Origin of the sequence: Aeromonas sp. TW 6, assembly GCF_013168745.1 — a bacterium.
Lineage (GTDB): Bacteria > Pseudomonadota > Gammaproteobacteria > Enterobacterales > Aeromonadaceae > Aeromonas > Aeromonas caviae.
This window is the reverse complement of record NZ_JABERS010000005.1, coordinates 1-56162: the sequence shown is the minus strand read 5'-3', so window position 1 is coordinate 56162 and position 56162 is coordinate 1. Positions and strand designations below refer to the sequence as shown.

54 protein-coding genes and 1 pseudogene (1 of these 55 running past the window's edge) are annotated in these 56162 nt (G+C 59.9%); 40 read left to right on the top strand and 15 right to left on the bottom strand.

The window, feature by feature from the left end:
* From ptsP to HKD46_RS03640, 7 genes are all read left to right on the top strand, one after another.
* A protein-coding gene (ptsP, locus tag HKD46_RS03670; RefSeq protein ID WP_109421861.1) for a phosphoenolpyruvate--protein phosphotransferase crosses the window boundary here: on the top strand, positions 1-1736 show its 3' portion. 544 nt of this gene lie to the left of the window's left edge; the window shows 1736 of its 2280 coding nt (coding positions 545-2280); the start codon falls outside the window, past its left edge; its stop codon occupies positions 1734-1736.
* Between the two features lie 66 nt (positions 1737-1802).
* Positions 1803-2627, top strand: coding sequence for a prolipoprotein diacylglyceryl transferase (gene lgt / locus HKD46_RS03665; protein ID WP_109421860.1), 825 nt, complete (start codon positions 1803-1805; stop codon positions 2625-2627).
* Positions 2627-3421, top strand: coding sequence for a thymidylate synthase (gene thyA, locus HKD46_RS03660; protein ID WP_109421859.1), 795 nt, complete (start codon positions 2627-2629; stop codon positions 3419-3421). Before lgt ends, thyA begins: the two co-directional genes overlap by 1 nt.
* Positions 3422-3700: 279 nt before the next feature.
* Positions 3701-4891, top strand: a complete 1191-nt coding sequence (gene nhaA, locus HKD46_RS03655) for a Na+/H+ antiporter NhaA (RefSeq protein ID WP_103261680.1) — start codon at positions 3701-3703, stop codon at positions 4889-4891.
* Positions 4892-4911: 20 nt separating this feature from the next.
* Positions 4912-5292: a hypothetical protein gene (locus tag HKD46_RS03650; protein WP_010673094.1), complete on the top strand. Its 381-nt coding sequence runs from the start codon at positions 4912-4914 to the stop codon at positions 5290-5292.
* Positions 5279-6211 carry a transcriptional activator NhaR gene (nhaR, locus tag HKD46_RS03645; protein WP_010673095.1) on the top strand — a complete coding sequence of 311 codons (933 nt, stop codon included), beginning with the start codon at positions 5279-5281 and terminating at the stop codon, positions 6209-6211. Before HKD46_RS03650 ends, nhaR begins: the two co-directional genes overlap by 14 nt.
* 48 nt (positions 6212-6259) lie before the next feature.
* On the top strand, positions 6260-6562 hold the full coding sequence (locus HKD46_RS03640; RefSeq protein WP_029313781.1) for a metalloregulator ArsR/SmtB family transcription factor: 303 nt from the start codon (positions 6260-6262) through the stop codon (positions 6560-6562).
* Positions 6563-6610: 48 nt separating this feature from the next.
* Here the strand turns inward: HKD46_RS03640 and rpsT are convergent, their stop codons facing one another.
* Complete coding sequence (gene rpsT, locus HKD46_RS03635; protein WP_005308808.1) at positions 6611-6874, bottom strand: 30S ribosomal protein S20; 264 nt, start codon at positions 6872-6874, stop codon at positions 6611-6613.
* 191 nt (positions 6875-7065) lie between these two features.
* On the opposite strand from rpsT, the gene murJ reads away from it, so the two are divergent.
* From murJ to ispH, 6 genes are all read left to right on the top strand, one after another.
* Positions 7066-8628 (top strand): murein biosynthesis integral membrane protein MurJ, encoded by a 1563-nt coding sequence (gene murJ, locus HKD46_RS03630; RefSeq protein WP_109421858.1) that lies wholly within the window; start codon positions 7066-7068, stop codon positions 8626-8628.
* Positions 8629-8835: 207 nt separating this feature from the next.
* Positions 8836-9810, top strand: coding sequence for a bifunctional riboflavin kinase/FAD synthetase (gene ribF, locus HKD46_RS03625; RefSeq protein ID WP_109421804.1), 975 nt, complete (start codon positions 8836-8838; stop codon positions 9808-9810).
* Complete coding sequence (ileS, locus tag HKD46_RS03620; protein WP_171864925.1) at positions 9810-12671, top strand: isoleucine--tRNA ligase; 2862 nt, start codon at positions 9810-9812, stop codon at positions 12669-12671. Before ribF ends, ileS begins: the two co-directional genes overlap by 1 nt.
* Complete coding sequence (gene lspA, locus HKD46_RS03615) at positions 12671-13174, top strand: signal peptidase II (protein WP_010673100.1); 504 nt, start codon at positions 12671-12673, stop codon at positions 13172-13174. Before ileS ends, lspA begins: the two co-directional genes overlap by 1 nt.
* A complete protein-coding gene (gene fkpB / locus HKD46_RS03610) occupies positions 13171-13623 on the top strand; it encodes an FKBP-type peptidyl-prolyl cis-trans isomerase (RefSeq protein WP_171864924.1) in 453 nt (150 codons plus the stop codon). Before lspA ends, fkpB begins: the two co-directional genes overlap by 4 nt.
* Positions 13623-14558 (top strand): 4-hydroxy-3-methylbut-2-enyl diphosphate reductase, encoded by a 936-nt coding sequence (gene ispH, locus HKD46_RS03605; RefSeq protein ID WP_171864923.1) that lies wholly within the window; start codon positions 13623-13625, stop codon positions 14556-14558. The genes fkpB and ispH overlap by 1 nt, the downstream gene beginning before the upstream one ends.
* A gap of 361 nt (positions 14559-14919) precedes the next feature.
* Here the strand turns inward: ispH and HKD46_RS03600 are convergent, their stop codons facing one another.
* The gene (locus HKD46_RS03600) at positions 14920-15297 is read right to left on the bottom strand and encodes a type IV pilin protein (RefSeq protein WP_171864922.1); all 378 of its coding nucleotides are present in this window, start codon (positions 15295-15297) and stop codon (positions 14920-14922) included.
* Positions 15298-15390: 93 nt separating this feature from the next.
* On the opposite strand from HKD46_RS03600, the gene HKD46_RS03595 reads away from it, so the two are divergent.
* From HKD46_RS03595 to luxS, 8 genes are all read left to right on the top strand, one after another.
* Positions 15391-15924, top strand: a complete 534-nt coding sequence (locus HKD46_RS03595) for a GspH/FimT family pseudopilin (RefSeq protein WP_235673795.1) — start codon at positions 15391-15393, stop codon at positions 15922-15924.
* Positions 15918-16562: a PilW family protein gene (locus HKD46_RS03590; RefSeq protein WP_113979011.1), complete on the top strand. Its 645-nt coding sequence runs from the start codon at positions 15918-15920 to the stop codon at positions 16560-16562. The genes HKD46_RS03595 and HKD46_RS03590 overlap by 7 nt, the downstream gene beginning before the upstream one ends.
* 1 nt (position 16563) lies before the next feature.
* Entirely contained in the window at positions 16564-17694 is a 1131-nt protein-coding gene (locus HKD46_RS03585; protein WP_053288121.1) for a PilX N-terminal domain-containing pilus assembly protein, read from the top strand.
* An 11-nt stretch (positions 17695-17705) separates the two neighbouring features.
* Positions 17706-19805, top strand: a complete 2100-nt coding sequence (locus tag HKD46_RS03580) for a prepilin-type N-terminal cleavage/methylation domain-containing protein (RefSeq protein WP_109421808.1) — start codon at positions 17706-17708, stop codon at positions 19803-19805.
* A gap of 86 nt (positions 19806-19891) precedes the next feature.
* On the top strand, positions 19892-21514 hold the full coding sequence (locus HKD46_RS03575; RefSeq protein WP_171864921.1) for an NAD+ synthase: 1623 nt from the start codon (positions 19892-19894) through the stop codon (positions 21512-21514).
* A gap of 9 nt (positions 21515-21523) precedes the next feature.
* Complete coding sequence (glnB, locus tag HKD46_RS03570; protein WP_005308848.1) at positions 21524-21862, top strand: nitrogen regulatory protein P-II; 339 nt, start codon at positions 21524-21526, stop codon at positions 21860-21862.
* 46 nt (positions 21863-21908) lie between these two features.
* Positions 21909-22511, top strand: coding sequence for a transglycosylase SLT domain-containing protein (locus HKD46_RS03565; RefSeq protein ID WP_041214486.1), 603 nt, complete (start codon positions 21909-21911; stop codon positions 22509-22511).
* Positions 22512-22529: 18 nt separating this feature from the next.
* Complete coding sequence (gene luxS, locus HKD46_RS03560) at positions 22530-23039, top strand: S-ribosylhomocysteine lyase (RefSeq protein ID WP_010673112.1); 510 nt, start codon at positions 22530-22532, stop codon at positions 23037-23039.
* Between the two features lie 61 nt (positions 23040-23100).
* On the opposite strand, the gene HKD46_RS03555 is transcribed toward luxS, so the two are convergent.
* Positions 23101-24123: a GGDEF domain-containing protein gene (locus tag HKD46_RS03555; protein WP_010673113.1), complete on the bottom strand. Its 1023-nt coding sequence runs from the start codon at positions 24121-24123 to the stop codon at positions 23101-23103.
* A gap of 133 nt (positions 24124-24256) precedes the next feature.
* On the opposite strand from HKD46_RS03555, the gene rnr reads away from it, so the two are divergent.
* The 4 genes from rnr (at position 24257) to HKD46_RS03535 (ending at position 28580) form a co-directional block, all read left to right on the top strand.
* On the top strand, positions 24257-26650 hold the full coding sequence (gene rnr, locus HKD46_RS03550) for a ribonuclease R (protein WP_010673114.1): 2394 nt from the start codon (positions 24257-24259) through the stop codon (positions 26648-26650).
* Positions 26647-27396, top strand: coding sequence for a 23S rRNA (guanosine(2251)-2'-O)-methyltransferase RlmB (gene rlmB, locus HKD46_RS03545; RefSeq protein WP_041214488.1), 750 nt, complete (start codon positions 26647-26649; stop codon positions 27394-27396). Before rnr ends, rlmB begins: the two co-directional genes overlap by 4 nt.
* A 7-nt stretch (positions 27397-27403) precedes the next feature.
* Positions 27404-27973, top strand: coding sequence for a Crp/Fnr family transcriptional regulator (locus HKD46_RS03540; RefSeq protein ID WP_171864920.1), 570 nt, complete (start codon positions 27404-27406; stop codon positions 27971-27973).
* Positions 27974-28124: 151 nt separating this feature from the next.
* Positions 28125-28580 carry a GNAT family N-acetyltransferase gene (locus HKD46_RS03535; RefSeq protein ID WP_171864919.1) on the top strand — a complete coding sequence of 152 codons (456 nt, stop codon included), beginning with the start codon at positions 28125-28127 and terminating at the stop codon, positions 28578-28580.
* Between the two features lie 187 nt (positions 28581-28767).
* Here the strand turns inward: HKD46_RS03535 and HKD46_RS03530 are convergent, their stop codons facing one another.
* Both HKD46_RS03530 and HKD46_RS03525 read right to left on the bottom strand, forming a co-directional pair.
* Positions 28768-29616 (bottom strand): hypothetical protein, encoded by an 849-nt coding sequence (locus HKD46_RS03530; RefSeq protein ID WP_113978532.1) that lies wholly within the window; start codon positions 29614-29616, stop codon positions 28768-28770.
* A 100-nt stretch (positions 29617-29716) separates the two neighbouring features.
* A complete protein-coding gene (locus HKD46_RS03525; protein WP_171864918.1) occupies positions 29717-30940 on the bottom strand; it encodes an Nramp family divalent metal transporter in 1224 nt (407 codons plus the stop codon).
* Between the two features lie 236 nt (positions 30941-31176).
* Between HKD46_RS03525 and rpsF the strand changes: the two genes are divergently transcribed.
* From rpsF to HKD46_RS03505, 4 genes are all read left to right on the top strand, one after another.
* On the top strand, positions 31177-31563 hold the full coding sequence (rpsF, locus tag HKD46_RS03520) for a 30S ribosomal protein S6 (protein ID WP_005331771.1): 387 nt from the start codon (positions 31177-31179) through the stop codon (positions 31561-31563).
* Between the two features lie 32 nt (positions 31564-31595).
* The gene (gene rpsR, locus HKD46_RS03515; protein WP_005313392.1) at positions 31596-31826 is read left to right on the top strand and encodes a 30S ribosomal protein S18; all 231 of its coding nucleotides are present in this window, start codon (positions 31596-31598) and stop codon (positions 31824-31826) included.
* A 52-nt stretch (positions 31827-31878) separates the two neighbouring features.
* Positions 31879-32325: a 50S ribosomal protein L9 gene (rplI, locus tag HKD46_RS03510; protein WP_010673120.1), complete on the top strand. Its 447-nt coding sequence runs from the start codon at positions 31879-31881 to the stop codon at positions 32323-32325.
* Positions 32326-32426: 101 nt separating this feature from the next.
* Positions 32427-33170, top strand: coding sequence for a ferredoxin--NADP reductase (locus HKD46_RS03505; protein WP_041210971.1), 744 nt, complete (start codon positions 32427-32429; stop codon positions 33168-33170).
* A 54-nt stretch (positions 33171-33224) separates the two neighbouring features.
* On the opposite strand, the pseudogene HKD46_RS21280 reads toward HKD46_RS03505, so the two are convergent.
* Together HKD46_RS21280 and HKD46_RS03500 are read right to left on the bottom strand one after the other, a co-directional pair.
* A pseudogene (locus HKD46_RS21280) lies at positions 33225-33568 on the bottom strand (hypothetical protein).
* Positions 33569-33593: 25 nt separating this feature from the next.
* Positions 33594-33872, bottom strand: coding sequence for a hypothetical protein (locus HKD46_RS03500; protein ID WP_171864917.1), 279 nt, complete (start codon positions 33870-33872; stop codon positions 33594-33596).
* A 246-nt stretch (positions 33873-34118) separates the two neighbouring features.
* Between HKD46_RS03500 and HKD46_RS03495 the strand changes: the two genes are divergently transcribed.
* Positions 34119-35114, top strand: a complete 996-nt coding sequence (locus tag HKD46_RS03495; RefSeq protein ID WP_171864916.1) for a Preprotein translocase subunit SecY — start codon at positions 34119-34121, stop codon at positions 35112-35114.
* Between the two features lie 7 nt (positions 35115-35121).
* Here HKD46_RS03495 and fos read toward each other — a convergent pair whose 3' ends face one another.
* Positions 35122-35523: a fosfomycin resistance glutathione transferase gene (fos, locus tag HKD46_RS03490; protein ID WP_171864915.1), complete on the bottom strand. Its 402-nt coding sequence runs from the start codon at positions 35521-35523 to the stop codon at positions 35122-35124.
* 29 nt (positions 35524-35552) lie between these two features.
* Positions 35553-35720: a hypothetical protein gene (locus HKD46_RS03485; protein ID WP_005308905.1), complete on the bottom strand. Its 168-nt coding sequence runs from the start codon at positions 35718-35720 to the stop codon at positions 35553-35555.
* Between the two features lie 56 nt (positions 35721-35776).
* Between HKD46_RS03485 and HKD46_RS03480 the strand changes: the two genes are divergently transcribed.
* Genes HKD46_RS03480 through gshA form a run of 4 tightly spaced genes read left to right on the top strand, consistent with a single transcriptional unit; the run spans position 35777 to position 41681 of the window.
* Positions 35777-36751 (top strand): NADP-dependent oxidoreductase, encoded by a 975-nt coding sequence (locus HKD46_RS03480; protein WP_171864914.1) that lies wholly within the window; start codon positions 35777-35779, stop codon positions 36749-36751.
* Positions 36748-37185 carry a YqaA family protein gene (locus tag HKD46_RS03475; RefSeq protein ID WP_029313803.1) on the top strand — a complete coding sequence of 146 codons (438 nt, stop codon included), beginning with the start codon at positions 36748-36750 and terminating at the stop codon, positions 37183-37185. Before HKD46_RS03480 ends, HKD46_RS03475 begins: the two co-directional genes overlap by 4 nt.
* 25 nt (positions 37186-37210) lie before the next feature.
* Positions 37211-40024 (top strand): pitrilysin family protein, encoded by a 2814-nt coding sequence (locus HKD46_RS03470; protein WP_171864913.1) that lies wholly within the window; start codon positions 37211-37213, stop codon positions 40022-40024.
* Positions 40025-40082: 58 nt separating this feature from the next.
* Entirely contained in the window at positions 40083-41681 is a 1599-nt protein-coding gene (gshA, locus tag HKD46_RS03465) for a glutamate--cysteine ligase (protein ID WP_113978522.1), read from the top strand.
* A gap of 118 nt (positions 41682-41799) precedes the next feature.
* Here gshA and HKD46_RS03460 read toward each other — a convergent pair whose 3' ends face one another.
* Positions 41800-43119, bottom strand: coding sequence for an anaerobic C4-dicarboxylate transporter (locus tag HKD46_RS03460; protein WP_010673132.1), 1320 nt, complete (start codon positions 43117-43119; stop codon positions 41800-41802).
* Positions 43120-43249: 130 nt separating this feature from the next.
* Entirely contained in the window at positions 43250-44692 is a 1443-nt protein-coding gene (gene aspA / locus HKD46_RS03455) for an aspartate ammonia-lyase (protein WP_010673133.1), read from the bottom strand.
* A gap of 449 nt (positions 44693-45141) precedes the next feature.
* Here aspA and HKD46_RS03450 point away from each other — a divergent pair, with 449 nt between their 5' ends.
* Complete coding sequence (locus tag HKD46_RS03450) at positions 45142-45621, top strand: FxsA family protein (protein WP_171864912.1); 480 nt, start codon at positions 45142-45144, stop codon at positions 45619-45621.
* Between the two features lie 22 nt (positions 45622-45643).
* Here HKD46_RS03450 and HKD46_RS03445 read toward each other — a convergent pair whose 3' ends face one another.
* Complete coding sequence (locus HKD46_RS03445) at positions 45644-46978, bottom strand: MATE family efflux transporter (protein ID WP_235673797.1); 1335 nt, start codon at positions 46976-46978, stop codon at positions 45644-45646.
* A 242-nt stretch (positions 46979-47220) separates the two neighbouring features.
* On the opposite strand from HKD46_RS03445, the gene HKD46_RS03440 reads away from it, so the two are divergent.
* The 5 genes from HKD46_RS03440 to HKD46_RS03420 all read left to right on the top strand — a co-directional run bounded on the left by HKD46_RS03440 (position 47221) and on the right by HKD46_RS03420 (position 51988).
* Positions 47221-47514 carry a co-chaperone GroES gene (locus HKD46_RS03440; protein ID WP_005309514.1) on the top strand — a complete coding sequence of 98 codons (294 nt, stop codon included), beginning with the start codon at positions 47221-47223 and terminating at the stop codon, positions 47512-47514.
* A gap of 43 nt (positions 47515-47557) precedes the next feature.
* Positions 47558-49192, top strand: a complete 1635-nt coding sequence (gene groL, locus HKD46_RS03435; protein ID WP_171864910.1) for a chaperonin GroEL — start codon at positions 47558-47560, stop codon at positions 49190-49192.
* Positions 49193-49286: 94 nt separating this feature from the next.
* Positions 49287-49784 (top strand): molybdopterin-binding oxidoreductase, encoded by a 498-nt coding sequence (locus HKD46_RS03430; protein WP_029313815.1) that lies wholly within the window; start codon positions 49287-49289, stop codon positions 49782-49784.
* A 25-nt stretch (positions 49785-49809) separates the two neighbouring features.
* Positions 49810-51741 carry a bifunctional diguanylate cyclase/phosphodiesterase gene (locus tag HKD46_RS03425; protein WP_039040011.1) on the top strand — a complete coding sequence of 644 codons (1932 nt, stop codon included), beginning with the start codon at positions 49810-49812 and terminating at the stop codon, positions 51739-51741.
* A gap of 58 nt (positions 51742-51799) precedes the next feature.
* A complete protein-coding gene (locus tag HKD46_RS03420; protein WP_010673139.1) occupies positions 51800-51988 on the top strand; it encodes a hypothetical protein in 189 nt (62 codons plus the stop codon).
* A gap of 64 nt (positions 51989-52052) precedes the next feature.
* Here HKD46_RS03420 and rluA read toward each other — a convergent pair whose 3' ends face one another.
* The 3 genes from rluA to HKD46_RS21160 all read right to left on the bottom strand — a co-directional run.
* Positions 52053-52709, bottom strand: coding sequence for a bifunctional tRNA pseudouridine(32) synthase/23S rRNA pseudouridine(746) synthase RluA (rluA, locus tag HKD46_RS03415; RefSeq protein WP_069784683.1), 657 nt, complete (start codon positions 52707-52709; stop codon positions 52053-52055).
* 119 nt (positions 52710-52828) lie between these two features.
* Positions 52829-55696 (bottom strand): RNA polymerase-associated protein RapA, encoded by a 2868-nt coding sequence (rapA, locus tag HKD46_RS03410; RefSeq protein ID WP_161470501.1) that lies wholly within the window; start codon positions 55694-55696, stop codon positions 52829-52831.
* Positions 55697-55965: 269 nt separating this feature from the next.
* Positions 55966-56162 (bottom strand): hypothetical protein (locus HKD46_RS21160; RefSeq protein WP_221413901.1); only part of this gene is annotated, 197 nt, incomplete at its 5' end.

The window sequence follows — 56162 nt, the reverse complement described above, 5'->3', positions numbered from 1 at the left end:
CCATCGCCAAGGCCTGGGTGTGGCGCCCGCGCAAGGCGCTCAACACCATCACGCCGCGCAAGGACGAGGACCACGGCAAGCAGCTGGCCCGCCTCGAGCTGGCGGTGGAGGAGGTGCGCCATGATCTGGAGAGCCTGGCACTGCGCTTTCGCGAGAGCTACAGCCAGGACTCGGTCGCCATCTTCGACATCTATCTGCACCTGTTGAACGATCCCGGCTACATCAAGCCCATCCGCAACAAGGTCAGCAAGGAACACTGGACGGCGATCTCGGCGGTCAAACTCATCAGCGATCGGCTGATAGAGCAGTTCAAGGGGATGAAGGATCCCTATCTGCGGGAACGCTCCACCGATGTGAAGGATATCGCCCAGAGGCTCATCAGCCGCCTGGTGCAGGACGAGCCCGAGCAGCTCACCATAGGGGAGCCCGTGGTACTGGTGGCCGACGAGGTGACCGCCACCATACTCGCCGAGATCCCGCGGGAATTCCTGAGCGGCGTGGTGTCGCTCAAGGGGGGGACCAACTCCCACGCCGCCATCCTGGCCCGTGCCATGGGGGTGGCTGCCATCATGGGGGTGGATCTGCCCCTCGGCGACATCGGCGGGCGCACCCTGGTCATCGATGGCTACAGCGGCGATCTCTTCATCGAACCCAACCAGGTGATCCTGACCGAGTACCGACAACTGCTGAGCGAGGAGCGGGCGCTGGATACCCTAGTGCGAAGCGTCGACAACCAGCCCTCCGAGACCGCCGACGGCACGCCTGTCTCTCTGCTGCTCAATGCCGGCCTCAGCGCCGATACCGAGATCTCCCTCAACCATCTGGCGGACGGCGTCGGACTCTATCGCACCGAGATCCCCTTCATGCTGCAGGACAGCTTCCCCTCGGAGTGGGAGCAGACGGCGCGCTATCGCGGGATCCTGGAGACCTACCGGGACAGGCCGGTCTGCATGCGCACCCTGGACGTGGGAGGGGACAAGCAGCTGCCCTACTTCCCCATCGTGGAGGAAAATCCCTTCCTTGGCTGGCGGGGGATCCGGCTCACCCTGGATCACCCCGAGCTCTTCCTGGTTCAGCTCAAGGCCATGCTGCGGGCCAGCGAAGGGCTGGACAATCTGGCCATCATGCTGCCGATGATCAGCAGCGTCAGTGAGATCAAGGCCTCCCGCCGGTTGCTGGATCAGGCCTGGCGCGAGGTGTCGGAGGAGGCGGCGAGCCGCGATGCGGTGATCCGCTACCCCAGCCTCGGAGTGATGATTGAAGTCCCCTCCGCCCTCTATATCCTGCCTGAGATGGCGCCTCTCATCGACTTCTGGTCAGTGGGCAGCAACGACCTGACCCAGTATCTGCTGGCTGTGGATCGCAACAATGCCCGTGTCGCCAGCATCTACGATGCCTTCCATCCCGCGGTGATCCGCGCTTTGCAGCTGCTGGTCGATGCCTCCCGGCGCTATCACAAGCCGGTCTCGGTCTGTGGCGAGCTGGCCGGCGATCCGGTCGGCGTGCTGCTGCTGCTGGCCATGGGCTATCGCCGCTTCAGCATGAATACCCACAATATTTCGCGCATCAAGTACGTGCTGCGTCAATCCGACCTCGGGGAGCTGAAGACGCTGCTGGCCGATGGCCTCAAGCACGACAATCCCCACGTGCTGCGCGGCCTGTTTGCCCGCTACCTGGAAGAACACGGGCTGGGCGGCTTGCTGCGGGCGGGCCACAAGGTCAGGCTGCCAGATTGATATTCAGTCTTGTTCCTGCTGGCGAATGATCGGAGAATGCGGCTTTTCCTATGACTGGGGCCGCCTATGCAGCACGACGGATATTGGGTTTTCTCGCAGATTGATCCCGTAGCATTCAGTTTGGGACCATTATCGGTACGCTGGTATGGTCTCATGTACCTGTTCGGTTTTGCCTTCGCCATGTGGCTGGCAGGTCGCCGCGCCGATGCACCCAATAGCGGCTGGACCCGCAACGAGGTCTCCGACCTGCTGTTCTACGGCTTCCTCGGGGTCATTCTCGGTGGCCGCATCGGCTACGTGCTGTTCTACAATTTCGATCTCTTCCTCGCCGACCCGACCTACCTGTTCAAGATCTGGACCGGGGGCATGTCGTTCCACGGTGGTCTCATCGGGGTCATCACCGCCATGATCTGGTTTGCCCACAAGACCCAGCGCCACTTCTTCACCGTGGCCGACTTCGTGGCGCCGCTCATCCCCTTTGGCCTCGGCGTCGGTCGCATCGGCAACTTCATGAATGGCGAGCTGTGGGGGCGGGTCACCGATGTGCCCTGGGCCATCATCTTCCCGGAGGCGGGCCCCGAGCCGCGCCATCCGTCCCAGCTCTACCAGTTCGCCCTGGAAGGGGTGGTGCTCTTCATCATCCTGAACCTGTTCTGGCGCAAGCATCCACCCCGCGGCGCCATCTCAGGCCTGTTCCTGCTGTTCTACGGCCTGTTCCGCTTCCTGGTGGAGTTCGTCCGTCAGCCTGACAGCCAGCTGGGCCTCTACTTCAACGAGATCAGCATGGGCCAGATCCTCTCCACCCCGATGATAGTGGCGGGGGCGCTCATGGTCTGGGCCGCCTATAAACAGCCCCGTCTGTTCGGCAATGCGCCCAAGGAGGCCAAGTAATGCGTGCCTATCTCGACCTGATGCAGAAGATCCTGGACGAGGGGACAGTCAAATCCGATCGTACCGGGACCGGGACCGTTTCCCTGTTTGGTCATCAGATGCGCTTCAATCTGGCGGAAGGCTTCCCGCTGGTGACCACCAAGAAGTGTCACCTGCGCTCCATCATTCACGAGCTGCTCTGGTTCCTCGACGGCGATACCAATATCGCCTACCTCAAAGAGAACGGCGTCAGCATCTGGGACGAGTGGGCCGACGAGCACGGTGATCTGGGGCCTGTCTATGGTGCCCAGTGGCGCTCCTGGCCGGCAGCCGATGGGTCTGTCATCGACCAGATCCAGAAGGCGGTGGACGACATCCAGCACAACCCGGATTCCCGCCGCATCATCGTCTCCGCCTGGAACGTGGGCGAGCTGGACAAAATGGCGTTGGCACCCTGCCACGCCTTCTTCCAGTTCTATGTGGCGGATGGCAAGCTCTCCTGCCAGCTCTACCAGCGTAGTTGTGATGTTTTCCTTGGCCTGCCGTTCAACATTGCCAGCTATGCGCTGCTGACCCACATGATGGCGCAGCAGTGCGATCTGGAAGTGGGTGACTTTGTCTGGACCGGTGGCGATGTGCACCTCTATTCCAACCACATGGAGCAGACGGCACTGCAACTCACCCGCGAGCCGCGCCCCCTGCCGCAACTGGTGATCAAGCGCAAACCTGACTCCATCTTCGATTACAGATTCGAGGATTTCGAGATCCAGGGCTATGATCCTCATCCTGGGATCAAGGCGCCTGTCGCTATTTGAGTAGGTAATGAGCCTGGGGCGAGTATCGTCTCCCAGGTGACGATGAGTCGACACTCAGCTGTTAGAGGCACCTTCGGGTGCCTTTTTGCATTTTCTGTGAATTAATATGCAACATTCCGGGTGGAGAGATGGCTCCTGAAAAGGGGAAATAACCTGCTTATAGCAGGCATTATCTGTTTTGCTTTCGGTTTTTTCGTTGTTATCAGCCGTTATAAACGATTTTTCATTGAGCTACTCTGGCCCTAGACTGAAAAGATGCAATTTTATGGGTAGTTAGATATGAGCGATGTATTCAAGCGTTTTCTCAAACTGGAGTCCGCTTCCGGGATCATTCTGATCCTGGCCGCCCTGCTTGCCATCGGCCTGGCCAATTCGGCGCTGGCGCAACACTATCAGGGCTTCCTCAATACCGAGGTACAGGTTCGCATCGCGGCGCTCGACATCAACAAGCCGCTGCTGCTCTGGATCAACGATGGCTTCATGGCGATCTTCTTCCTGCTGGTGGGTCTCGAGGTGAAGCGAGAGATGCTGGAGGGGGCGCTTTCCTCCCGGGTGCAGGCAACCTTCCCGGCCATTGCTGCCGTGGGGGGGATGTTGGCACCGGCACTCATCTATAGCTTCTTCAACTACGGGGACGAGGCTACCCGTGCTGGCTGGGCGATTCCGGCCGCCACCGACATCGCCTTCGCTCTCGGGGTCATGGCGCTGCTGGGCAAGCGGGTACCGACCAGCCTCAAGGTCTTCTTGCTGGCGCTGGCTATCATGGACGATCTGGGGGTCATCATCATCATTGCCCTCTTCTACACCCAGCAGCTGTCGCTGACTGCGCTGGCGATAGGTGTGGTGGCTACCCTGACCTTGCTCTGGATGAATCGCCGTGGTGAGGACAGGATTGGACTCTATATGCTGGTCGGCCTGGTGCTCTGGGTTGCCGTGCTCAAGTCCGGTGTCCATGCGACCCTGGCGGGGGTCATCGTGGGCTTCATGATCCCCCTCAACGGCAAGCGTTACGCATCGCCACTCAAGCATCTGGAGCATGTGCTGCACCCCTGGAGCGCCTTCCTGATCCTGCCACTGTTCGCTTTCGCCAACGCCGGGGTATCGCTGGAGGGGATCTACTTCTCGGCTCTGCTCAATCCGCTCCCCATGGGGATCATCCTGGGGCTCTTCGTCGGCAAGCCGCTCGGGATTTTCACCATCAGCTGGCTGGCTGTGAAATCAGGCATTGCCCAATTGCCGCAAGGAGTGAACTTCAGACAGATCTTTGCCGTCAGCATCCTGTGTGGCATCGGCTTCACCATGTCGATGTTTATCGCATCGCTGGCATTCGAGCATGGCGGACTGGACTACGGCAGCTACTCGCGCCTCGGGATCCTGGCAGGTTCCACACTCGCGGCCGTGATCGGTTACATCGCACTGCGGATATCGCTGCCCAATCGGGAGGCGAATCAAAGTACGGAGGGGTTATGAGAAAACTAGGATGGTTAGTCATGCTGGCGAGTCCTGCAATCTGGGCAAATGGCCTGGTCGATTGTCAGCGGGATGCCACCTCGGCAAGTTGTTCTGCCTATCTCAACGGGGTGGTCGACAGCGCACTCATGCTGGGGGACTCACAGGTAAAAGCTCGGTTCGGAGAGACCTTCGCCGAACGGGCACTGAGCAGTCGTGCCGGCGAGCGAGTCAAGCTGTCCAACAAGCGCTATTGTACCGAGCGAATGCCGGATGCCGGTCGTCTCAAGGCCCATCTGCAGGCACAGTTCGACGCGAACAAGGTTGACTCGATCAGCGACATGTATGACATTCTGGCGGTTGAACTCAGCTGCTACCGGAGCCCGCCTGGCGCGGGAACCCCATCGGATGTCACACCTTAACTACAACCATCTCTACTATTTTTGGATGACTCAGAAGAAGGGCTCCGTCACGCAGGCGGCGGAAGCCCTCTTTTTGACCCCACAGACCGTGACCGGTCAGATCAAACTGCTTGAGCAGCGTCTTGGCGGCAAGTTGCTGATCAGAAAGGGGCGCTCCCTTGAGGCCACCGAGCTTGGCCAACTGGTATTTCGCTATGCGGACAAGATGTTCAGCCTCTCCTACGAGATGCTGGATATCGTCAACTACCGCAAGGAGAGCCAGATCCTGTTCGATGTGGGCATCGCCGATGCTCTCTCCAAGCGTCTCGCCAGCCGGGTACTGCTCTCCGTGATCCCCAATGACGGTTCCATTCACCTGCGCTGCTTCGAGTCGACCCATGAACTGCTCCTGGAGCAGTTGAGCGAGCACAAGCTCGACATGATCCTCTCTGATTGCCCGGTGGACTCCAGCCAGCATGCCGGGTTGCTGTCCAAGCGTCTGGGGGGATGTGGCGTCAGTTTCTTCTGCAAGGCGCCTCTGCCCTCCCAGCCTTTCCCTGCCTGCCTGGAAGAGCGCAAGCTGCTCATCCCGGGCCGCCGTACCGCCATGGGTCGTCAACTGACCCAGTGGTTCGAGCAGCAGGGAATTTCCCCCAGCATTCTGGGAGAATTCGACGATGCGGCGCTGATGAAGGCGTTCGGCTTCTTCAACCAGGGCATCTTCATGGCACCGACCATTTATCGGGAGGAGATCCTGGAGGGGGAGGAGGTGATGCTGCTGGGTGAAACCCAGGATCTGATGGAGGAGTATTACGTCATCTTTGCCGAGCGGATGATCCAGCATCCTGCGGTCAAGCGGGTATGCGAGAGTGATTTCTCCTTCCTCTTTGCGGGGCAGGAGGATTTCACGGCCATTCAGCCGGCAAGCCTCTCGTTTTAAATCGACGGTGACGGCGCTATGATGCCAGTCTTGGAAGAGGAGGGTGAGATGCAATTGGAAGAGATGGAAGCGAATGCCGGGCGTGCCGTCACCCTGCTCAAGGCATTGGCCAATGAGCGACGGCTGTTTATCTTGTGCCAGTTACTGGATAGGGAGCTGTCGGTCGGCGAGCTGAACGAGGTCTTGGGATTGAGCCAGTCAGCCATGTCGCAGCATCTGGCGGTGTTGCGCCGGGATGAGCTGGTGGCGACGAGGAAGGAAGCCCAGACGGTCTATTACTCCCTGCGCAGCCATGAGGTGCGCGAGATGATCGGATTGTTGCACAGACTGTACTGTAGCGACCCCAAATAAAAAACCGGCACTAGGCCGGTTTTTTCAGCTTTCATCAGCGGATGCTGATTAAGCCATGGCTTTGATCTGGGCAGACAGGCGGCTCTTGTGACGAGCAGCTTTGTTCTTGTGGATCAGGCCTTTGGTCGCCATACGATCCATGATCGGCTGAGCAACAGCGAAAGCGGCAGTGGCAGCAGCCTTGTCACCAGAGGCGATGGCAGCGATCACTTTCTTCAGGTAGGTACGGGTCATGGAACGACGGCTGGCGTTGTGCTGACGACGTTTCTCTGACTGAAGAGCACGCTTCTTAGCAGATTTGATGTTAGCCAAGGTAAAACTCCTAAAACTGTCTTAGCGAGTGTATTGAAAAGGCCCGGAAATATGCCTTCCCAACCACATATTGTCAAATGATTTGTGCAAATAAACACCGCCCCCCGGTGGTGTGTCAGATGGGAGACGGTTAAACTGTCGGCCGATTCTAACAGCATTCTTTTCTTTCCGACAGTTCCAGAGGCCCCGTCTTGAGTAAGAAATTGATCAAATCCGGCATGATTGTGTCCGGAATGACGCTGGCATCCCGTGTGATGGGCTTGGTGCGCGATGTGGTCATCGCCAATTTGCTCGGTGCCGGGGTGGCCTCAGACGTCTTCTTCTTCGCCAATCGCATTCCCAACTTCTTGCGCCGTCTCTTTGCCGAAGGGGCATTCAACCAGGCCTTCGTGCCCGTGATGACGGAGTACAAGAAAAACGGTGACGAGCAGGCGGTTCGCGAGTTGCTGGCGGCGGTGGCGGGCACCCTGGGTGGTATCGTCACCGTGGTCACCTTGCTCGGGGTGCTGGGTTCCGGTGTCCTGACGGCCCTCTTTGGCTGGGGCTGGTTCTGGGACTGGCTGCATGGCGGACCGGCGGCGGAGAAGTTCGAGTTGGCCAGTCTGATGCTCAAGATCACCTTCCCCTATCTCTGGTTCATCACCTTCACCGCCATGGCGGGGGCCATTCTCAATACCTTTGGCCGTTTTGCCGTGTCCTCCTTCACGCCGGTGTTCCTCAACATCACCATGATTGCAGCGGCCTGGTGGATCGCGCCCTTGATGGAGCGCCCCGAGATCTCCCTGGCGATCGGTGTCTTCCTCGGCGGTCTGGTCCAGTTTTTGTTCCAGTATCCTTTTCTGCGCCAGCTCAACATGCTGGTCTGGCCCAAGTGGGGTTGGCACCATCCCGGGGTGGTGAAGATCCGTACCCTGATGATCCCGGCCCTGTTCGGCGTGTCGGTCAGCCAGATCAACCTGCTGATCAACACCATGCTGGCCTCGTTTCTGGCTACCGGTGCCATCAGCTATCTCTATTACTCGGACAGGTTGCTGGAGTTTCCCCTCGGCCTCTTTGCGGTGGCCATCAGCACGGTGATCCTGCCTGCCCTGGCCAGAAAACACGTGGATGCGGATCCGGCTGATTTCTCTCGCACCATGGATTGGGGGGTGCGCATGGTGATGCTGCTCGGCTTGCCAGCCATGGTCGGCATCGCCGTACTGCGCGAGCCCATACTGCGGGTACTTTTCATGCGCGGTGAGTTCGGTCTGCACGAGGTGAGCATGTCCAGTGCGAGCCTGCTGGCCTCCACCACGGGGCTGCTCTCCTTGATGCTCATCAAGGTGCTGGCCCCCGGTTATTACGCCCGCCAGGACACCAGGACGCCGGTGCGTATCGGCATCATGGCCATGGTTGCCAACATGGTGTGCAACCTCATCTTCATCTATCCGCTCGGCTACGTGGGGCTGGCTCTCGCCACTGCCTGCTCCGGCACCCTTAACGCCGTACTGCTGTTCAAGGGGCTCTATCAGCAGGATGTTTATCGCCCTTCCCGCAACACCGGGCTGTTCTGCCTCAAGCTCTTGGCGGCAACGGTCTTGATGGGGGGGCTTCTGGCCTATCTGTCACCGGATCTCGCCCAATGGGGGGCCTGGAGCATGGGCAAGGCCAGCCTGGAGTTGACCCTGCTGCTCTGCCTGGGCGGAGCGCTGTATGGCATTGTCCTTTTGGCATTGGGGATCCGGCCACGGCACCTGAGAGCCGGTCAGCAATAAGGAGCCAGCTGCAAGGGAGGGGACAGTACAGGGTCGATGGGGGCGGTCTCAGGGGCTGTCGGGTTGGCCCGCCAACGAGGTGCGATGCTCCTGGCCAAGTCCGAGAAGCGAGTGGGATGGCTAAATCGGGTCAACGGCAGGGCTGACCCTGCCTGCTGCCTGATATATAATCCGCCGATTTCCATGGCAGCAACGCACAAGGCACTGATGGAGCTTATTCGCGGCATTCACAATATCAAGCCCCGTCACCGGGGCTGTGTATTGACCATAGGCAACTTCGATGGGGTTCATCAGGGGCACCACGCAGTGTTGGCCCGTTTGCAGGAGAAGGCCGCCCAACTTGGCCTGCCGGCCTGTGTCATGTTGTTCGAACCCCAGCCGCTGGAGCTGTTTGCGGGCAGTGCCGCGCCCGCCCGTCTCAGCCGTTGGCGGGAGAAGTACGAAGCCCTCAAGGGAATGCAGATCGATCGCATGCTCTGCGTGCGTTTCACCCATCGTTTTGCCGAGCAGGTGGCCAGCACCTTCATCGAGCAACTGCTGGTGGAGAAACTCGGCGTGCACTATCTGGTGGTCGGCGACGATTTTCGCTTCGGCAAGGGGCGGGAAGGGGACTTCCACCTGCTGGAGGAGGCCGGTCGGCGCTTCGGGTTCGAGGTGATCAGCACCCAGAGTTTCCAGCTTTCCCGCCAGCGGGTCAGCAGCACCCTGGTGCGTGAGGCCCTCAAAGCGGGCCGCATGGCGGAGGTGGAGCTGATGCTCGGTCGCCCCTATGCCATCAGCGGCCGGGTGGCCCACGGCGATAAGCTGGGGCGCACCATAGGTTTTCCCACCGCGAATCTGGCCCTCAAACGCCAGGTTGTCCCGGTCGGTGGCGTGTTTGCGGTGGAAGTGATATGTTCCGGCAAGACTTTCCCCGGCGTCGCCAATGTGGGTGTACGTCCGACTTTGAGCGGTACACAAGCCAGATTGGAAGTACATCTATTTGATTTTTCTGGTGATCTATATGGTCAGCAGGTCAAGGTGCTGCTTCGCCACAAGCTGCGCGAAGAGCAGAAATTTGACTCTTTCACCGCCTTGAAAGAGCAGATCGAACGAGATGCCCTGGCGGCCCGAGCCTGGTTCGGGCTGCCACAATTTCATTTACCCAGCACTCTTTTAGAAAAGAAGGGAACCCAGGACTGATGAGCGACTATAAACACACCCTGAATCTGCCGGAAACCGAGTTTCCGATGCGTGGCGATCTGGCCAAACGCGAACCCAACATGTTGAAACGTTGGTACGATCAGGATCTTTACGGCGCCATTCGCCGCGCCAAAGCGGGCAAGCCTTCTTTCATTCTGCACGATGGCCCCCCCTATGCGAACGGCAGCATTCACATCGGTCACTCGGTCAACAAGATCCTCAAAGACATCATCATCAAGTCCAAAGGCCTTTCTGGCTTCGATTCCCCCTATGTACCGGGCTGGGATTGCCACGGTCTGCCCATCGAGCTGAAAGTGGAAGGCATGGTCGGCAAGCCGGGCGAGAAGGTTTCCGCCGCCGAGTTCCGCGCCGAGTGCCGCAAATACGCCAAAACCCAGATCGAAGCGCAGAAGACCGACTTCATCCGTCTGGGCGTGCTGGGTGACTGGGAACACCCCTACCTGACCATGGATTTTGGGACCGAAGCCAACATCATCCGCTCCATGGCCAAGATCGTTGAAAACGGCCACCTGCACAAAGGCTCCAAGCCGGTGCACTGGTGTACCGATTGCGGCTCCGCGCTGGCTGAAGCGGAAGTGGAGTACTACGACAAGAACTCCCCCTCCATCGACGTGCGCTTCAAGGCCGTCGACGAGGCTGCTGTTGCCGCCAAGTTTGATTGCGCCGAAGGCCACACCGGCAAGGGCGCGCTCTCTGCCGTGATCTGGACGACCACCCCGTGGACCTTGCCGGCCAACCGCGCCATCGCCATGCATGCCGATCTCGACTACGCACTGGTGCAGGTTGAGGGCGACAATCCCGAGCGTCTGATCCTGGCCGCCGAGCTGGTGAAGGATGTGATGGATCGCGCCGGCATCGAGCACTTCCACAACCTGGGCTACGCCAAGGGTGCCGCACTCGAGCTGCTGCGCTTCAACCACCCCTTCTACAGCTTCGACGTGCCTGTGGTGCTGGGTGACCACGTCACTCTGGACGCCGGTACCGGCGCGGTGCACACCGCCCCTGGTCACGGTCAGGAAGACTTCGTGGTCGGTCAGAAGTACGGTCTGGAAGTCGCCAACCCGGTTGGCAGCAACGGCGTCTATCTGCCGGATACCGAACTGTTTGCCGGCCAGCACGTGTTCAAGGCCAATGCGGCCGTGGTCGAGGTGCTGACCGAGCGCGGCGCCCTGCTGCATCACAAGGTGTTCAACCACTCCTACCCGCATTGCTGGCGTCACAAGACCCCGATCATCTTCCGTGCCACCCCCCAGTGGTTCATCAGCATGGAGCAGAAGGGTCTTCGGCAGCGCGCACTGGAAGAGATCGAGCGTATCGAGAAAGAGGGCATTGCCCAGCATGGCCAGAGTGGCTGGGTCCCGGCCTGGGGCAAGAACCGCATCCAGGCGATGGTCGAGAACCGTCCCGACTGGTGTATCTCCCGTCAGCGTACCTGGGGCGTGCCCATCTCCCTGTTCGTTCACAAGGATACCCAGGCGCTGCACCCGGATTCCGTGCGCCTGATGGAAGAGGTAGCCAAGCGGGTCGAGCAGTCCGGCATCCAGGCCTGGTGGGATCTGGACAAGGCCGAGCTACTGGGCGTCGATGCCGACAACTACGAGAAGGTACCCGACACCCTGGACGTCTGGTTTGACTCCGGCTCTACCCATGCCTCCGTGGTCGATGCCCGTCCCGAGTTCAACGGCAAGCCGGCCGACATGTATCTGGAAGGCTCTGACCAGCACCGTGGCTGGTTCATGTCATCCTTGATGATCGGCGTGGCGATGAAAGACAAGGCTCCCTACAACCAGGTGCTGACTCACGGCTTCACCGTGGATGGTCAGGGCCGCAAGATGTCCAAGTCCATCGGCAACGTGGTAAGCCCTCAGGACGTGATGAACAAGCTGGGTGCCGACATCCTGCGTCTGTGGGTAGCGAGCACTGACTACACCGGTGAGATGACCGTCTCCGACGAGATCCTCAAGCGCTCCGCCGACGCCTATCGTCGTATCCGCAACACTGCCCGTTTCCTCTTGGCCAACCTGAACGGTTTCAATCCGGCGACCGACATGGTGGCGCCTGCCGACATGGTGGTGGTGGATCGCTGGGCAGTGGGCCGTGCCAAAGCGGTACAGGCCGAGATCGTGGCCGCGTTCGACGAGTACAACTTCCACGGCGTGACCCAGAAGCTGATGCAGTTCTGCTCCATCGAGATGGGTTCCTTCTATCTGGACGTCATCAAGGATCGTCAGTACACCGCCAAGGCCGACAGCCTGGCCCGTCGCTCCTGCCAGACCGCCCTCTATCACATTGCCGAAGCCATGGTGCGCTGGATGGCGCCCATCATGAGCTTCACCGCCGACGAGATCTGGGCCCTGCTGCCGGGTGAGCGCGGCGAATTCGTCTTCACCGAGGAGTGGTACGACGGCCTGTTCGGGCTTGAAGCGGGCGAAGTGCTGAACGACGAGTTCTGGGCCGAGATCCTCACCGTGCGCGGTGAAGTGAACAAGGCGCTGGAAGTGGCCCGTGGCGAGAAGCGCATCGGCGGTTCTCTGCAGGCCGAGCTGACCCTGTTCGCCAAGCCTGAGCTGGCCGCGCGTCTGAACGCCCTGGCCGATGAGCTGCGCTTCGTTTTGCTCACCTCCAAGGCCAAGGTCGTCAGCGTCGATGTCGCACCGGCAGAGGCCGTGGCGACCGAGCGCGATGACCTGTGGCTCTGCGTGGCCCAGTCAGCTGCAGCCAAGTGCGACCGCTGCTGGCACCATGTAGAGGACGTGGGTACCATCGCGGGTCACGAAGAGATCTGTGGCCGCTGCGTCACCAACGTCGAGGGTGACGGCGAAACGCGTCAATTTGCCTGATGAACATGACTCAACATAAAAGCGGCCTGCGTTGGCTGTGGCTGGCAGTGCTGGCCTTTGTTCTGGACCAGGCGAGCAAGCTCGCCGTGGTCAAACTGCTGCCATTTGGCTACCCGGGGGTGGAGATCACCCCCTTCTTCAACCTGGTCCATGTCTACAACAAGGGCGCTGCTTTCAGCTTCCTGGCGGATCAGGGAGGCTGGCAGCGCTGGTTCTTCGCCGTGCTGGCGTTCGCCATCTGTGGCCTGCTGATCCACTGGCTGCGCAAGCAGTCGGTCACCCAGCGCTGGAGCGGTATCGCCTACAGCCTGATCATCGGCGGGGCGCTCGGCAACGTGTTTGACCGGCTGGTGCTGGGCCATGTGGTCGACTTCCTCGACTTCTATTGGCAGCGCGCCCATTGGCCGGCGTTCAACCTGGCTGACAGCTTCATCTTCATCGGTGCCGCCATGATCGTGCTGGACGGCTTCCGTGGCGAGAAAAAACAGGACGCGACCTCATGAGCCAGCTGATTGTTGCGGACAGCAGCGTGCTGTTCCATTTCTCTATCAAACTGGAAGATGGCTCGGTGGCCGACAGCACGGCGCTGCACGGCAAGCCTGCCCGTCTGCGGATGGGAGACGGCAGCCTGACGCCGAGCTTCGAGCAATGCCTGCTGGGGCTGCGCGAAGGGGAGAGCAAGAGCTTTACCCTGGCGCCGGAAGAGGCGTTCGGCCTTTCCAATCCTGACAACATCTACCATCTCGATCGCGCCAAATTCGGTAACGAAGTTGAGCCCAAGGTGGGTACCATCATTCTGTTCGACCAGCCCAACGGCAGCGAACTGCCCGGGATCATCCGGGCGGTGGAAGGGATGTCGGTCACGGTCGATTTCAACCACCCCCTGGCCGGTCACACTGTCACCTTCGAGGTGGAGATCCTGGGGGTTGATGACGAGGAGAAGGTGAACTGATGGATATCCTGCTGGCTAACCCCCGTGGCTTCTGTGCCGGTGTCGACCGGGCCATCAGCATCGTCGAGAGCGCGCTGGAGAAGTTCGGTGCCCCCATCTATGTCCGCCATGAGGTGGTGCACAACCGCTACGTGGTGAACAAGCTCAAGGAGGCGGGTGCCGTCTTCGTGGAGGAGCTGGATGAGGTGCCGGATGACAGCATCGTCATCTTCTCCGCTCACGGTGTCGCCAAGGTCGTGCGCGAGATGGCCAAATCCCGCGCTCTCAAGGTGTTCGATGCCACCTGTCCGCTGGTGACCAAGGTGCACATGGAGGTCCATCGCGCCAGTCGCAAGGGCTCCGAAGCCGTGCTCATCGGCCATGCCGGCCACCCCGAGGTGATCGGCACCATGGGACAGTACGAGAACAGTGAGGGTGGCATGTATCTGGTGGAGACGCCGGAAGATGTGGCCAAACTCAAGGTGAAGAACCCGGACGACCTCTGTTTCGTCACCCAGACGACACTCAGCGTGGATGAGACGTCAGACGTCATCGATGCCTTGCGTGCGCACTTCCCCAAGATCCAGGGGCCGCGCAAGGATGACATCTGCTACGCCACCCAGAACCGCCAGGATGCGGTGCGGGAGATGGCCGGGCTGGTGGACGCCATGCTGGTGGTGGGATCGCGCAACTCCTCCAACTCCAATCGCCTGCGGGAGCTGGCCGAGAAGGTGGGGGCTCGTGCCTACCTCATCGATGATGCCTCCATGATTGAGACACAGTGGCTGGACGGTGTGGAACGTATCGGGGTGACGGCAGGGGCTTCTGCACCCGACGTGCTGGTACAGAACGTCATTGGTCGCCTGCGCGAGCTGGGGGGCAAGATAGTGACCGAACATCCGGGTCGCGAGGAAAACGTGGTGTTTGAGGTCCCCCCCGAACTTCGTATCCTCTAATAGAAATGCCGGCCCAGCGCCGGCATTTTTGTGACTAGCGTTTCGTTTTCCATAATAAAAGCAGCGGGTGTTCTCGTTTGAAGCCTGCTTTGCCATTAACAATGTCGATAGTTCTGGTTGAAATTTCGACATTTCCTGATGCCGACCCCAACATGGATGGAACTTACGGAGGGCTTGGCACTGTGCATAACAGGATGTTTGCGCACCTTGGTTTCACGCTCATCAAGCCGATGGTCACCATAGCACTCTTGTCTATCCAGCTGACGCTGGGGCCACATCATTTAACTCATTGATCCAAAACACGAAACTGACTACGCAGTCGAATCAGCTTGTGGCTTCGGTGTAACTGGTCCGCAGTGAGTTACTTCCAACAGTCAGATGGCGTCTTGGTATCGGCCTTGTTGAGGGTCAGAGTAGTACAGCCTGAATCATTGCTTTGGCTGCCTTTGGCTGTGGCTATCAGGGTATAAACCGTAGCGGTAGCGCCAGAGATGGTGAAGGTGTAGTAATCGCTTGTTGGGTTACCCACTTGAGCTGGTGTTCCGCTATAACTCGTATTGGATATGCGAAATTCCTCCTGCTTGAGCTGCATGCTCAGCAGGCCCTTGATTGCCTCGGCGCGACGAGACTTATGCAACCCATCGGTAAAGCTCGGGTAGGCTACAGCCGCCAGGATGGCGACGACAGCCACCACAACCAGCAGCTCCAGCAATGTAATACCTGATTGTTTGGTTCTCATGGGCGGCACGCTCTGGAAACGGTTTGATACTATAGAATAGTACTGACGGTGGGCTCTACTGGCATGGGCAAAAAGAAAGGAGTCTTGGGCTAAATGATGCGCACAGCAGGACGTGTTTCCGGTTTCACCCTGATTGAGCTGTTACTGGCAATGACGGTGGCTGCATTGCTGCTTGCCGTTGCCTTGCCCAGCTATCAGTCATTGCGGCAGGAGCAGATGGTGAGGGCTGCCACACAGGCTATCTATACCGATGTCATGTTGCTCAAATCCGAGGCGGTCAAACGCAATCAGACGCTCAATCTGCTGCTATTCAATAGTGGTACCAGTAACTGGTGCTACCGGGTGCATATCGACGGTAGCTGCAATAGCTGTGCCGATGCTTGTTCCAGCATCGAGGGGCGAAAAGGGGTGAATGCCAGCGAATTCCCCGGTATCACTCTGGTGGCGAGTTACAGTGAGTCGGCGACCAATATCAGGCCGCTCAATATTTCTCCTCGCAGAGGAACGCTGACGGCTGGTAACATCGCCATCTCATCCGGTAGCTACGCCATGCGGGTCGTTACCAACAATGTTGGACGGGTTCGTACCTGTGCCGTCAGCAATGTGAGCGGGGTGCCGACATGTTGAGGCGACATGCAGGCTTCAGTCTGGTGGAGTTGATGGTTTCCATGGTGGCGGGCTTGCTACTGGTGGCTGCGGTGACGACGCTTTTCGCGACGATTCTCAGGGCAAATGGCACGGCCATGAAGGTGAGTCGACTCAATCAGGAGGTTCAGGCGATCACCGACATGATGGCCCGCGATATCGAGCGGGCAGGTTATGATGCCAGTGCCGCTACCTCGACTCGATTGGCATCTGGTGCACTCCCATCCCCCTTCTATTTCGATGCGAGCACCGACCTGATGGATGAAACCGCAACAGGTTCCAACATCTATCGCTGCATCAGGATCAGTTATGATGACAATGAAAACGGTGTGCTGAACAACAGCCCGTCCAGCAGCTTGGAAACTCGGCTTTATAGTTACAGTAGCGGAGATAAGGGAGTCAAACTCGCTACGGGGGCCAGTCCCACTTGTAATAGCGGTAGCCTCATTTCGACCGATAACACCATAGAAATAACCCAGCTTACTTATCGTCTGCTTTCCAGCAGTCAGGTGAGCGGTGCCAGGGCAATTCAACTCAACATTTCGGGCCGCTACAAGGACAATACTGAGCTGACCTTGAACTTGCAGCGTGATATCAAGTTGCGCAATGACGGATACTGATATGAGAATCCAGTCCGGTTTTACGACTTTCACCGTCACACTGATCCTGTTGTTGATCCTGCTGGCAGTCACCCTGCTGGTGGGCAAGCTGCTGGTGGCCGATCGTCGCATCACATTGAATGAAACCCTCTATCGTCAAGTGATGGCCTTGGCAGAACAGGGGTTGTCCTATGGCTTTGGTCGACTATCTGCTGAAGGTTCATCTTGCCCCTCTTTGCTGCCCGCTTGGTCAGGGAACTCGTTTTCTCCATCAGGTGCGGGGGGGACTTATACCCTGATGGTCGAATGCATAACTCCCTTTCCCGTGGTGGCTGGGAGTACCACGCCCATCGCACCTATCCGGATTCGCTCTGCGGCCAGCCTGAGCAACAGCCAGGCGCAGGCGGCTGTCGAGGCTCGATATGTGCAAAGCAACGTGCTGGCAGGGACACCTGCCGCGCCTCTGACTGTCGCAGGGGGAATGGCGGTCGGGGGTAACTTTACCGTTGTTGCCAATCCCAATGGAGGGGGGCCCGGAGTACCGCTTTCCATCTGGACCAATGATTATGTAGATCTGAATACGGGGTCCGGCCAGACCTGCCATCAGGGTGATTACGCCGGTGGCTGCAGTGCCAATATTAGCCAACCGGGCAATAAGCAGTCGGATATCAAGGATAGCGATCCCGATTTTCCAACCGACTTGGTGTGGTATCTGTTCAATGAGAATGACGATGCCGCTGGCTGGGCCAACATAGAGTCAAGAGCCAACCAGATAGTCAATAATTGCAATGGTCTGGGGCCGACGACGACGGGGCTTGTCATTGTCAATGGTGATTGCAATCCCGGCTCCAATATCGGTACTCAATCTGCCCCTGTTGTGTTGATCATCAAGGATGGCAGCCTGACCATCAATGGTAACCGTCAACTGTACGGGCTGGTATTTGCGTACTCTTCACATCCAGCTACGGCAACCACGGATATCAAGCTCACTGGCGGGGCCATCGTAAACGGTGCTTTGGCTGCCAACTTTGAGCTGGGCAAGGCCAATGGTACCTATGATGCTAAATATGATGAGGCCGCACTGAGCAATATCAGGACAGGCGCCGCCTTCCAGACTCTTAAACAGGTGCCGGGCAGCTGGCGCGACTGGTAGAGGACAAGTAAATGAAACGGCAAAAAGGATTTGGCCTGTTTGAGATACTGGTAACCCTGGTTGTGCTGGGGGTGGGGGTGGTCGGGCTGGTGATGCTGTCGAAGTCGACCCTGACGGCCTCCCAGGATGGGCGGCGTTATGAAATTGCCATGCGACTCGCAGAATCCAAGATCGAGGAATTTCGTAACTTCAACAGTCTGGTGACGGCGACGGCCCCGCTCACTGCCTATACGGCCATTGCGAGTGGCAATACGACCAAGAGCCAGTCTGGCGACAGCTACACGTTGGCCTGGACTGTGGTCAACCAATATTGGAACGGAGCCACTTCTGCATGGCAGAACACGGCTCCTGCAGGGTATTTGCTGAACTACCCTGGGCGAAAGCAGATCAATACCACAGTGAGCTGGACCAACAGCGAAGGGGTGACTACCTCGGTCGCGCTTACGGGTTATGTCTCCCCCACTGAATCATTGACCGTGGAACAGTTGAATGGGGGGTTGGATACAGCTCGGACAGGGCCGAAGATCAATTACACCCCGGGGGTTGCGCCGGACGTGATCTCAATCGATCTCGGCAACGGCAGCAGACAGGAAACCAGCAAACCTTCTCCAACAGTGGTGGCCAAAAACAACACTGTCGGCAAGGAGGTGCAGTTTGAAACAGTGACCTACCAGCCTGCAAACCAGGGAAATACCCAGCAAATCCAGCAAGATATCAGCTCGGTAAGTTGCGCCTGCACTTATGGTTCCACTTTGAGTGCCTATCTGCCGGGCCAGCCCTACAGTACTGCCACCAGCCAGCTCTATTGGAAGACAGGGGCACAACAGACCAAGCAGACCGGAACAGTCAGCGGCAATAATCAGCCAGCGCTCTGCACAAGCTGCTGCAAAGATCATTTTGATGGTTCGGGAGGAAGTTTTCTCAGCTACTACGCACCGCTCAATACCAGTAGGCAGCGCTATAACAGCGCCCTGTCCGTAGCGGCCAGCGGCACCTATGTGGATGCTTGCCGGTTTGTGCGACTGGATGGGTACTATCGCTCCCTCCCTGATTGGAACCTGGTCCAGGTTATTGTCACTACCTCGGATTTCTTGGCCAAGGCGGCGAATCAGGTCAGTTACCAGAATTACATCCAGTATGTGGTCAAGGCTTATATCGACTGGCAGAAACAGACCCTGAACTGGACCTCGACCCCGACGGTGAGCGCGCCTGCGATAAGTGATTTTCCCACATGGCTTCAGATTCCTGCCAACGTTGCGCCTGGTGGGGACGCCGTTACGGGGATCACGATCAATACCGGCACGCGCCAGCTGATTGCCCGTGGAATATATGTCGATGTTCTGAATCCTACCTATCTGACCGGGATAGACACCAGTGTCACTGGTTATCTGGCCAAGGTGCCATTTCAGGATATCAACCTGACCATGTTGGCTGAGTGGTCCATGACACCGCTCAGTGGCCAGCTCGGGGGGGCCGTGACCGACTATGCCACCGTCAGCAATGAACCGGTCGATACCATAGTGGATCTCAATAACTATTACTTCGGCAGTTACAGCCGTGGTTATCTGGTTGCCAAGAAATCCACCAAGGACAGTAACCAGGTGCTGCAAAACGTGAAGGTCAGGGCCACCGTTTATCAGGGTAACTCGGGGATTACCGCTACGCTGATTTCACCAAGGGATCAGAGCCTGGCTCTCAGTACAGAGTTGGCCGTCAAGATTGACTCTGGGATTGTCACGCAGCCTCTGCTGACGGTCACAGGCAAGGTACAGTGCCTGGAGAAAACCAAGAACAATGATCCGACCCCTATCGCCTGCAAGAAAAATGTCTTCAATAACCTGTCGATGAATACCTCGACCTCCGGGGCCACTTGCCAGATAGACAAGCCGAGCAGCGACAACCAGACGGCAATCTATACTTGCACGGCTGAGCAGAACAGCACTCTGGTGGTGAACTTCTCCTACTCGGGCAACTCGACCTTCTTGCTTAAGCCGAGTTCTTTGAGTATCCCCATGACTCCGCCAGCCAGCGGTCAGGTCATCAGCGGTCCCTGTACCTTGCTGGTAAACAACGGCGTCACCAATGCCGCAAACCTGACCTGTTCTCCCTAAGGCTTGCTGAGGGAGCCAAGGCGCTGGCACAGCCAGCGCCTTTTCTTTATTATTCCCCATCATTTTCGAATTCAAGATGCATCGCCATGGCAAAAGCCCTCTCTCTGATGCTTGCCCAGTTAAATCTGACGGTAGGCGCCATCGAAGATAACTGTGACAAGGTACTGGCGGCAGCAGCCCTGGCCGATCAGCAAGGGGCCGATCTGCTGGTTTGCTCCGAGCTGGCCCTGACAGGATACCCGCCTGAGGATCTGCTGTTGCGCGCCGACCTGATGATCCGGGTCGAGGCCGCTCTGTCCCGCATCGCGGCATGGCAGGGACAATGTGCCATTCTGGTGGGCCATCCCTGGTGCGAAGAGGGGGCGCTTTACAATACGGCGTCTCTCTATGAGCGCGGACAACTGCGGGCACGTTATTTCAAACAGGACTTGCCCAACTACGGGGTGTTCGACGAGAAGCGCTACTTCACTGCGGCGACCGATACCTGTGTGGTGCCATTCCGTGGCCATCAGCTGGGTTTGCTCATCTGCGAAGATCTCTGGCAGCCGGGTCCGGCGCTGGCCGCCAAGGCGGCGGGGGCCGAGCTGCTGCTCACCATCAATGCCTCTCCTTATGATCAGGAAAAACCCTGGATCCGCCGCGAACTGATGGCGGAACGCTGCGATCAGACCGGCCTGCCGCTCATCTACCTCAACCAGGTATGCGGCCAGGACGAGCTGATCTTCGACGGCTGCTCCAAAGTGTTCAACAGCCAGGGCGAGCTGACCCACAAGCTTGCTCCGTTTGCCGAAGAGCTGGCGCTGGTGCGCTTTGCTGATGGTCAGCCGGTGAAGGAGCGGGAACCCGCCGCGCCGCTGGAGCCGTTGGCCGAGACCTATCAGGCCCTGGTGCTGGCGGTGCGCGACTATGTCACCAAGAACGGTTTTCAGGGCGCCGTGCTGGGCCTCTCCGGTGGTATCGACTCGGCGCTGACCCTGGCCATTGCGGCCGACGCCATCGGGGCGGACAAGGTGCAGGCGGTGATGATGCCGTTCCGCTACACCGCCCAAATGAGCGTGGAGGATGCCAAGGAGCAGGCCGAGCGGATGAGGGTGGAGTTCAACATCATCTCCATCGAACCCATGTTCGAAGGCTTCATGACCCAGCTGGCTCCTCTGTTTGAGGGGACAACCCGCGACACCACCGAAGAGAACCTGCAGGCCCGCTGCCGCGGTGTGCTCTTGATGGCGCTGTCCAACAAGCGCCGCCGTATCGTGCTGACCACTGGCAACAAGAGCGAGATGGCTGTGGGATACGCCACGCTGTATGGCGACATGGCGGGTGGCTTTGATGTGCTCAAGGACGTCCCCAAGACCCTGGTCTTCAAGCTGTGCGAATATCGCAACAGCGTGGAGTACGTGATCCCGCAGCGGGTCATCGATCGTCCCCCGTCGGCCGAGCTGGCACCGGATCAGGTGGACCAGGACAGCCTGCCCCCCTATGACATCCTGGATGCCATCCTCAAGCGCTACGTGGAAGAGGATGCGTCTGTCGCCGACATGGTGGCGGAAGGTTTCGAAGAGGCGGTGGTACGCAAGGTGATCCGCCTGGTGGATCTCAACGAATACAAGCGCCGTCAGGCCGCCGTCGGCCCCCGCATCACGGCCCGCAACTTTGGTAAGGACCGCCGCTATCCCATCACGTCCGGGTTCGGCAAACAGAACTGGTAAGGAGTCACCATGAAGAAGATTGAAGCCATCATCAAACCGTTCAAGCTGGACGATGTGCGCGAGGCCCTGGCCGAGATCGGCATCAACGGCATGACAGTGTCCGAGGTCAAGGGGTTCGGCCGCCAGAAGGGCCATACCGAGCTCTATCGCGGTGCCGAGTACATGGTCGACTTCCTGCCCAAGGTCAAGGTGGAGCTGGTGGTGCAGGACGAGGATCTCGATGCCTGCCTGGAAGCCATTCAGAACACAGCGCGTACCGGCAAGATCGGCGATGGCAAGATCTTCGTCTGCGAGGTGGAACGCGTCATTCGTATTCGTACTGGTGAAGAGAACGAAGACGCGATCTGATGTGGTGGATGTGCCCTGTGATGAACAGCAAGAGTCTGTTGCCCTGATGTCGTTGTACCGTATCGGGGTCGTGGCGGCGTGCTTGATGGCACTCACCGCGTGCAGTACCCGGCCGCCGGCACAGCCGGAAAACCTGTGCCAGATCTTTCGGGAGAAACCCGAATGGCACGAGGCGGCGCTCAAGATGAACGAGAAGTGGGGGACACCTGTCCAGGTAGTGATGGCCATGATGTACCAGGAGTCCTCCTTCGTGCACGATGCCCAGCCGCCGATGCAGTATTTCCTCTTCATCCCCACCGGGCGGGCCAGTTCAGCCTACGGCTATGCCCAGGTGAAAGACGAAACCTGGGCCGACTACCAGCGGGAAACCGGCAACGGCTGGAGCGATCGCGACGACTTTGCCGACGCCATCGATTTCATGGGCTGGTACACTCACAAGGCACAGCGGCTCAACGGCACGTCCAAGTGGGATGCCTATGGCCAGTATCTCAATTATCACGAAGGCTGGGGGGGCTACCGACGTGGCAGCTACCGCAGCAAGGGATGGCTGATGAAGGTCTCCCGCAAGGTGGAGGCCCGTGCCCAGCGCTACGGTGCCCAGTATCGACAATGCAAGGATCAGCTCTCCAGCGGGGGCTGGTTCTGGTAACCAAATCAGGAGTCAGAAATGCCGTTATTGGACAGTTTTACCGTCGACCATACCCGCATGGCCGCCCCGGCAGTGCGGGTGGCGAAGACCATGCAGACCCCGAACAAGGACACCATCACCGTGTTCGACCTGCGTTTCTGCGTGCCGAACGAGGAGATCCTCTCCGAGCGCGGCATCCATACTCTGGAGCATCTGTTTGCCGGCTTCATGCGTGACCACCTCAATGGGAATGGGGTGGAGATCATCGACATCTCTCCCATGGGTTGCCGCACCGGCTTCTACATGAGTCTGATCGGTGCGCCGGATGAAGCCCGTGTTGGCGCTGCCTGGCAGGCCGCCATGAGCGACGTGCTGACCGTGCAGGATCAGGGCAAGATCCCCGAGCTGAACGAATACCAGTGCGGTACTTACAGCATGCACTCGCTGGAAGAGGCCCATGCCATCGCCCGCCATGTGCTGGAGCGCGGTATCGGTGTCAACCACAATGACGAGCTGGCCCTGCCGGAAGAGAAGCTGAAAAGCCTCTGATCCCGAGAAGGGAAGCATGAAAAAGGCCGGTCAATGACCGGCCTTTTTGCATCTGGTGGGATCAGGAGGGCAGTGGCATCACCCGATTGCGTCCCAGCTCCTTGGCCTTGTAGAGCAGCTTGTCGGTACGCTCGATCAGGGTGTCTGCCGTCTCCTGGGGGATGTATTCCCCCACGCCGAACGAGGCGGTGATGTGATCGATGCGTCGCCCGGATTTGCGATCCAGAATCGACATCCGCTCGATGACGCGACGCAGGCTCTCGGCCATCTGGCGGGTCAGCGCCAGGGCGCGGTTTGGCACCAAGAGGGCAAACTCCTCACCCCCCAGACGATAGGCGGTTATGCCCTCCTTGCTGGCCTCTCGCAGGCGCTTGCCGACGATGCGCAGCACCTGGTCCCCCAGCAGATGTCCGTATTCGTCGTTGAAGTTCTTGAAGCGATCGATATCGGTCAGGATCAGGGAGAAGGGTTGCTTGCTACGGATGAGGCTGTCCATCTCGAGATCGAAGGCGCGTCGATTGAGCAGAGACGTGAGCGGGTCCTCGGTGGCCAGCTTCCTCGTCTCGTTCAGGGCCTGTTTCAGCTCCTTTATCTCTTTCTCGGCGCTGCTGAGCTGGTTGCGAAAGTGGAGGGTGGACATGCGTACGTCACGCGACTCGCGCACGAGATCCCGCAGGATCCCCATGGTGTCTTCCAGGCTGAGCCCCTCGTCGTCTATCTTGCTCAGCTTGTCGAAACTCTTGTCGAGCATCTCCTGAAACAGCCCGGTATCGGAGATGGCATCCTGCATCGAGTGACTCAGCTCGCTGGCCATGGCCGCCAGATTGAGTTTCATCGCCTCGATCTGCTGCTCGTCCTGAGCCGCAAGGTGCTGGTGGTAGAGACGCTCACAGGTGGTCAGGGAGAAGGTCCCCTGTTGTTTTATCGCCTGATCGACGGCATGGTTGAGTTCGGGCATGTCGCCGGAGACATAGCTGTACCAAAGGTGATAGTTGTTCGGCGTGGTGGGAATTTGATACTTGATCATCAGGGGAACCGCCTGTTTCAAATAGGCGGCAGATTGGGCGAACGAGTCCTTGCTCATGAGTTCCGAGTCTCACATACCTGCAAACTGTGTCCAGTATGACAGAGAGAATGGCCAAAAGGCAGTCGATGGATGCCATTAGCTCCCCCCTCCGATATAATGTCTGCGTTATTACCTACCCTAAGGCCTGCTTATGTCTCAAAAAGATCCTTTCCTCCAACGCGAGGCCGAAAAATACGAAAACCCCATCGCCAGTCGCGAGATGCTGCTGGAGCTCATCAAGGGCCATGAGAAACCCATGTCCCGGGAAGAGCTGGCCAAGGTCCTCAAGCTGACCGATGAAGAGCCGTTGGAAGCCTTGCGACGTCGTCTGCGCGCCATGGAGCGCGACGGGCAGCTCGTGTTCACCCGCAACCAATGTTACGCCCTGCCGGATCGCCTGAATCTGGTCAAAGGCTATGTGCTTGGCCACAAAGATGGATTCGGTTTTCTGCGCCCCGAGGGTGGTGGAGCGGATCTCTTCCTGAACAACCGCGAGATGCAGCGCCTGATGCATGGCGACTATGCCCTGGTGCAGCCGACCGAGATCGATCGCAAGGGTCGTCAGGAAGCGCGTCTGGTGCGCCTGCTCAAATCCCGCGAGGCGGACATCGTCGGTCGTTACTTCGTCGAGAACGGCGTCGGTTTCGTGGTACCCGATGACAGCCGCATTGGCCAGGACATCATCATCCCGGAAGGGGAGAACAAGGGGGCTCGCCAGAGCCAGGTCGTGGTCGTGCGCATCAACCAGCGCGCCACTGCCCGCTTCAATGCGGTCGGTACCGTCTTGGAAGTCCTGGGTGAGAACATGGCGCCCGGTATGGAGATCGAGATCGCCCTGCGTACCCACGGCATTCCGCACACCTGGCCGGAAGAGGTGACCAAAGAGGTCGCCGGTCTCGGCGAGCAGGTGCCGGAGAAGGCCAAAGAGGGTCGCATCGACCTGCGCGCCCTGCCGCTGGTGACCATCGACGGGGAAGATGCCCGTGACTTCGATGACGCCGTCTTCTGTGAAGCCAAGCGCGGAGGCGGCTGGCGCCTGTGGGTCGCTATTGCCGACGTTTCTGCCTATGTGAAACCGGGCACGGCCCTCGACACCGAAGCCTATCAGCGCGGCAACTCGGTCTATTTCCCCGAGTTCGTGGTGCCCATGCTGCCGGAGGTGCTCTCCAACGGTCTGTGTTCCCTGAACCCGCAGGTCGACCGGCTCTGCATGGTGTGCGAGATGACCATCTCCGCCGCCGGTCGCATGTCCGGCTACAAGTTCTACGAAGCGGTAATGAACTCCCACGCTCGCCTGACCTACACCAAGGTAGCGGCGATCCTGGACGGGGATCCCAAGCTGCGTCAGCAGTATGATCCGCTGGTGGGCCACATCGAGGAGCTGAGCAACCTCTACAAGGCGCTCAAGCATGCCCGTCATCAACGCGGTGCGGTGGAGTTCGAAAGCGAGGAGACCCGCTTCATCTTCAACGCCCAGCGCAAGATCGACCGTATCGTACCGCTGGTGCGCAATGACGCCCACAAGATCATCGAAGAGTGCATGATCCAGGCGAACGTGGCAGCCGCCCGCTACATCGAGAAGAACGAGGCCGCCGCCCTGTTCCGGGTGCACGACCGTCCGGGCGAGGAGCGTCTGACCGGCTTCCGTGACTTCCTGGCCGAACTGGGTCTGGAGCTCAAGGGGGGCCTGGAGCCCGAGCCGAAGGACTTTGCCGACCTGGCCGCCAAATTCGAAGGGCGCCCGGATGCGGAACTGCTCTCCACCATGCTGCTGCGCTCCATGCGTCAGGCCATCTATCAGGCCGACAACATCGGTCACTTCGGCTTGGCCCTGAAGTCCTACGCTCACTTCACCTCGCCGATCCGTCGCTACCCGGATCTCATCCTGCACCGGGCGATCAAGTACCAGACCGCCAAGGAGCAGCAGGGCAACCTGCGTCACAAGTGGACTCCGAGCGGTGGCTACCACTACCAGCTGGAAGAAGTGGACCCCATGGGCGAGCACTGCTCCATGACGGAGCGCCGTGCCGATGATGCCACCCGCGACGTGGCAGACTGGCTCAAGTGCGAGTACATGCTGGATCACGTGGGTGACGAGTTTGACGGCGTCATCGCCAGCGTCACCGGTTTTGGTTTCTTCGTGCGTCTGGCGGAGATCCACATCGACGGTCTGGTGCACGTCAGCACCCTCACCAACGACTACTACCAGTTCGACCCCCTGCACCAGCAGCTGATCGGCGAGAACTTCCGCCGTCGCTACCGTTTAGGCGACAAGGTGCGGGTCAAGGTGATGGGCGTGAACCTGGACGATCGCAAGATCGACTTCGTGATGGTGGAAGAGCCCCTCAAGGCCACCGGCAAGAACGCCAAGGAGATGGCGCGCAAGCAGGCCGAGATCAAGAAAGAGAAGGCCAAGAGCGCCCAGCGCCACGAGAAACGCAAAGAGGGCAAGGAGAGCGGCAAATCCGACAAGGGTGGCCGTGCCAAGCCCAGCAACAGACGACCGAGCAAAAAGGCTCGCGACAAGGCCAAGAGCACTAAATGAGTACTGAACTGATCTACGGCATTCACGCCGTCTCCGCGCTGCTGGAGCGTACCCCCGAGCGCTTCATCGAGGTGTGGGCTCTCAAGGGCCGCGATGACGAGCGGCTGCATCCCCTGCTGGCCGAGCTGGAGTCCCTCGGTATCAGGGTGCAGAGCGTGAACCGCAAGACGCTGGATGACAAGGCGGAAGGCAACAATCACCAGGGCATCATGGCCAAGGTGATTGAAGCGCCCAAGCTGGCCGAGCACGACCTGGCCAGCCTGCTGGACGGTCTGGCGGCGCAAGAGACAGCGCCCTTCCTGCTGGTACTGGACGGGGTGACCGATCCGCACAATCTCGGCGCCTGTCTGCGCAGTGCCGATGCGGCCGGGGTGCATGCGGTGATCGTGCCGCGGGACAAGGCCACAGGCCTCACGTCCGTGGTGCGCAAGGTCGCCTGTGGCGCCGCCGAAGTGGTGCCGCTCATCCAGGTCACCAACCTGGCCCGCAGCCTGCGCGAGCTGCAGGAGCGCGGCGTCTGGATCGTGGGTACCGCCGGTGAGGCGGATCACGATCTCTATCAGGCCAAACTCACCGGCCCCATGGCGCTGGTGATGGGGGCCGAAGGCAAGGGGATGCGCCGCCTGACCCGCGAACATTGCGACGAGCTGGTGAGCATCCCGATGGCGGGGGCAGTATCCAGCCTCAACGTCTCGGTGGCGAGCGGTGTCTGCCTGTTCGAAGCCGTGCGCCAGCGCCGCGTCTGACAAGACGATGACCGACAGACCCCCCTTTGTCTGGGAACGGGTTGCAGATGAGCAGGAGGCCGAGCGCCTCCTCTCTTTTGTCCGCTCCCTGACCTTGCCCCCTCGCACCTGCCTCTGGCATGCCGGTGACAGTCCGGCGCTGCTGGTCAGAGTGGAGGAGGGGTTGCTGCGGGCCAGGGTGGTGCTGGCGGATGGCCGCGAGTACATCAAGGAGTTCTATTGGGAGGGGGACGAGTTTCTCGACTTCCACCACCTGCTCAGTGGTGAGCCCGCCCGCTACAGCGTGGAGGCGCTGGAGCCTTGCCGGCTGCAGCTTCTTCCGCTGGCGGATCTGCGCCGACTCCCTTGCTGGCCCGCCTGGTATCACCATCTCCTTGAAGTGCAACTGCGCATCAAGGAGGAGAAAGAGTTGTTGCTGCTGACCGGGGGCCCAGAGGCGCGCTATCAGCATTTTCTGCGAAGCTTCCCCGCGCTGGATGCCAGGGTTCCGGATCACCAGATTGCCGCCTATCTGGGGATCACCCCCATCAGCCTGAGCCGCATCCGCAGGCGGCTGAAAACGCGCGATCAGGGTTGAGCCAGAAGGGATTGCCGATGAACCTGGGCAGAGATCGGCTCTTTGCTGGCCATGTCCGCATTGGATGAGAAGGGGGGCAACTTAACCAAGGTTAATGCCCCTCGTCGGGGGCAAGATTATGCTGTCAGACCCCATTAAACAGGAGTCATTCATGAACTGGAGTATGAAATCCTGGTCCGAGCTGACCACGGATGAATTGTATGAGCTGCTTGCCCTGCGCGCCGAGGTGTTCGTGGTGGAGCAGACCTGTCCCTTCCAGGATCTGGACGGTCTGGATCGCCGTGACGGCGTGCTGCATCTGCTCGGTCGTGAGGGTGCTCACCTGGCGGCCTATGCCCGCATCATGGCACCCGGCATTGGTGATGACAGCGGCGCCGCCATCGGCCGCGTGGTCACCTCTCCCAAGTTGCGGGGGGGCGGACTGGGTCACCGCCTGCTGGCGCAAGCGGTCAGAGAGTGCGAGACACGCTGGCCTGCACACAGCATCTGGCTCGGTGCACAGGCCCACCTGCAAGGTTTTTACGGCCAGCATGGTTTCGTGGCCGAAGGGGAAGGGTATCTGGAAGATGACATCCCTCACATGGGGATGCGAAGGGAGCCTGCCTGACGCCGTCAGGCGCCAGGAAAGGGGCAAGTGGCCCCTCACCCGTGGTGCATCGCATGGTTTTTTGCTACCCCGTGGCCATGTGGTCGTCAGCCCGGGGTGAGATACCGCCGCGCTGATCTGCCTGCGGTCTCTCTGTCGGGACACCGCCCCGGTCAGGGCGGTGCGGCATCAGGAGGGCTGGGGTGGTTCAGGGGGTGACCCGGGTGGTGAGGGTAAATCCCTCTTCACTGGAGGCCAGCGTCACCTGAACCTGGCCCAACTCGGTCAGAGTGCCCACATGGGTGCCGCCACAGGGAATGGTGATCTCCCGACCGTCCACCATGCCATGCCAGTAGCGGGAATCGATGATGGCATCACCGGCCCGGCTGCGGCGGATCTCGCCTCCTTCTTTGAGCCAGCGCATCAGCTGCTCGTTGACCTGGATCGCTATCCTGTCGAGGTCGGCCAGCAGTGCCTCGCTGTTAATTCCCTTTTTTCGAAGGCTCTTGCCGATCCGGTACTGCTCCTTTGATCCTCTGGGCTCGACCCGGGAGTGCTGGGTGGCGAGGCGGTCGAAATCCGGCTGCCCGAGAGCGTCCAGCTCGCTTGTCTCCTTTCGCCAATAGGGCGTGAGCGCCCGATTGAGGGCCAGTGCCACCAGGTGGCAGGCGCTGTGGCCCAGGCTCAGGGCATGGCGTGCCTCGGCATCCACTGTCAGTTCCACAGGCGAGCCAATGGCAAGGTGATGGGAACCGGCGAGGGGATGCACCACCACGAAAGCCCACCCATCCACCCCTCGCTTGACCGGAATCTCCGTATCCACGAACAGCTCGCCCTCGGGACTGATGGCGCCCATGCGGCAGGGGCCCACGGCCGCTTCCCCCCCTTCCCAGCGCACAGTGCCCACGTCACCGGGTTGATCGGGCCAGAGGTGGCTCTGGGGATGAAAGGGGGTGAGGTCGGTGACCAGCAGGGTCGGATCCCCCTGTTTGCAACAGACGACGCTGGCCTGTTCCTGATGGTGGCCCAGTACGAAGCTGGCTCGGGTATGTTCCATGGCAGGGCTCCCGCAACGAGATGATGAGAAGGGAAAGGGGCAGCATACGCGAAAGTGCGAAAAGGCTCATCAACCCGGGTCAATGAGCCTCAAGATGGCGTTAGAGGGTGGTGACCAGCAGATAGGCATTGAGGCCGATCACCAGGGCGACGATGAGGCGCCCTACGGCCTGGGTGACGGGGTGATTGCGATGTGCCCCCATCAGGGCGCGATCACCGGTCAGGATCAGCAGCGGAATAAGGGCGAGGGCGATGCCGAAGCTCAGCACTACCTGGCTCAACACCAGGATTTCAGTGGTGTTGAGACCCATGGCGATCACCACGAAGGCGGGAGCCATGGTGATGGCTCGGCGCAGCCAGAGCGGAATGGTGAAGCGCACGAAGCCCTGCATCACCACTTGCCCCGCCAGCGTTCCCACCACGGTGGAGGAGATGCCGGAGGCGACCAGGGAGAGGCCGAACAGGGTGGCGGCTGCCGGTCCCAGCAGGGGCGTGAGGGTCTGGTAGGCCGATTCCAGCTCGGCTACCTGCTGGTTGCCGGAGCTGTGGAAGGCGGCAGCCGCCATGGCCATCATGGCCAGGTTGACGAAGCCGGCGATGGTCATGGCGATGGCCACGTCGACCCGGGTGCTGTGCAGTCGCTGGGTCACCGTGCCCTGCTCCTGGGTGTGCTGGGTCAGGGCCGAGTGGAGATAGATGACATGGGGCATCACGGTGGCACCAAGCACGCCGGCGGCAAGATAGACAGCATCACCATTGGGGAGACCGGGGAAGAGTGCCCCTTCCAGCAGACTCGGCAGATGGGGGCGCGAGAAGATCAGCTCGACGATGTAGGCTGCGGCCACGAACAGCAGCAGGCCCCCCACCACGAACTCCAGCGGTTTCTGGCCGCGGGATTGCAGCATCAGGATCCCCCAGGTGACCACGGCGGTGATGCCGGCCCCTTCCAGCAGGGTGACCCCGAGCAGCAGCTTGAAGCCGACCGCAGCACCGATGAATTCCGCCAGATCGGTGGCCATGGCGATGATCTCGGCCTGCACCCAATAGGCCCAGACTGCGGGCCTGGGCAGACGATCACGAATGTGTTCCGCCAGGTTCTTGCCAGTGACGATACCGAGCTTGGCCGAGAGGGTCTGCACCAGCATGGCCATCAGATTGGCCCACACCACTACCCACAGCAGTTGATAGCCGAAGGTGGAGCCGGCCTGGATGTTGGTCGCAAAATTGCCCGGGTCGATATAACCGATGGCGGCGATGAAGGCGGGGCCGAGCAGGGTCAGCTTGAATTTGCGGGCCGGGATGGCCGTGGTGAGCACAGGTTGCATACTGTCATCCTCCGTGGGGATATGAGGAGAGTATGGATCTAAATGATAATTGTTATCAATTAAAGTTTTGTATCGGGCTCATCGAGAAAAACATCTTGCTTCGCCAGTTGCAGTGGGAGAGGTGATTTCGTACAATACGCCGCCCTAGAAAGCAGCGTCTAAACATCACTATGTTCCTTGCCTCCGAGGTCTGGCTGCACCTGGGCGGAGGCTGAATTAATCCGTAAGGAGCTAAAATGCGTCATTACGAAATCGTCTTCATGGTTCATCCGGACCAGAGCGAGCAAGTACCTGGCATGATCGAGCGTTACACCGGCGCTATCACCACCGCTGGTGGTACCATTCATCGCCTGGAAGATTGGGGCCGTCGTCAACTGGCTTACCCGATCGACAAGCTGCACAAGGCTCACTACGTTCTGATGAACGTAGAAGCTGAACAGGCCGTTATCGATGAGCTGGAAACCAACTTCCGCTTCAACGATGCCGTTATCCGCAACATGATCATGCGCACCAAGCACGCCGTGACTGAAGTTTCTCCGATGGCCAAGGCCAAGGAAGAGCGCTTCACCCGTCGTGACGACGAGCGTCGCGAAGATGCTGTTGAAGCGTCTTCCGAAGAGTAATTCTTAGATCACCGCATTAGAGGATAAAGGCCATGGCACGTTATTTCCGTCGTCGTAAGTTCTGCCGCTTCACCGCCGAGAACGTTACCGAGATCGACTACAAAGATATCGTTACTCTGAAAAACTACGTCACTGAATCTGGCAAGATCGTACCGAGCCGTATCACCGGTACCCGCGCCAAGTATCAGCGTCAGCTGGCACGCGCCATCAAGCGTGCTCGTTACCTGGCTCTGCTGCCGTACACCGATCTGCACAACAAGTAAGAATCGGCCCGGCGCTTACGCCTAACTCAACGAAATTTATAGAGGAAAGGTAATGCAAGTTATCCTGCTCGATAAGATCGCCAAACTGGGCGGTCTGGGTGACCAAGTTTCCGTAAAAGCTGGTTATGCCCGTAACTACCTGATCCCGCAAGGCAAAGCTGTTATGGCCACCAAGGCCAACATCGAAGCCTTCGGTGCTCGTCGCGCTGAGCTGGAAGCCAAACTGGCTGCCAACAAGGCTGCTGCCGAAGAGCGCGCTGCCAAGCTGGGTGAGCTGGCTGCCGTTGTCATCGCCTCCAAGTCTGGCGACGAAGGCAAGCTGTTCGGTTCCATCGGTACCCGTGACGTGGCTGAAGCCATCACTGCTGCCGGCGTAGCCGTTGCCAAGAGCGAAGTCCGCATGGGCAACGTTCTGCGTAACACCGGTGAGTACGAAGTTGTTGTTCAGCTGCACGCTGACGTCAAAGCAACCGTACAAATCCAGGTTGTTGCTCTGTAATAGCGTTCCGCTCTTGCAGAAAAACCCGCGCACATGCGCGGGTTTTTTATTTTCAGATCAAGGGGTAAAGTGAAGGTCTGTTCCTCTGGAGGAGAACCTTTATGGCTGCCTGGGTTGAAGGTCGGGTCATCGAGCGCATCGAGTGGACACCCACCCTGCTCTCCCTGCGTGTGGAGGCGGAACTTGCCCCCTACAAGGCGGGTCAATTCACCAAGCTGGCCCTGGAGCAGGGCGAGCGTCGAGTCCAGCGTGCCTATTCCTTCGTCAATCCTCCCGGCACGCCCTATCACGAATTCTATCTGGTGGAGATCCCCGGCGGTGAGCTGAGTCCCTCTCTCGGTTCCCTGCAGGTGGGCGACGGCCTGCTGGTGCAGTCCCAGGCCACCGGTTTTCTGACCCTGGATGAGATTCCCCCGGGACGGGATCTCTGGCTGCTCTCAACCGGCACCGCCATCGGCCCCTTCCTCGCCATGCTGGCAGAAGGACAGGTCTTCGACCGCTTCGAGCATCTGGTGCTGGTACATGGGGTGAGAAAAGGGGAAGAGCTCAGCTATCAGCCGCTTATCGCCAGTTTTGCCGAGCAGCATGGCGAGCGTTTTCGCTATGTTCCCTTCGTCAGTCGTGAGACCTGGCCGGGGGCGATGGCAGGGCGTATCCCGGCAGCCATCGTCGATGGCAGCTTGCAGGCAAGGGTGGGGCTGAACTTCTCCCCCGAGTTGAGCCAGGTGATGATCTGCGGCAACCCCGCCATGGTGAAAGAGACTCAGCAGACCCTGCTCGGGCTGGGGCTTGCCAAGAACCTGCGTCGCGCTCCCGGCAATATCAGCATGGAAAACTACTGGTAGGGGAAAAGATTCCAGGGGCCACAGGCCCCTCAACCATGTCCATGGGCATGCTGGTCAGTGTTTTTGGTGGCCGTTGCCGCCGTGCTTGTTCCTGGGCTTGTCATGGCCCTGACCCGGGTTGTTGCCACTGTGAATGCTGCGGTTGTAATGGTCGCGGTATTTGCCATCCATGTTGTCGCAGTTGAGCTGGATGCGGCTGGTCCGGGTGCTGACATCCAGGCAGTTGTGTTGCCACCACTCGTACTCCTTGTCGTCCCAATCCAGGCTTACCCGGCCCCGGTCGGTGGAGATCCGGATGTCGTCATCGTGTTTGGAAGGGGGGCAGCAAAGGCCATTCCCTGAACCAGAAGCAGGGAGAGCAGCAGTGCGCCGTGGGAAGTCATGGTCATGTGGGTCATCGTATCAAGGCTCCTGTCAGGGGGATCATTGATCCGGTTGCGTGCTGATCTGGTTGGTGCTGGGGGGCTGGTTGCGCTGCGGCTCGTCCTCCAGATTGAGGTTGACCCTCTTGCAGTCGGCGGCGGCCGTGTCACCGCTCCCGAGATCGAAGCAGTTGCTCTGGGACCAGTCAAACTGCGTGTCATTCCAGTCCAGATTGAAGGTCAGCGCATCCACGGAGAAGGTCTGGCTCCCATCGTCCTGTGCCAGGGCGCTACCGGTGATCAGAAAAAGAGAGAGCAACAAAGCCGTCGTTCTGTTCATGATGTCCTCGAGTCGTGTTCGGTGGAAATGAGTGTAATGCGGCGGGCTTAACCCGAGCATAACCGCAGATGTCCTTCAGGTTCGGGGTCGATTGTAGTGTTTTTCTGCTGCCGATTTGCACGTTTTGGTCGCACTCTGGGCAGCTGATCGTCCATCGGCGGGAATTCGGGGATTTGCCCTTCTCTCCGGGGGAGTGGCGACTATAATCGGCAGCCAACTTTTCCTGCAGATGTTTCCCGTTTCATCATGACTACTCAGGCTTGCGCCGTATTGCGCTACCCCAAGGGATGGTTCGCCCTCACGACTGTCTACAGTTTTACCGGGCTGGCCATTCTGGCTTCCATCGTCTTCTCCCTGCTGCTGTTTCTCTCCATCGACGAAAACCCCCTGATGAAGTGGCTGTTCGGCGGGCTGGCCATCATCTTCGAGCTGGGCAAGTTCTACGTCTGGTACGAGTACGGCGAGTGCAAGGCGAGGCGGGATCTGGGCGGCGCCTTCTGGTCGCTGCTGTTCTACAGCGTGCTGGCCGCCATCTCCATCGGGGGCAGTATCGGCGGCATCAACAGCGCCACCAACACCATCCTGAGCCAGCAGGCGCGTCACGAGCGGGAGATAGCCCGTTTCGACGAGCAGATAGCCAGCATAGAGCGGCAGATCCAGCTCAACGAAGAGGCGGCCCGCAAATACATCGAGATGGCGCGTATCTCGAGCGGCGTCAGCGGTCTGCAGCAGGCCAACACCAAGCTCAGGCTGCGTCAGGACGAGCTGCGCCAGGAGCGGGACGCCAAGCCGCTGGGGGAGCAGTCCTCCATGCTGGGGCTGATGAGCAGTCTGGCGGACGGGGTGGGCATGAGCATCGGCCAGGTGCAGTTCCTGCTGGTCTGCTTCCTGTCTATCCTGCTCGATGCATTTGGTGCCTTTTTCGTCAGCCTGATCGGTGAGGAGAACCGCTTCCGCCGTCAATGGATGTGGCAACGGGAGAAGGCGCAAGCCGAGGCCCGGGTCGCAGCGTCGACCCCGGAGCCGTCAGCGCTCAGCAGACCGGTGCCCGAGCCAGCCGTGGTCGCCCAGGTGCGCGGCGCGCTGGAGAGCGGCGAGCTCAAATGCAGCAAACGCAAGGTGGCAGAGGCATTGTCACTGTCTCTGGAGGAGGTGGACCGGGTGTTCCAGCATCTGCTGGCGCAGGGCGTGCTGGGGCAGGGTAGCAATCGTCACTACCATCTTCGTGCCGAGCAGGGGTGAATCCGGCTCAGTCGAACCAGATAAGACCCTCATAGGGTTGCTGTCTGAGGGAGGCGAGCCGGCTATCCAGGTTGCCTGCATGGATTTCCAGCCGGTGCCCGTCGGGATCCAGCAGATAGAGTGAATCCCCTTCGCTGCTGTTCTTCTTCCACTCCACGACGCCCGCCGCGCGCAGACGGGCGCAGAAGGCTGAAAACTGTTCAGGCGAGATGCCAAACGCGACATGACTGTAATCTCTGGCCGGTTGGGGAGGATCGCAGGAGAGACAGAGCCAGAGATCGCCGAGGGTGAGATAGGCTCCCCGTGCCCATCTCACCCTGGGGCGACATCCCAGCAAGTCGACATAAAAGGCAACGCTGCTGTCGAGATCGCCGGTTGCCAGCGTGAGATGGTTCAGTCCATGCAGCATCTTCTCTTCTTCCCCCTTGTCCCTGAACCCTAGTGAGTGAGCACCATCATCAGGCTGAGGAAGGCGGCAAGCCCGCCGCCGATGCCGATGATCCAGTAAAAGCCCTTGGCCCCCTGTTTGAGCGGGATGCGGAAGTAGAGCAGAAACGCCCACCACCCCAGGGCCAGCAACAGAGGAATAAGAAACATTCGAGCCATGGTGTCCTCGCTGTTATTCTGTTGACCCTTGATCAATCAACAGGATGGATTGTGCAATGACGCAGCTACAGATTACCGCATTCGGCGACCCCTCGGTACTCAGGCTCAACCCTTCCCTGGACAAGGTGCCCGCGGAGGGAGAGGTCCGGGTGCGCATCTGCTTTGCGGGGGTCAACCCCATCGATGCCAAGACCCGGGCCGGTCTCGGCTGGGCGGCCGCCCAGAACAAGGACAACCTGCCCTGGACGCCGGGTTATGACGTGGCCGGCGTGGTGGAAAAGGTGGGGCCCAGCGTGACCTCCCTGGCCGAGGGGGATCAGGTGTGCGGCATGGTGGGTTTCCCCCTCGCCGCCGGTGCATATGCCGAATCCGTGGTGGCCCGCGAGGAGGAGCTGGTCAAGCTCGATGGGGTGAGCCTCAGGCAGGGAGCGGCCCTACCGCTGGCGGGTCTCACCGCCTGGCAGGGGCTGCTGGAGCACGGTGGCCTGCAGTCGGGGCAACGGGTACTGATCCTGGCCGGTGCCGGTGGCGTCGGCCACCTGGCGGTGCAGTTTGCCGCCGCCTATGGTGCCCACGTGGTTGCCACGGCAAGCGGCGACAATCACAGCTTCCTTCATAGTCTCGGGGCGAGCCGGATGGTGGATTACCACCAGGCCGGGTGGTGCACCGAAGCGATCACCGATGGTCCGTTCGATCTGGTGCTGGATCTGGTGGGTGGCGAGAGCGGCAAGGCGGCGCTGGCCTGCGTCAAGCCGGGCGGCCGTCTGGTGACGGTCCCCACCATCACGGCCCAGCAGATCAAGGACGCGGGGGCCGAGCTTGGCGTCGAGGTTGTCGGCATGCTGGTCCATCCCGATCGAACGCAGCTGACCCAGATGCTGACGCTGCTTCGCCAGGGGGAGGTGAAGATCACTGTCTCCGGTGAATACACGCTGGCAGAAGGGGCGCTGGCCCATCAGGCCATCGAGCAGGGCCATGTGCGCGGCAAGCTGTTGCTGCGCATGTCCGCCGCAGACGGCCAGCCCGGATGATAGACTTCACCGGGATGGGGCTGGGAGGGCTGTTTCTGAGTGCCTTCACCTCCGCCACCCTGTTGCCCGGCAGCTCGGAAGTGCTGCTGGGCGCCATGGCGGTCAAGGGGGAGTGGAGCATGACCAGCCTGCTTTTCTGGGCGACGCTGGGCAATACCCTGGGTTCCATGACCACCTGGTGGCTCGGCTGGCTCGCCACCCACAAGAAAAAACCGGAAGATTTTCAAGGCCGTGGGGAACAAAAAGCCCTTGGTTGGCTCAAACGTCATGGCCACTGGTGTCTACTGCTTGCCTGGACGCCTGTGGTCGGCGATGGTCTCTGTCTGCTGGCTGGTTGGCTGCGCCTCTCCTTCTGGCGCTCCCTCATCTTGATCGGGCTCGGCAAATTGCTTCGTTATGCCCTGGTGTTTCTGCTGGCCAGTCAGATCTTCTAGCCCTTTTGTCACTCACGAGGTACCCGTGAACAAACTCATTCCATTAAGCATGCTGCTGGGCTTCTCCCTTCCCGTGCTGGCGGCCCCGACCCTGGTGTCCGAGCAGGTCAAACAAGAGGGCAAGCTCGGCATTCCCTACCAGATGTACAAGCTGGACAACGGTTTGACCGTGATCCTGGCCCCCGACCACTCCGATCCCCTGGTGCATCTGGACGTCACCTATCACGTCGGCTCCTCCCGGGAAACCGTGGGCAAGTCGGGCTTTGCCCACTTCTTCGAGCACATGATGTTCCAGGGCTCCAAGCACGTTGGTGATCAGGAACACATGCGGATCATCAACGAGGCGGGCGGTGACATGAACGGCACCACCAACAAGGACCGTACCAACTACTACGAAACCGTGCCGGCCAATCAACTGGAGAAGGTGCTCTGGCTGGAGGCGGATCGCATGGGCTTCCTGCTCGATGCGGTGAGCCAGAAGAAGTTCGAGATCCAGCGCGCCACCGTCAAGAACGAACGGGCCCAGCGCATCGACAACCAGCCTTATGGCCTGGTGGGCGAGCGGGTGGGGGAGGCACTCTATCCGCGCACCCACCCCTACTCCTGGCAACCCATCGGTTATGTGGAGGATCTCGACCGGGTCGACGTCAACGACCTCAAGCAGTTCTTCCTGCGCTGGTACGGCCCCAACAATGCGACCCTGACCCTGGGCGGCGACTTTGATACCAAGCAGGCGCTGGCCTGGATTGAGCAGTACTTCGGTTCCATCCCGCGCGGTCCGGACGTGGCCGAACCGACGCCTCAGCCTGCCACCCTACCGGCAACCCGCTACGTGACGCTGGAAGACAAGGTGCATCTACCGCTCCTGTATATCAGCTACCCGACCGTCTCCCTGGGTGACCCGCAGGAGCCGGCGCTGGACATCTTTGCCGATGTGCTGGGGGGCTCTGCCAGCTCCATGCTCTACCAGTCCCTGGTGAAAACCGGCAAGGCCATCGAGGCGGGTGCCTCCCACTCCTGCGAAGAGCTTGCCTGTACCCTGACGGTCTATGCCTACCCCAATCCGGCGGCGGATGGCAGCCTCAAGACCCTCAAGGGCGAGGTGGACAAGGTGATCAGCGAGTTCGCCCAGCGCGGCATCAAGCCCGCAGATCTGGAGAAGGCCATCAGCAGCTATCGCGCGTCCGCCATCTGGGGACTCGACAGCATCGAGGGCAAGGTCAGCCAGCTTGCCATGGGGCAGGTGCTGGCCCGGGATCCCGACTACGTGTTCAAGAATCTGGATGCCATTGCCCGGGTCAAGGGGTCTGACGTCAAGGCTGCCTACGACAAGTTCATCCAGAACAAGCCTGCCGTGGTGCTGAGCGTGGTGCCCAAGGGCAAGAGCGACTGGCAGGCCGCGACCCCGAACTTCACTCCCGCCAAGCGGGAGCTGCCGGATTACAGCAAGCATGACAAGGTGCTGGCCGAGCGGCCGGTGAAAGATGACTTCGATCGCAGCGTGCAGCCCAAGGCGGCCGATGCGGTGAGCGTCAAGGTGCCCGCCATCTGGCGTGGCAAGCTCGACAAGGGGATCGATATCATCGGCACCCACAGCGACGAGATCCCGGCCGTCTCCATCATGATCGCCCTTCCGGGTGGCATCCGGGCCGAAGGCAAGGGAGAGCTGGGGCTGGCCAGCCTCACCGCCGCCATGCTGGAGCAGGGGACGACGCGCCTCTCCGAGGCCGAGCTGAGCGACGAGCTGCAAAAACTCGGCGCCAGCATCAGCGTCTCCAGCGCCCAGTACAACAACCTCATCACCATCAGCAGTCTGGCGGACAAGCTGCCCGAAACCCTGGCGCTGGTGCGGGAAGTGCTGCTGCAACCCGGCCTGCGGGAAGCGGACTTCGAGCGGCTCAAGACCCAGATGCTGCAAGGCATGAAACAGAGCGAGCAGCAACCCGAGTGGCTGGCGGGTCAGGCGTTCCGCGAACTGGTCTATGGCAAGCAGAACCGCCTCGGCCAACCCTCTGACGGGGTGCTGGCTGACGTGGAGAAGCTGACCCTGGCGGATGTGAAGCGCTTCTATGAGGCCTATTACAATCCGACCAATGCCAAGGTGGTGGTGACAGGTGATGTGACTGCCCAGCAGGTGGAATCCGGTCTCGCCTTCCTGACCCAGTGGCAGGGGGCCGCCCCGACCCTGGGGGATCTCAAGCCCGGGGGAGAGCAGGCCAAGCCAGGCATCTATCTGGTGGACAAGCCGGGAGCCCCCCAGTCGGTGATCCGCATCGGCCGCCGCGCCATGCCGTTTGACACCACGGGAGACTATTTCATCGCCAACCTGATGAACTTCAACCTGGGTGGCAACTTCAACAGCCGCATCAACCTCAACCTGCGGGAAGACAAGGGCTACACCTATGGTGCCAGCTCGGGCTTCCAGGCCAACCGCGAGGCGGGTATCTTCGCGACCGGCGCCAATGTGCGCACCGATGCGACCGTGGATGCCATCCGCCAGTTCCTCAAGGAGATGGACGGCTACCGCAAGAGCGGGCCGACCCCGGTGGAGCTGGCCTACATGCGCAGCGCCGTCTCCCAGCAGGATGCGCTCTCCTACGAGACCCTGGGGCAGAAGGCTGGCTTCCTGCTGCAGATGATCATGTACGACCTGAAGCCGGACTATGTGCAGGCCCAGAACAACCTGATCAAAACGGTGTCACCCGAGACGCTGAAGGCCAGTGCAGCCCGCTGGCTGGATCCGGCCGAGATGGTGATTGTGGTGGTGGGAGACAAGCAAAAGCTTGAAAAACCCCTGAGCGAGCTTCATCTTCCCATCTATCCACTGCAACTGCCCTGAGGGGCGTCGCAACAATAAGTGCCGCCCCGGGTGGGGCGGCCACACATGAGCCGTGAATATGACTACTACTAGCTTGTCGCTCACCGAGTTGCTGGCTGCGCTGGGCACCCCGGAACGGGTGACCGCCCTCAAGGGGATCCGGCGCGGGATCGAGCGCGAATGTCTGCGCATCACCCCCGAAGGGACCCTGGCCCAGACCGATCACCCCAGAAGCCTGGGGTCGGCCCTGACCCATGCCAACATCACCACCGATTACTCCGAGAGCCTGCTGGAGTTCATCACGCCGGCCACCGACTCCATCGAGAGCCTGATCGAGCAGCTCGGCGACATTCACCGCCACACCATTCATCATCTGGGAGAGGAGCGGATCTGGCCCCTCTCCATGCCCTGCTTCGTCGGTGACGAGGAGAGCATCCGCCTGGCCCAGTACGGCAGTTCCAACATCGGACGGATGAAGACCCTCTATCGCCAGGGGCTGAAGAACCGCTACGGCAGCCTGATGCAGGTGATCGCCGGGGTGCACTTCAACTTCTCCATGCCGGACAGCTTCTGGTGCGAGTGGCAGGATCTGGTGGGAGAGGGCTGCTGCAGCCAGCGCTTCATCTCCGACAAGTACATGGGGCTTATTCGCAACGTCTACCGCTTCGGCTGGCTGGTGCCCTATCTGTTCGGCGCGTCTCCTGCCATCTGCGACTCCTTCCTCAAGGGGCGCAAGAGCAGCCTGCCGTTCCAGAAAACCGGCAAGGGCACCCTTTACCTGCCCTATGCCACGGCTCTGCGCCTGTCCGATCTCGGTTACACCAACAGCGCCCAGGCGGGGCTCAAGATCAGTCATGACAGCCTGCCGGCCTATGTGAGCAGTCTGCGCCGGGCCATCAATACCCATGACCCCGACTTCGCCAGGATAGGGGTCAAGGTGAACGGCGAGTACCGCCAGCTCAACGACAACGTGCTGCAGCTGGAGAACGAGCTCTACGCGCCGATCCGCCCCAAGCGCACCCCCCGCAGCGGCGAGAAGCCCTCGGATGCGCTGGAGCAGCGCGGCATCGAATACATCGAGCTGCGCACGGTGGACGTCAATCCCTTTACCCCGTTCGGTATCGAGGTGGATCAGATCCGCTTCTTCGATCTCTTCCTGGTCTGGTGCCTGTTGCGCCCGTCCCCCGTGCTCTCGGATGACGAGGTTGCCCGCAACCGCCGTAACCAGAACAAGGTGGTGCTGGAGGGGCGTCGCCCCGGCCTGACGCTTGAAGATGAGCAGGGCAATGCCATCGGCCTCAAGGAGTACGGCCTCAAGCTGTTCGACGAGTTGGCCGAGGTCGCTGCGCTGCTGGACCGCTGCTGTGGTCGCAACCGCTATCGCGAGACGCTGGCGATGCACCGTGAGAAGCTGCTCGACCCCGAGCAGACCTACTCCGCCCGCCTGCTCAAGCAGTTGCTTTCAAGCGGCCAGGACAACGGCTGCTTCGGCGATGCGCTGGCGAGCCGCTACCGGGAAGAGATGCTGGCCGGTGAGCTGCAGTACTGGGACGAGGCCTATTTTGCCGGCGAGGCACGGGACTCCCTGGCCAAGCAGCGGGAGCGGGAACGCAGTGACAGCCTGTCGTTCGACGACTTCCTGGCTGACTATTTCGGTACCCGCCAGACCACGGCCTGAGGATGCCGCCAGGATGACGAAAGCCGCTCCCGGGAGCGGCTTTTTCATGGGAGCCCGGCGGTGGCCTGGCATAAAAAAACGGCCCGTTCGGGCCGTTTTACATGGGGTGGTTCACCGGTCAGAGGATGAGACCACCGAAGAAGAAGCCGAGCGCCACTGCCATGGCGATGGTGGCCACACCCGGGATGAAGAAGGGGTGGTTGAACACGGCCTTGCCGATGCGGGTGGAGCCGGTGTCGTCCATCTCGACCGCGGCCAGCAGGGTCGGGTAGGTCGGCAGTACGAACAGGGCGCTCACGGCGGCGAAGGAGGCGATGGCCGCCAGCGGGCTGACACCCAGTGCCAGGGCGGCAGGCATCAGGGCCTTGGTGGTGGCACCTTGCGAGTAGAGCAGCATGGAGGAGAAGAACAGCACCACGGCCAGCAGCCAGCTGTATTGGCTCAGCAGATCGCCGGCGAACGCCTGGATCTCGACCATGTTGCCCTTCACGAAGACGTTGCCCAGCCAGGCCACGCCCAGCACGCAGATACAGGCGGACATACCGGACTTGAAGGTCGGCATGTTGGTGATCTGGGCCGCGTCCAGTTTGCAGAACAGGACCATCAGGGTAGCGGCGGAGAGCATGATGCCCATGATGGCGCCATCGCGGGGGATCGGCGGATTGCTGATGAGGCCGACGTTGCCGGAGATGGCGGTGGCATAGGCCATCACGGCCACGATGGAGGCGACGAAGATGCCGACGGAGAGCTTGGCATAAGGCTTGATCTCAACCTGGCTGGTACCGCGCAGCTTGATGAGTCCCTTGGCTTTGCGCTCCAGATAGACTTCGTCCTGATCCAGCGGCTTGCCCAGCAGGTTGGCGATGAAGGCCCCCAGCAGACAGGCGATGAAGCTGGACGGGATGCAGATGGCCAGCAGGGTCAGGTAGTCGACGCCAAGCGGCTCCAGCATGCCGGAGAAGGCGACCACGGCCGCCGAGATGGGGGAGGCGGTGATGGCAATCTGGGAGGCAACGACCGCGATGGAGAGCGGACGGGAGGGGCGAATGCCCTGCTCCTTGGCCACTTCGGCGATCACCGGCAGGGTGGAGAAGGCGGTGTGACCGGTACCGGCCAGCATGGTCATCAGGTAGGTGACGACCGGCGCGGCGAAGGTGATGTGCTTGGGATTCTTGCGCAGGGCTTTTTCGGCCAGGTGCACCAGATAATCCATCCCGCCAGCCAGCTGCATACAGGCAATGGCGCAGATGACGGACGCGATGATCATGATCACGTCCCACGGGAGATAGGTCACCAGCTGATCGCTCGGGATGGGCATGCCCAGCCCCCAGGTCAGTACCAGTACCCCAAGACCACCGGCAAAGCCGATACCGATACTGCCTATCCGGGCCCCCAGATAGATAGCGGCGAGCACGACAAGTAACTCGATTCCAATCATAGCGAACACTCCATTTTCCAGTTTTTTTAGGTTTTATTAGGCTGAAAAGCCAATTCCCGATGGGGCTGTGGAGAGACCGCTCGGGAATTGACTTTAAATGGGCCGGGATAACCCCGGCCCATCTGCTCGCTTATACGGTGGCTTCGCGGGTGTAACGCTTGGCTTTGTATTGCGGGTTCATCAGGTTCTCGATGGAGAGGATCTCGTCCAGCTGTTCGGCGGTCAGCAGGCCGCGTTCCAGCACGACTTCGCGGACGTTCTTGCCGGTCTGGGCACAGATCTTGCCGACGATATCGCCTTCATGGTGACCGATGAAGGGGTTCAGGTAGGTCACGATGCCGATGGAGTTCAGCACGTGGTTCATGCAGATGTCCGGGTTGGCGGTGATGCCTTCCACGCACTTCTCGCGCAGGGAGATGCAGGCTTTTTCCATCAGGCTCAGGGATTCGAACATGGCCTGACCAATCACCGGCTCCATGACGTTCAGCTGCAGCTGACCGGCCTCGGCGGCGAAGGTGATGGTGACGTCGTTGCCGAATACCTTGAAGCAGGACTGGTTGACCACTTCCGGAATGACCGGGTTGACCTTGGCCGGCATGATGGAGGAGCCAGCCTGCATTTCCGGCAGGTTGATCTCTTTGAGCGCGGTGCGCGGGCCGGAGGAGAGCAGACGCAGGTCATTACAGATCTTGGAGAGCTTCATGGCCAGGCGCTTGACCGCACCGTGCAGCATCACATAGGCGCCGCAGTCGGAGGTCGCTTCGATGAGGTCCTCTGCCGGCACGTAGGCACGACCGGTGATCTCGGCCAGACGCTTGATGGCAAGACCGGAGTACTCGGGCGGAGTGTTCAGACCGGTACCGATGGCGGTGGCGCCCAGGTTCACTTCCAGCAGCAGCTCCTGGCAACGCTTGATGGATTTGATCTCTTCACGCAGGGTGACGGCGAAGGCGTGGAACTCCTGACCCAGGGTCATGGGCACGGCGTCCTGCAACTGGGTACGGCCCATTTTCAGGATATGTTTGAATTCCTTGGCTTTGACATCGAAGGCGGCGATGAGGGCTTCCAGAGCGTGCAGGGTGGTGTCGGTGCTGTTGACCACGGCCACGCGGAAACCGGTGGGGTAGGCATCGTTGGTGGACTGGCACTTGTTGACGTGATCGTTGGGGTTGATGACGTCGTAGCGGCCCTTTTCAAGTCCCATCAGCTCGAGGGCGATATTGGCCAGCACTTCGTTGGTGTTCATGTTGACGGAGGTACCGGCGCCGCCCTGATAGACATCGACCGGGAACTGATCGAAGCACTTGCCGGTGTTCAGCATCAGGTCGCAGGCTTCGACAATCTTGTCTGCGATCTCGGGACGGATGGTGCCCAGCTCACCGTTGGCCAGTGCAGCCGCCTTCTTGGTCAGGACCATGCCACGAACAAACTCGGGAACGTCAGAAATCTTCTGAGTGCTGATCTTGAAGTTCTCAACAGCGCGCAGGGTGTGCACGCCGTAGTAGAGGTCGTTGGAAACTTCTTTGGTGCCCAGCAGGTCTTCTTCAATGCGGACGTTCTTGATGTCGCTCATTGTTATGCCTCAGAAATCAAATAAATGGAAACGATCCTCACCGAGTGGTCGCGATTTCCCTACGCACATTTCATCCTGAAGCACCACACATCGGGTGGGGCAGTTGGGAGCCAGTTGCTCCCTGTGCAATGACTGGTGTTGATGTTACCCCAATTGAGGTATCCGGTATTAGACCTGGATCACTAAATTTGAGGCAACCTCAAATTTCTTGTGGTCATTAAACAGATATTGCAATCGGGCGATTAACTTTGACAGAACAACCACCTCAATCCCAGTTGGGCGGACAAATATTTATCCGTATTCCGGGGCCTGCGGCAGGAGAGGCTTGAAAAATGATCAACCAGCCCCATTTTAATGTCAGAAGACCTGAACCCGGCGCGTCAGCATCAGCGATGTGCGGCTGCCGACCGGACACCCCGGGTCCATTCATTCATCGCTCCGAGGTTGCTATGGGCAAGTTGTTACTGTTGTTGGTCGGGCTGGTATTGCTGGAGCTCACCGTCATGATCAAGGTGGGCTCCGTGATCGGGGCCTTGCCAACCGTTGGCTTGCTGGTACTGACCGCCGTGCTGGGATCGTCGCTGGTGCGCAGCGAGGGGATCAAGACCCTGCTCACTGCCCAGCAGAAGATGCAGTTGGGGGAGATGCCTGGCCGCGAGGTGATGGGTGGCATGATGCTGGCGCTGGCGGGCTTGCTGCTGATTATCCCGGGATTTGTGAGCGATATTGTCGGCATCCTGCTGCTGCAGCCCTGGCTGCGCAACATGCTGGCCGACAAGCTTATTGGCAGCAATCAGTTCAGGATGCAGATGGGGGGCTTCCAGGCTCGCCAGCATCCGTTCGAGCCGGGTCCCGGCGATGACAGGCCCGGACAATCCCCGCGAGCGGGTGGCAACACCATCGAAGGGGAGTTCGAACGCAAAGAGTAATCGCGAGCCTCGGGCTGTGCCGTCAGGATCTCCCCTGATGGCACAGCCGCTCGAATCTGTGGCGGGCATACCCCCATGCCAGCAATCCGGCGGCCAGGTTCGCCAGCAGCATCCCCAGATAGATCCCCTGTTCTCCCCCCAGTTTTGCCCCCAGCCAGGCCCCTGGCAGCAAGAAGACAAACAGTCTGATGCCGTTTATCAGCAGTGACACCGCCGATGCCCTGACGCCGTTGAGCGCCGATGCCAGCAGCATCACCATGCCCTGAAAGCCGTAGCCGATGGGGACCAGATGCAGATAGAGCACGATGAGTCGCACCACTTGCGGATGATCGCTGAACAGATCGGCGATGAAGGGGGCGAGAAGCCAGGTCAGCGCGTAGACCCCAAGCTGGAACAGCAGGGCAAAGCGCATGCAGAGCAGCAGGGCGGCCTTGGCTCGGGCCGGATTCCCGGCGCCGCAGTTCTGCGAGATGAAGGGGGCCAGCACGGAAGAGAGCGCCATCATCACGATGAGCAGCAAGGCCTCGACCCGGGATGCCGCGCCGTAGGCGGCGACCACCTCGGTTCCCAGCCCGGCGAAAATGATCATCAACACGGCGTTGGCCAGTGGGTTGAGCATGTTGGTAAACGATGCGGGCACAGCCACATGGAGCAGGGCGCGCCAGTGGGCCAGCAACTGCGGGCGCGGGGAGAGGCGCCAGCGCAGCAGGCCCTCGCGGTGGCGCAATATATAGAGGCTGACCAGCATGGCCATCAACCAGGAGAGGGAAGTGGCGATGGCGGCTCCCCGGATGCCCCACTCGGGGAAGGGGCCCGGCCCGAAGATGAGCAGAGGATCCAGCACGCCGTTGACCAGACCGGCGACCCCCATCACCAGACTGGGGGTCTTGGTATCCCCCGTGGTCCGGATGGCCGCATTGCCGACCATGGGCACGACCAGCATAGGGACGGTCAGATACCAGATGAGCATGTAATCGTGGATGAGGGAGATGAGCTCGGGGCTGGCCCCCAGCAGGGTGAACAGAGGGGTAATGGTCATTGCCCCCAGTCCGGCAAGCAGACTCACCAGGATGACGGCGAGGAACAGGCAGTCTGTGGTGATGCGGGCAGCCTCGTCATGGCGACCCTGCCCCAGGGCATGACCGAGCAGGGCGCACAGGCCCGCTCCCAGCCCCATGGTCAGGGAGGTGACGACAAAGGTGACCGGGAAGGTGAAGCTGATGGCGGCCAGCGCCTGGGTACCCAGCATGCCGATGAAGAAGGTATCGACCAGGTTGAAGGCCAGGATGGCGATGATGCCCAGGATCATGGGGCCCGTCATGCGCAGCAGCATGGGCGTCATGGGGGCGGTCAGCATGGGGTTGGGTCGGCTCAAGGCAGAGTCTCTAGGTGCTTTGGGCCTGAATGCTGGCCGTCTCCATCCGCCTTCCTGATTGGGGATGGGTGATCCATCGAAGGTGTTCATAGTACGTGAAAATATTTTTTTTGTATTTGCCCTTGAAGGGCTAGCCCTGTTGCCCCAGATCAGGGGCATGACAAATTTGGCCGATTGCGGCCATTCCTCAAGCAACACAGAGACTCATTTTGGGAGAGTTATCGATGAAAATTCGTCCACTGCACGACCGCGTCATCATCAAGCGCATCGAAGCTGAAGCCAAATCCGCTGGCGGCATCGTCTTGACTGGCACTGCGGCCCAGAAGTCCACCCGTGGTGAAGTTCTTGCCGTGGGGACTGGTCGAATTCTGGACAATGGGGATGTCAAAGCACTGGCCGTCAAGGTGGGTGACAAGGTGATCTTCAACGAAGGCTACGGCGTGAAGACCGAAAAGCTGGATGGCCAGGACGTACTGATCCTGTCCGAGACCGACATCCTGGCGATTGTCGAAGAGTAATCACCCTCCCTCTTTTCCCGAATTGATTTAAGGATTGAAGAACATGGCAGCTAAAGAAGTTAAGTTTGGCAACGAAGCTCGCATCAAAATGCTGGAAGGCGTCAACATCCTGGCCGATGCCGTCAAGGTGACCCTGGGCCCGAAAGGCCGCAACGTGGTGCTGGACAAGTCCTTCGGCGCCCCGACCATCACCAAGGATGGCGTCTCCGTTGCCCGTGAAATCGAACTGGAAGACAAGTTCCAGAACATGGGTGCCCAGATGGTCAAGGAAGTCGCTTCCAAGGCCAATGACGCCGCCGGTGACGGTACCACCACGGCCACCGTACTGGCTCAAGCCATCGTCAACGAAGGCCTGAAGGCCGTTGCCGCCGGCATGAACCCCATGGATCTGAAGCGTGGTATCGACAAGGCCGTTGTGGCTGCCGTTGCCGAGCTGCAAGCACTGTCCACTCCCTGTGCCGACAACAATGCCATCGCCCAGGTAGGCACCATCTCCGCCAACTCCGACGAGAAGGTCGGCAAGCTGATTGCCGAAGCCATGGACAAGGTCGGCCGTGACGGCGTCATCACCGTGGAAGACGGTCAGGGCTTGGAAGACGAGCTGGCGGTGGTAGAAGGCATGCAGTTCGACCGCGGCTACCTCTCCCCTTACTTCGTGAACAAGCCGGAAACCGGCTCCGTCGAACTGGATGACCCCTTCATCCTGCTGGTGGACAAGAAAGTCTCCAACATCCGCGAAATGCTGCCGGTGCTGGAAGGTGTGGCCAAGGCGGGCAAACCGCTGATCATCGTGGCCGAAGACGTGGAAGGCGAAGCTCTGGCGACTCTGGTGGTCAACACCATGCGTGGCATCGTGAAAGTGGCCGCCGTCAAGGCGCCGGGCTTCGGTGATCGCCGCAAGGCCATGCTGCAGGATATCGCCATCCTGACCGGTGGTACCGTGATCTCCGAAGAAGTGGGCATGGAGCTGGAAAAAGCGACCCTGGAAGATCTGGGCCGTGCCAAGCGCATCGTCATCACCAAAGACAACACCACCATCATCGATGGCGTGGGTGATGCTGCCCTGATCGAAAGCCGCGTGGCCCAGATCCGTCAGCAGATCGAAGAGACCTCTTCCGATTACGACCGTGAGAAGCTGCAAGAGCGCGTGGCCAAGCTGGCCGGCGGTGTTGCCGTGATCAAGGTGGGTGCTGCCACTGAAGTTGAAATGAAAGAGAAGAAAGCCCGTGTTGACGATGCCCTGCACGCTACTCGCGCAGCCGTGGAAGAAGGCGTGGTTGCCGGTGGTGGTGTAGCGCTGGTGCGCGTTGCTGCCAAGCTGGCCTCCCTGCGTGGTGACAACGAAGACCAGAACGTCGGTATCAAGGTTGCCCTGCGCGCCATGGAAGCCCCGCTGCGTCAAATCGTCATCAACGCCGGCGAAGAAGCCTCCGTCATCGCCAATGCCGTGAAGAACGGTGAAGGCAACTACGGTTACAACGCCTACACCGAACAGTACGGCGACATGCTGGCCATGGGTATCCTGGATCCGACCAAGGTAACCCGTTCTGCCCTGCAGTTCGCCTCGTCCGTCGCTGGCCTGATGATCACCACAGAGTGCATGATCTCCGAGCTGCCGAAGAAAGATGCACCTGCCATGCCTGATATGGGTGGCATGGGCGGTATGGGTATGATGTAATCCCGTCAAGTCATCAAACGGCTCGCTTTTGCGGGCCGTTTTTTTTAGTGCTACTAAGCTGAAGTTGTTGATAGTGAAATGATCTGAGGTGAACATGCGATACTTAGGGCTTCTCCCGTTACTCCTTTCCCTGGCCTTGCCGGGCATGGCGCAGGCGACACCGCAGGGGCCGGTCATTCTCAAGGTGACGGGTAATCTGGACCCTGCCGACCCGGCAGATGGAGAGGTGCTGTTCGATATGGCCATGATCCAGGCGCTGCCGCAGCATGAGGTGGTGACGAGCAATCCCTGGGTGGACAAACCGCACAAATACGTAGGGCCGAAACTGGCGGACGTGCTGACGGAGGTGAAGGCCAACGGCAAGAGCATCACGCTCACCGCCCTGAACAGTTTCCAGATCCGGATCAACTGGGATAAGGTCAAGCAATACGATCCTATCCTGGCCTGGCAGGATGACGGGATGACCATGCGGGTACGTGACAAGGGGCCGCTCTGGTTTATCCTGCCACTGGATCAGCATCCCGAACTCAGGCGTTCCGAGTTCACCGACATGATGATCTGGCAACTGAGTGCGATCGACATTCAGCAGTAAAAACGGTGGTTTACGGGAGTACTGGGTGAAAGCGAAGACCAGGGCCTGGCCCTTACTCGGCGTTCTTTATCTATCCATTCTGTTGTTCACGGGTAGCACCCTCTATTGCCTGGTGCAGATACAAAATGCGACCCGGGTGATGGAGAAGTACACCTATGACGTCTCATGGGCATTGATGCAGTTGCAGCTCGAGTTGGGCCGCTTTCTCAATGCCGTCGAGATTTACCACTATGGCGGCATAGACCAGGAAGCCCTGCTGCTTCGCTATGACATTCTCTGGAGTCGTACCCCCATTCTCCTGAGCGGCCAATTGAGAAAAAGCCTCGCGGACAATCCGAAGACGCTGCGGCTGGTGAAACTGACTGAAAGCAGTATCCGCAAGCTGGAGCCTGATTTGGTCAAACTCAAACCGGGGACGCCGGATTACCAACAAGTCATGATGACACTGGCGCCCTTGCAGGAACCCCTCTCTTACTCTCTTGCTTCCGTCATGCAGAACAACATCAACGTCTATACGGGCAACGACGCGCGTTTTGGCCAGTTGCGCAATGCCCTGCTGTTCATGGTGTCGGGGCTGGTGGTGTCCGTCATTCTGCTCAGCGGGCTGCTGGTGCGAGAAGCCAGGCGCCATTTCAGGACCGCTAGGATCGATCCCCTCACCGGGCTCGCCAACCGGCTGGCGTTGCTGGAAAAGATGGATGCCTACGTCACCCGTGACACCTCCTTCGGACTGGTGCTGGTCGACATCAACGACTTTCGCGATATCAACAGCAAGTTTGGCTATAACACAGGGGACCTCCTGCTGCAGGAGGTGGCAAAGCGGCTGCGCGCCCTGTGCGAAAACGGGGAGTGGGTGGCGCGTTTGGGGGGAGATCAGCTTGCCATGCTGCAACGGGAGGGGAGCGATCTTCGTCAGGTCAGGGAGCTCGTGGCCAGAGTGCTCCACTCCATCAAGCAAGACATCATCATCGACAACTACCCTTTCCGGCTTGAGGTCGGTATTGGTATCGCCTTCTTCCCGACCGACAGCAACCAGACCCAGGAGTTGCTCAGCCGGGCGGAGCAGGCCCTCTCTCACAGCCGCAAGACCCATGTTCCCTATGTCATCTATGACAGTTCCCTGCTCAACGAGACGGCCAGGCGCAAGCATCTTGCGTCCGACATGGTGATGGCGCTGGAGCACAATGCGCTCGAGCTCTATTACCAGCCCATCGTCAATCTGGAAAGTGGCCGCTGTGAAGCCGTGGAGGCGCTGCTGCGCTGGCGCCATCCCGAGCTTGGCTTTATTCCCCCCAACGAGGTGATCCAGGTGGCGGAAGAGTTCCAGCTGGCCGAGAAACTGGGTGGCTGGGTATTGAATACCGCATGTGAGCAACTTCATCAGTGGCAGCACCTGGGTTTGGTGGACTTGCAGATGTGCGTGAACATCTCCCCGGGCATGTACCAGCGCAACCTCTTGAAGCTGGTGGCCAGAGCGCTGATGGAGCACCATATTCCCGCATCCAGCCTGGTGCTGGAGGTGACGGAAGACACCACCATGCGCGAGGTCAAGAACTCGCTGCAGTTGATGCAGGATCTCAGCCAGCAAGGGGTACATCTGGCCCTTGACGACTTCGGCACCGGCTACTCCTCCCTCAGCTATCTGCAGAAGCTGCCGGTGAGCAAGGTGAAGATAGACAGGTCCTTCATCCAGGGTATCGACACCTCGATCGAGGCGGCCGAACTGGTCGCCAACATCTGCCGTATGGGCTCCATGCTTGGCAAGAAACTGGTATGTGAAGGGATCGAGACTCAGGGGCAGCTCGATGTGCTGCGTTCATTGACCGACATACATCTGTATGGGCAGGGATATCTGTTCAGTCGCCCGGAGCATGCTGAAAAGGCCTATCAGACATTGCTGGAGATGGAAGAGCGCTGGTTGGCCCGGCGCTCGCCGGACAAGGCATATCTGCGTTGAACGATATGGCTCATGTCTCACCGGGCCCGGCCGATAGTCTCTTGGCAGGAGGTACACAATGGATATTTCTAGTTCTGCAAATGCGTCGTTCGGTTCTGCACTGATGGTGGCCAGCCTGGCCAAAAAGCAGCAGACCCAGGAAGGCGAATCCGCACTGAAACTGCTGGAAACAGCAGCGCAATCCGCTCCGGCTGCGCCGACATCGGCCAGTGCTTCCCTCGGAAGCAAGATCGATATCCGCGTCTGAGCGATAAAAAAGCCCCCATCTCTCGATGGGGGCTTTCTTTTTATTGGGCTGTTATCTGCCAGGCTCAGACCGGGAAAGGGGCCGGTGCCTCGAAGGTCATCCGCTCGCCGCTTCTGGGGTGGCTGATGGTCAGGCTGGCCGCATGAAGATAAAGGTGCGGTGCAGCCGCCAGCGCATCCGGGTTGGCGTAGAGGTTGTCGCCGAGGATGGGGTGACCCAGCTCCAGCATGTGTACCCGCAGTTGATGGGAGCGACCGGTAATCGGGGTCAGCTTGATCAGGCTGTTGCCGTTCTCCACCTTCAGCTTTTGCCACAGGGTGAGGGCATGACGCCCCTCCTCAAAATCCACCTTCTGCTTCGGCCGGTTGGGCCAGTCGACGCAGAGCGGCAGATCCACTTCACCTGCATCCAGCGCCGGTTCACCCCACACCCAGGCGAGGTAGTGCTTCTCGGTCTCCCGCTCGCGGAATTGCCGGCTCAGCTCCCGGTGGGAGTTGGGGTTGAGCGGGATCACCAGCACGCCGGTGGTCGCCATGTCGAGGCGATGGGCAGCCGCCGCCTTTGGGTGCTGCTGCTTGACCCGATGGAGCACGCTGTCTTCATTCTCGGGGCCGCGCCCGGGGACGCTCAGCAGGCCAGTGGGCTTGTTGACCACCATGATGTCCTTGTCCTTGAACAGGATATCGAGCCAGGGTTCCAGGGGCGGGGAGTATACAAACATAGCGTCTCGCATCTTGGGTCAAAGCGGGGGCAAGCCCCCATCAGTTATGGGTAACCACGACAAAGCGGCCTTGTGTATCCAGTTTGAGCTGGGTCTGGCCGCTGTCGGTCGCTACCTTGTCAGTTATGGGTAACCACAATAAAGCGGATGGCATCCAGCTTGAGTTGGGTCTGGTCGATCAGGTGGTGCAATTCTGCCTGCAAATTGCGCAGATAATCCAGTTCGCTGTCGCGCACATTCGGGTTGACCGCCTTGAGTGCCTCCAGCCTGTCCAGATCCTGCTGCAGGGTCTGCGCCATCTGGGCACGGGCCTTGTCTACAATCCCGGCTTTCAGTTCGTTGGCAATGACCTCGCCCTTGCCAATCAGGCCGTGGATCACCGGCTGGGATGCGGTAACCAGCTTGCTGCCAAGGTGGCGGTTGACCGGTGTCAGCTGGCGGTTGAAGGCATCAAACGCCACCTTCTCTCCCAGATTCTGGCCGTTCTTGTCCATCAGCAGACGGATCGGCGTCGGCGGCATGAAACGGTAGAGCTGGGGATGGGCCGCAGACTCGGCAACGAAGATCAGCTCAAGCAGGATGGAGCCGACCGGCAGAGCCTTGTTCTTGAGCAGTGCCACCGAGGTGGCACCGATCTCGGAACCCAGGATCAGGTCGATACCGCCGCGCATCATGGGGTGATCCCAGGAGAGCAGCGCCATGTCATCCCGCGACAGGGCGGTGTTGCGATCGAAGGTGATGGTCATGCCGTCTTGCGGCAGGCCCGGGAAGCTCGGCACCAGCATGTGATCCCCGGGAGTCAGCACCAGCGCATTTTCACCACGATCATCCTGGTTGACGCCGATCTCGTCGAACATCTTGAGGGCGAAGGAGATCATGCCGGTGTCGTCATCTTCGGCGGCGAGCTTCTCGACCAGCTGCTGGGCGGCCTCGCCACCGCTGGAGTGGATTTCCAGCAGGCGATCGCGACCCTGTTCCAGCCGGGCCTTGAGCGGCTCGTGCAGTTCGCGGGTCTTGACCAGCAGGGCGTCGAGGGGGCCCTGCTCGCCGGTGTTGGCGGCCAGCAGCTCGAACAGCTCCTCACGTACCGCTTCGAACACCGGGCGGGCCGTCGGGCAGGTCTGCTCGAATGCATCCAGACCATCGTGATACCAGAGCAGCAGGGCGCACTGGGCAGTCCCTTCCAGATAGGGAACGTGGATCTCGACGGTATTCTGCTGACCGATACGATCCAGTCGGCCGATACGCTGTTCCAGCAGATCCGGGTTGAGTGGCAGATCGAACAGCACGAGATGGCTGGCAAACTGGAAGTTGCGACCTTCTGAGCCGATCTCGGAGCAGAGCAGCACCTGAGCGCCCCCCTCAGCTTGAGCGAAATAGGCGGAGGCCTTGTCCCGCTCGAGGATCGACATCCCTTCGTGGAACACGGCGCCACGGATCCCTTCACGTGTGCGCAGCGCCTCTTCCAGGGCGATGGCGGTGGCTGCTTCGGAGCAGATCACCAGCACCTTCTGCTGACGGGCGGAGAGCAGCAGTTCCAGCAACCATTCGACGCGCGGGTCGAACTGGGTCCAGGTAGCGTTGTCGCCTTCGAACTGCTGGAAGATCTTCTCGGGATAGAGGTAGCGCAGGGCACGGGTCTGCAGATCGCCGCCATTGCCACCCATCATGCCCATCACCTTGATGGCGGTCTTGTACTGCTCCGGCAGCGGCATGGGGTAGACGTTGAGGTGGCGCTCCGGGAAGCCCTGAATATTGGCGCGGCTGTTACGGAACAGCACCCGGCCGGTGCCATGCTGATCCAGCAGCTTGGCAACTGCCTGCTGACGGGCGGCCGCATCAGTGAGATCCAGCCCATCCAGCTGGCTGGCGAGGATCTGCCTGGCTTCATCGCTCAGGGTCTCGCCATCCAGCAGCTCTTGCGCGGCGCTGGCAACCTGACCATAGGCCTGCTCCTCGGCGAGGAAGGCGTCGTAGTCGTAGAAACGCTCGGGGTCGAGCAGGCGCAGACGGGCAAAGTGGCTCTGGTGGCCCAGCTGATCCGGGGTTGCGGTCAGCAGCAGCACGCCCGGCACCTGTTCGGCCAGCGCTTCCACCATTTCATAGGCACGGCTCGGCGCCTCTTCGCTCCACTCCAGATGGTGCGCTTCATCGACAACCAGCAGATCCCACTCGGCTTCCAGTACCTGTTCGAAGCGACGACGCTTCTTGCGCAGGAAGTCGAGGCTACAGATCACCAGCTGTTCGGTCTCGAAGGGGTTCTCCGCATCGGCGAACGCCTCGATGCAGCGCTCCTCGTCAAACAGGGAGAAGTGCAGGTTGAAACGGCGCAGCATCTCGACCAGCCACTGGTGCTGGAGCGTTTCGGGCAGCAGGATCAGCACCCGATGGGCGCGGCCGGAGAGCAACTGCTGGTGAATGATCATGCCTGCTTCGATGGTCTTGCCCAGACCCACCTCGTCTGCCAGCAATACGCGCGGGGCGTAGCGGTGACCCACTTCATGGGCGATGTAGAGCTGGTGCGGGATCAGACTGACTTTCCCGCCAGCCAGGCCGCGAGTCGGGTTGCGGCGACGCTGGTGCTGGTTGACCAGCGCTTCGTAGCGCAGGGTAAAGCGGGACATCCGGTCAATCTGGCCGGCGAACAGGCGATCCTGCGGCTTGTTGAACTTGATGAAGTTGTTGAGAAACACTTCCTTGAGGGCAATCGGCTCACCATTGTCGGTGCGAACACCTACATATATAAGCAGGCCATCTTTCTCCTGCACTTCATCGACCGTCATGGTCCAGTCTTCGTGGCTGGCTATCTGATCGCCCACATTGAAGCTGACCCGGGTGACCGGTGCCTCTTCTTTGGCATACATACGGTTTTCACCGGTAGCCGGAAACAACAGGGTAACCATGCGTCCTTCAACAGCAACGACAGTCCCCAAACCCAGATCCGTCTCTGTATCACTAATCCAACGCTGGCCAAGTGCAAAAGGCATTAAACTCTCCAAAGCCCAAGAGTGTGAGAATCGCAAAGGGGCGCTATGTTACCCGAAGGCGGAAAGCCGATCATCATGGTTGTGCTGCAAGGGAAAGCCAAACTGATACAAGCTTGATCTGTCAACCTGCCGGCCTCAATACAGCATCCGGAATACCAATCTGCAGACCCTTTTCGTGCATTAATTCATCGTCGTGGTCGCTTTGTAAGCGGTTGAACGATGAAAGCCATCTTTTTGCAATTATCTCCTTGCCAGAACGAATTCGCTCCCTATAATGCGCCTCCATCGACACGGCAAGCGGCAACGCAAACAAGCCGGTCGGTAGCCTCGAAAAGCCTTTGAAAATAAGGCTTGACTCGAGAAGGCGGTTGAGTAGAATGCCACTCCCGCAGCAGCCAAAAGCTGCGTCGCTCTTTAACAATTTGAATCAAGCAATCTGTGTGGGCACTCACAGCATCGAGCATCA

Excerpts from the sequence above, each read along its gene's own strand:
- rpsF (WP_005331771.1), top strand. The coding sequence starts at position 31,177 with ATGCGTCATTACGAAATCGTCTTCATGGTTCATCCGGACCAGAGCGAG.
- luxS (WP_010673112.1), top strand. The coding sequence starts at position 22,530 with ATGCCGTTATTGGACAGTTTTACCGTCGACCATACCCGCATGGCCGCC.
- HKD46_RS03480 (WP_171864914.1), top strand. The coding sequence starts at position 35,777 with ATGACGCAGCTACAGATTACCGCATTCGGCGACCCCTCGGTACTCAGG.
- HKD46_RS03505 (WP_041210971.1), top strand. The coding sequence starts at position 32,427 with ATGGCTGCCTGGGTTGAAGGTCGGGTCATCGAGCGCATCGAGTGGACA.
- ribF (WP_109421804.1), top strand. The coding sequence starts at position 8,836 with ATGGAGCTTATTCGCGGCATTCACAATATCAAGCCCCGTCACCGGGGC.
- HKD46_RS03600 (WP_171864922.1), bottom strand. The coding sequence starts at position 15,297 with ATGAGAACCAAACAATCAGGTATTACATTGCTGGAGCTGCTGGTTGTG.
- HKD46_RS03475 (WP_029313803.1), top strand. The coding sequence starts at position 36,748 with ATGATAGACTTCACCGGGATGGGGCTGGGAGGGCTGTTTCTGAGTGCC.
- HKD46_RS03580 (WP_109421808.1), top strand. The coding sequence starts at position 17,706 with ATGAAACGGCAAAAAGGATTTGGCCTGTTTGAGATACTGGTAACCCTG.
- groL (WP_171864910.1), top strand. The coding sequence starts at position 47,558 with ATGGCAGCTAAAGAAGTTAAGTTTGGCAACGAAGCTCGCATCAAAATG.
- lgt (WP_109421860.1), top strand. The coding sequence starts at position 1,803 with ATGCAGCACGACGGATATTGGGTTTTCTCGCAGATTGATCCCGTAGCA.
- gshA (WP_113978522.1), top strand. The coding sequence starts at position 40,083 with ATGACTACTACTAGCTTGTCGCTCACCGAGTTGCTGGCTGCGCTGGGC.
- HKD46_RS03575 (WP_171864921.1), top strand. The coding sequence starts at position 19,892 with ATGGCAAAAGCCCTCTCTCTGATGCTTGCCCAGTTAAATCTGACGGTA.
- HKD46_RS03640 (WP_029313781.1), top strand. The coding sequence starts at position 6,260 with ATGCAATTGGAAGAGATGGAAGCGAATGCCGGGCGTGCCGTCACCCTG.
- HKD46_RS03555 (WP_010673113.1), bottom strand. The coding sequence starts at position 24,123 with ATGAGCAAGGACTCGTTCGCCCAATCTGCCGCCTATTTGAAACAGGCG.
- nhaR (WP_010673095.1), top strand. The coding sequence starts at position 5,279 with ATGTCACACCTTAACTACAACCATCTCTACTATTTTTGGATGACTCAG.
- rpsR (WP_005313392.1), top strand. The coding sequence starts at position 31,596 with ATGGCACGTTATTTCCGTCGTCGTAAGTTCTGCCGCTTCACCGCCGAG.
- HKD46_RS03540 (WP_171864920.1), top strand. The coding sequence starts at position 27,404 with ATGACCGACAGACCCCCCTTTGTCTGGGAACGGGTTGCAGATGAGCAG.
- HKD46_RS03495 (WP_171864916.1), top strand. The coding sequence starts at position 34,119 with ATGACTACTCAGGCTTGCGCCGTATTGCGCTACCCCAAGGGATGGTTC.
- HKD46_RS03595 (WP_235673795.1), top strand. The coding sequence starts at position 15,391 with ATGATGCGCACAGCAGGACGTGTTTCCGGTTTCACCCTGATTGAGCTG.
- thyA (WP_109421859.1), top strand. The coding sequence starts at position 2,627 with ATGCGTGCCTATCTCGACCTGATGCAGAAGATCCTGGACGAGGGGACA.
- HKD46_RS03450 (WP_171864912.1), top strand. The coding sequence starts at position 45,142 with ATGGGCAAGTTGTTACTGTTGTTGGTCGGGCTGGTATTGCTGGAGCTC.
- HKD46_RS03525 (WP_171864918.1), bottom strand. The coding sequence starts at position 30,940 with ATGCAACCTGTGCTCACCACGGCCATCCCGGCCCGCAAATTCAAGCTG.
- fkpB (WP_171864924.1), top strand. The coding sequence starts at position 13,171 with ATGAGCCAGCTGATTGTTGCGGACAGCAGCGTGCTGTTCCATTTCTCT.
- rnr (WP_010673114.1), top strand. The coding sequence starts at position 24,257 with ATGTCTCAAAAAGATCCTTTCCTCCAACGCGAGGCCGAAAAATACGAA.
- fos (WP_171864915.1), bottom strand. The coding sequence starts at position 35,523 with ATGCTGCATGGACTGAACCATCTCACGCTGGCAACCGGCGATCTCGAC.
- HKD46_RS03460 (WP_010673132.1), bottom strand. The coding sequence starts at position 43,119 with ATGATTGGAATCGAGTTACTTGTCGTGCTCGCCGCTATCTATCTGGGG.
- ispH (WP_171864923.1), top strand. The coding sequence starts at position 13,623 with ATGGATATCCTGCTGGCTAACCCCCGTGGCTTCTGTGCCGGTGTCGAC.
- ileS (WP_171864925.1), top strand. The coding sequence starts at position 9,810 with ATGAGCGACTATAAACACACCCTGAATCTGCCGGAAACCGAGTTTCCG.
- nhaA (WP_103261680.1), top strand. The coding sequence starts at position 3,701 with ATGAGCGATGTATTCAAGCGTTTTCTCAAACTGGAGTCCGCTTCCGGG.
- HKD46_RS03430 (WP_029313815.1), top strand. The coding sequence starts at position 49,287 with ATGCGATACTTAGGGCTTCTCCCGTTACTCCTTTCCCTGGCCTTGCCG.
- HKD46_RS03590 (WP_113979011.1), top strand. The coding sequence starts at position 15,918 with ATGTTGAGGCGACATGCAGGCTTCAGTCTGGTGGAGTTGATGGTTTCC.
- rlmB (WP_041214488.1), top strand. The coding sequence starts at position 26,647 with ATGAGTACTGAACTGATCTACGGCATTCACGCCGTCTCCGCGCTGCTG.
- HKD46_RS03565 (WP_041214486.1), top strand. The coding sequence starts at position 21,909 with ATGTCGTTGTACCGTATCGGGGTCGTGGCGGCGTGCTTGATGGCACTC.
- HKD46_RS03585 (WP_053288121.1), top strand. The coding sequence starts at position 16,564 with ATGAGAATCCAGTCCGGTTTTACGACTTTCACCGTCACACTGATCCTG.
- HKD46_RS03535 (WP_171864919.1), top strand. The coding sequence starts at position 28,125 with ATGAACTGGAGTATGAAATCCTGGTCCGAGCTGACCACGGATGAATTG.
- rluA (WP_069784683.1), bottom strand. The coding sequence starts at position 52,709 with ATGTTTGTATACTCCCCGCCCCTGGAACCCTGGCTCGATATCCTGTTC.
- aspA (WP_010673133.1), bottom strand. The coding sequence starts at position 44,692 with ATGAGCGACATCAAGAACGTCCGCATTGAAGAAGACCTGCTGGGCACC.
- HKD46_RS03440 (WP_005309514.1), top strand. The coding sequence starts at position 47,221 with ATGAAAATTCGTCCACTGCACGACCGCGTCATCATCAAGCGCATCGAA.
- HKD46_RS03445 (WP_235673797.1), bottom strand. The coding sequence starts at position 46,978 with ATGCTGACCGCCCCCATGACGCCCATGCTGCTGCGCATGACGGGCCCC.
- HKD46_RS03650 (WP_010673094.1), top strand. The coding sequence starts at position 4,912 with ATGCTGGCGAGTCCTGCAATCTGGGCAAATGGCCTGGTCGATTGTCAG.
- HKD46_RS03530 (WP_113978532.1), bottom strand. The coding sequence starts at position 29,616 with ATGGAACATACCCGAGCCAGCTTCGTACTGGGCCACCATCAGGAACAG.
- HKD46_RS03485 (WP_005308905.1), bottom strand. The coding sequence starts at position 35,720 with ATGGCTCGAATGTTTCTTATTCCTCTGTTGCTGGCCCTGGGGTGGTGG.
- glnB (WP_005308848.1), top strand. The coding sequence starts at position 21,524 with ATGAAGAAGATTGAAGCCATCATCAAACCGTTCAAGCTGGACGATGTG.
- rplI (WP_010673120.1), top strand. The coding sequence starts at position 31,879 with ATGCAAGTTATCCTGCTCGATAAGATCGCCAAACTGGGCGGTCTGGGT.
- rapA (WP_161470501.1), bottom strand. The coding sequence starts at position 55,696 with ATGCCTTTTGCACTTGGCCAGCGTTGGATTAGTGATACAGAGACGGAT.
- HKD46_RS03420 (WP_010673139.1), top strand. The coding sequence starts at position 51,800 with ATGGATATTTCTAGTTCTGCAAATGCGTCGTTCGGTTCTGCACTGATG.
- lspA (WP_010673100.1), top strand. The coding sequence starts at position 12,671 with ATGAACATGACTCAACATAAAAGCGGCCTGCGTTGGCTGTGGCTGGCA.
- HKD46_RS03500 (WP_171864917.1), bottom strand. The coding sequence starts at position 33,872 with ATGAACAGAACGACGGCTTTGTTGCTCTCTCTTTTTCTGATCACCGGT.